Raw genomic sequence first — 57671 nt, 5'->3', positions numbered from 1 at the left:
ATAAAATAGAAGAACAAGATTCTGGAGAAATTACAGAATACCAAGTATTTTCTAACATAAATACCCTATCACCTACTCCAATTCCTAATGCACCGCCAGAAGCGCCTTCACCAATAATAATTGAAATAATAGGTGTTTTTAAACGAGCCATTTCGAAAATATTTCTTGCAATGGCTTCACCTTGTCCGCGCTCTTCTGCTTCTAAACCAGGATAAGCACCTGGAGTATCGATTAAAGTTAAAACTGGAAGATTGAATTTCTCTGCCATTTTCATTAAACGCAAGGCTTTTCGGTAACCTTCTGGATTAGCCATACCAAAATTACGCAATTGACGCATTTTAGTATTAATTCCTTTTTGTTGCCCGATAATCATGTACGACTGGCCGTTGATTCTTCCTAAACCACCCACCATCGCTTTATCATCTTTAAAACTTCTGTCGCCAAATAATTCTAAAAAAGTACCATCAGTTAAATTGGTAATATATTCTAACGTATAAGGTCTGTTAGGATGACGAGACATTTGTACTCTTTGCCAAGCCGTAAGATTTTTATAGATATCTTTTTTGGTTTGTTCTAATTTTTCTTCTAATTGTTTACAAGTTGCAGAAACATCAACATCAGACTCTTGTCCTAAGATAACACATTTTTCTAATTGATCTTCCAGCTCTTTTATTGGCAATTCAAAATCTAAATATTCCATAAAAGTTAGTTTTGTTAAATTTGTTTGTAATTACAAAGATACTATTTAAAAATTATTTGAATACTTTTTGAAACGATATCTAATTATTTTTTTTCTTATTTCTAATTAATCCATTCAAAATCACAGTAATAAGAATTATTGCTGCTCCAATATAAAAAGAGAAACCCATTTGCTCCTTTTTTTCAAAAATTAAAACGGCTAAAGCAATTCCATAAACAGGTTCTAAATTGATGGTAAGCATAACAGTATATGGAGAAATGAACTTCATTACAGACACGGAAGCAATAAAGGCATATGCTGTACAAACAGAAGCCAAAACAAACAACCACATTAAATCTGAAGCTGTTATCATAAAAAATTCTGTTGTAAATTGTCCACTAAAAAGTAAGAAGACACTTAAAAACAATACCCCACCAAATAGTTCGTAAAACGATACAATTGTAGCATCTATTCTTTGGGCAAATTTTCCGTTGATGATAGAAAAACTGGCTGATAAAAAAGCAGATGTTAAGGCTAAAAGCACACCTTGCATCGTACCAGACATATTACTATTTAAACTTGTTTGAATGAAATTAGGTTCTGAAGATTCAATTACAAAATACAAACCTATCAATACAATAAGTCCGAAAAGTATTTCGTACCAAACCATTTTCCTTTTATAAAAAATAGGTTCTAAAATTGATGTAAAAAAGGCTCCAGTAGATAAACAAGCCAACGTAATAGATATGTTTGAAACTTTAATTGCTTTAAAAAAGGTAATCCAATGCAAAGCTATAATTAGTCCCGAAATCAATAATAAACTAATGTCTTTTTTTGTTAATTTAAAACTTGTTTTTTTATATAAAATATAACCAAAAATTAGCAATACTGCTAATGACATACGCCACCAAACTAAAGGCAAAGCATCTAATGAAATTAACTTTCCTAAAACCGCTGTAAATCCCCATATAAATACAATTAAATGAAGATGTAAATTATGTTTAAAATTAACGTCTGGCATTTCGTAACAAATAAAAGGCTAATATTCCAAAAACAATGTTAGGAAACCAAACTGCTAAAAAAGGAGGTATACTAGATTTTTCAGCTAAAGTTCCAAAAATTTTATCAAAAAATACGAAAGAAAATGCCACTAAAATTCCAATGGCAAGATTAACTCCCATTCCGCCTCTTCGTTTCATAGCTGAAACTGCAACAGCAATAATAGTTAATATGAAAGCAGAAGCTGGTAGACTAAATTTCTTATATAAAACTACTAAATAGACATCTAAATTAGAACTTCCTTTGGCTCTTTCTTTATCAATAAACGTTACCAAATCGAAAATATTCATCGTTTCGGCTACATAAATTACCGGAGTTAAATCGTCAGGTTCAAATTCAAACTTTCTTGTTAATTTTTCTTGTTTTTCAATAATATCGCCGTTTTTTCCAACCGATCTTTTCACGTAGTTAAATAAAGTATAATCTTTCGTTTTATCATTATATTTAACTTTGTTGGCGTATAATTTGTATTCTAATTTATTACCGTTAAACTTTTCATAAATGAAATCGAATCCCGTTTTTGATATTACATTATAACTGCTTACATACATGTAATCTGTTGCATTTACTTGACGGAAAATATCTGAAGTTTGACGTTGTTCTACATTTTTTTTAAGATACGTATATCTAAAATCCCAATACTTTTCACTGGCATCTGGCAAAATAAAAAATCCCATCAATAAAGTAACAAAAGAAACTAAAGTAGCACCGATAAGATAAGGTCTTAAAAATCGGGTAAATGAAATTCCGGAACTTAATATAGCAATAATTTCTGTGTTATTGGCCAATTTTGAAGTAAACCAAATGATGGATAAAAACAGAAAAATAGGGAATAATAAATTGGCAAAATAAATGGTAAAACCATAGTAGTAAACCAAAACATCTTTAATAGCCACATTATTTTCAATCATACGATTGATTTTTTCCGACACGTCAATTATAATTCCGATAGGAATAAACATAAACAACATGGCTGTAAATGTGATTAAGTATCTTTTAAATATGTACCAATCTATTTTTTTCATTCTATTTTAGACTTTTTTAGACATTTAAAATTTTAAACATTTAGAATTCTAGAATACATTTAATCTAAAATCTAATATTTCAAAAACTTATAATCTTGTTGTAACTTTTTTAACCATAATTTCTTTCCACGCACGAAAAGTTCCTGCTAAAATTTGTCTTCTAGCTTCACGTACCAACCACATATAAAAACCTAAATTATGTATCGTAGCAATTTGTTTTCCTAAAAGCTCATCAGCAATAAACAAATGTCTTAAATACGCTTTTGAGTAATCTGTATCTACATAGGTGTGCGCCATGCTATCGATAGGAGAAAAATCTTCTTCCCATTTTTTATTTTTGATATTGATAAAACCTTCAGAAGTAAATAACATTCCGTTACGAGCATTTCGAGTTGGCATTACACAATCGAACATATCAATTCCTAAGGCAATATTTTCTAGAATATTAGCTGGAGTTCCTACACCCATTAAATAGCGTGGTTTATCTTTTGGTAAAATGGCTGTAACCACTTCTGTCATGGCATACATTTCTTCTGCTGGTTCACCAACAGAAAGTCCACCAATAGCATTTCCAACTTGATTTCTGCTGGCAATAAATTCTGCAGATTTTGCGCGTAAATCTTTGTACGTACTTCCTTGAACTATTGGAAAAAAAGCTTGAGAATATCCGTATTTAAAAGGTAAAGTTTCTAAATGATTGATACATCTATCTAACCAACGATGCGTCATGTGCATAGAACGTTGAGCATATCTGTAGTCGCAAGGATAAGGTGTACATTCATCGAAAGCCATAATAATATCAGCTCCAATTGTTCGTTGCGTTTCCATTACATTTTCTGGAGAAAAAAAATGATACGAACCATCTAAATGTGACTTAAACTTTACACCTTCTTCTTTAATTTTTCGTCTTCCAGATAAAGAATAAACCTGGTAGCCACCAGAATCGGTTAAAATATTTCGATCCCAATTCATAAATTTATGCAATCCACCTGCTTTTTCTAAAATATCTAATTTTGGTCTTAAATATAAATGATAGGTATTTCCTAAAATAATATCTGGATTTATATCGTTTTTTAATTCACGTTGGTGCACACCTTTCACAGAAGCAACCGTACCAACAGGCATAAAAATAGGTGTTTCAATAACACCGTGATCTGTAGTTATAAGTCCAGCTCTTGCTTGGCTTTGAGCGTCAGTTTTTAATAAATCAAATTTCATTATAGTATTTTAATGGGCAAATATAATTTAAAAGATTAGAAGTTAGAAGTTAGAACTTGGAAGTTTTTATAACTTTACAATAAAATTAACGCTTGAAAGGAATTAATTTAAGATTAATTTTGCAGAAATAAAAAATAATACTAATTTTGCAACCTCTTTAATCAACCTCTGGCGAAAGACGTGTATGTTGCTTAAAATTAATGTTTTATATTGATATTATGTCAAATTTAATGGATTTCGTTCAAAACGAAATGGTAACTAAAAAAGATTTTCCTAATTTTAATGCAGGAGATACAATCACTGTATACTACGAAATTAAAGAAGGTGAAAAAACTAGAACTCAGTTTTTTAAAGGAGTTGTAATTCAGAAAAGAGGTTCTTCTTCTACTGAAACGTTTACGATTCGTAAAATGTCTGGAGCAGTTGGTGTTGAGCGTATCTTCCCAATTAACATGCCAGCTTTACAAAAAATTGAAATGAACCAAAAAGGTAAAGTACGTAGAGCAAGAATTTACTACTTTAGAGAGCTTACTGGTAAAAAAGCAAAAATCAAAGAAAGAAGAGGTTAATCTTTTTATTTGTTCTTATAAAAATCCCGATAATATCGGGATTTTTTTTTATCCTTAATTTAAGAGCTAAAATTTATCAAATATGTATTTTTTTTGACATAAAATATGAATTCATAAAATTCATCAAATTTTACTGCTTACCAATTAATCTAGTCTTTAATTTATTATATTTGCTAACCTATAATTTAAGAAACAAACAAACAATATAAATTATGTCAAAAATTTTTTATACCATTACGGATGAAGCTCCTATGCTTGCCACACATTCGTTATTACCTATCGTAAAAGCGTTTACCAAAAGTGCAAATATAGAAATGGAAACCAGAGACATTTCTTTGGCAGCAAGAATACTATCCAACTTTCCGGAATACTTAAATGACAACCAAAAAGTAGCTGACAATTTAGCCGAACTTGGCTTATTAGCTACAACACCAGAAGCAAATATTATAAAACTTCCTAACATATCTGCATCTGTTTCGCAATTAAAAGAAGCTATTTCAGAATTACAAACTTTAGGATTTAATATCCCAAACTTCCCAGAAGATCCACAAAACGATAGTGAAAAAGAAATCAAATCAAAATACAGTAAAGTACTTGGTTCTGCAGTAAATCCTGTCTTACGAGAAGGAAATTCTGACCGAAGAGCGCCAAAAGCAGTAAAAAATTATGCCAAAGTGAATCCTCATAAAATGGGAATTTGGACAGCAGATAGCCAAACAGAAGTGGCTCACATGAATGAAGGCGATTTTTATGGCACAGAAACATCTACAACAGTAGAAACTGATTCTAAATTCAGAATTGTTTTTGAAAATACAGACGGAACCTCAACGGTTTTAAAAGATTTTGCCAACTTAAAAGCTGGTGAAATAATTGATAGTTCTGTAATGAATTTAAAAGCTTTAAAAGCTTATTCTAAAAAAACTATAGCTTACGCAAAAGAGAAAAACGTAATGCTTTCTGCACATTTGAAAGCAACCATGATGAAAATTTCTGATCCCATTATTTTTGGAGCTATCGTGGAAACGTATTTTGAAGAAGTATACACTAAATATGCTGACTTATTCAAATCATTAGACATCCATCCAAATAATGGTTTACAAGATTTATACAATAAAATTGCTGGAATTTCTGAAGAAAATGCCATTAAAAATGACTTAGCCACAGCTTTAGCAAATGGACCAAAAGTGGCCATGGTAAATTCAGATAAAGGAATTACTAATTTTCACGTTTCTTCTGATGTTATTGTAGATGCTTCAATGGCTGCCTTAGCGAGAAGCGGTGGAAAAATGTGGAACAAGGAAGGAAAAGAAGAAGATACCATTGCCATGATCCCAGATCGTTCATATGCCGGATTTTATAGTGCAGTTATTGACGACATGAAAAAACACGGTGCTTTAGATCCAAAAACAATGGGTTCTGTTCCAAATGTTGGATTAATGGCTCAAAAAGCAGAAGAATATGGCTCTCATGACAAAACGTTTCAATTATTTGCAAACGGAACTGTTAAAGTGGAAAATGAAAACGGAGAAACATTACTTTCTCAAAATGTAGAAACTGGTGATATTTTCAGAATGTGCCAAACCAAAGACGCTCCTATTCAAGATTGGGTAAAATTAGCAGTTAACAGAGCGCGTTTATCAGACACACCTGCCATATTTTGGTTAGACAAAGACAGAGCTCACGATAGAGAAATTATCAAGAAAGTTGAAAAATACTTAAAAAATTTCGACACAACCGGATTAGACATCCGAATTTTAGATGTTAAAGACGCGATGACTGAAACGCTAAAAAGAATTAGAGAAGGAAAAGACACTATTTCTGTTTCTGGAAACGTTTTACGTGATTATTTAACCGATTTATTTCCAATTTTAGAATTAGGAACATCTGCAAAAATGCTTTCAATTGTACCTTTAATGAATGGTGGTGGATTGTTTGAAACCGGTGCTGGTGGATCTGCTCCAAAACACGTAGAACAATTTACTGAAGAAGGCTATTTACGTTGGGACTCGTTAGGAGAATTTTTAGCCTTACAAGCCTCTTTAGAACATTTGGCACAAACTCAAAATAATCCTAAAGCACAAATTTTAGCAGATACATTAGACGAAGCCAATGCTAAATTCCTAGCCAATGATAAATCTCCTGCAAGAAAAGTTGGGGAAATTGATAACAGAGGTTCTCATTTTTATTTAGCCTTATATTGGGCTCAAGCTTTGGCCGCGCAAAATAATAACACAGAATTAAAAGCACACTTCGAACCTATTGCTGCAGCACTAACTGCAAATGAAGCAAAAATTGATGCTGAGTTAATTGCCGCACAAGGCAAAAAACAAGAAATTGCTGGATACTATCATCCAAATGAAAACTTGTTAAATATTGCTATGCGACCAAGTACAACTCTAAATGACATAATAAATAAAATGTAATTTTTGTTAATTATAACTATTTGAAGGCGATGTAAAATTAATTACATCGCCTTTTTATTAACTTCTACTTAACATCTGATTCGTAACAATTGTCCGAAATTTGCGTCAAACTTTGAAACAAATTACAATGAAAAAATACCACTTTCTTATATTCCTATTTTCATTTATAATTACTTCCGCTTTTTCGCAAGAGAAATTCACACTTAGTGGAGTGGTTAAAGATAAAAATTCTAACGAAACATTAATTGGAGTTACTATTTCATTTGAAAATGAAGGAATTACAAGAACCTCTACTACAAATGAATATGGATTTTACTCCATTTCATTACCAAAAGGCGACTACATTATCCAAATTAATTCTTTAAGTTACACCGGACTTACTGAAACTATATCCTTAAATTCTAACCAAAAAAAGGATTTTACTTTGTTAGAGAAAAGTAACGAAATTGAACAAGTTATAGTGAATGGAAATGCTAAAAAACTTAAAATAGACAAACCTGAAATGAGTGTGAATAAATTAAGTATCGCACAAATAAAAGCCATGCCAGCCATTTTAGGAGAGGTAGATGTAATCAAATCCATTTTAACTTTACCGGGTGTAACCAATGCTGGTGAAGGACAATCAGGTTTTAATGTTCGTGGTGGTGCAGCCGATCAAAACTTAATACTTTTAGATGAAGCCACAATTTATAATTCTTCACATTTATTCGGATTTTTCTCTGTTTTCAATGCCGATGCGATAAAAGACTTAAAACTGTATAAAGGTGGAATTCCTGCTCGATTTGGAGGAAGAGTAGCCTCTGTTTTAGACATTTATCAAAAAGAAGGAAATAGTAAAAAATTTGGGATGACCGGTGGAATCGGATTAATTTCGAGTAGAATACTAGCTGAAGGCCCGATAGTTAAAGACAAAGGATCCTTTTTAGTTGCAGGAAGAAGCAGTTATGCCCATTTATTTTTAAAATTAGCTGACAACGAAAACTCAGCTTATTTTTATGATTTAAACACCAAAATTAATTACAAACTTAACGAAAATAACAACTTATTTCTTTCAGGATATTTCGGTAGAGATGTATTTGACATTAACCAACAATTTGTTAATACTTACGGAAATTCTGTTTTAAATGTGCGTTGGAATCACTTGTTCAATGATAAATTATTTTCAAATGCTTCTTTCATTTATAGCGATTACTACTATGGTTTAACTTTAGATTTTATTGGTTTCAATTGGGAAAGTGGCATTAAAAATTATAATTTCAAATACGATTTTAAACACTATTTTTCTGATAACTTCAAACTGTTTTATGGCGCAAATGCCATTTATTACGATTTTAATCCTGGAAAAATTGAACCTATAGATTCGGAATCTGGAATTAACGAAAAACAATTAGCCAAAAAACACGCTTTCGAACCTGCGTTTTATATCGATGCCGAACAAAAACTAACAGATAAGCTTTCTATTAATTATGGTTTAAGATACAGTATGTTTTATAGATTAGGAGCAGAAACTGTAAATATTTATGCCAATAATCAACCGGTAACTTACGATGCCGATTTAGGAATTTACGAAAAAGCAACTCCAATAGACACTAAATACTATGGTAAAAACCAAACAATTGCCAGCTTTGACAATTTAGAACCGAGAATAGCCATTGCTTACACCCTTAACGAAAAGCAATCTGTAAAAGCAAGTTACAACAGAATGAGTCAGTATTTACATTTAATTTCTAACACCCAATCGCCTACTCCATTAGATGTTTGGACGCCAAGTGATGACTTTTTAAAACCTCAGATTTTAGATCAATTTGCAGTTGGATATTTCAAAAATATTAAAGATGGCGATTATACTTTAGAAGTTGAATCTTTTTACAAAACAGTAAAAAATAGATTAGACTATATTGACGGTGCCGATTTAATTGCCAACGAAGCCATTGAACAAGTATTACTTCCAGGAAAAACTCGCGCTTACGGATTAGAAGTTATGGTTAAGAAAAATGTCGGTAACCTTTCGGGTTGGGTTTCTTACACACTTTCTCGCTCTGAACAATTAACAGAAGGAAGAACGCCAATAGAAACAGGAATAAACAATGGAAATTGGTACAAAACAGGTTGGGATAAAACGCACAACATTTACGTAACTGGAATGTATAAATTAAACGAAAAATGGAGTTTTGGAAGTATTTTCACCTATCAAACCGGGCAACCAGTTACTTTTCCAACGGCGCAATATCAATACCAAGGTATAAATGTTCCTGTATATGGAAATAGAAATGAAGATAATTTACCAGCTTATCATCGTATAGACGTTTCTGCTACTTTAAATCCGACCAAAAATAAAGATAGAAAATGGCAAGGTGAATGGGTTTTTTCAATTTATAATCTTTACGGAAGAAGAAATGCCGCATCCATAAATTTCAGACAAAACCAAGATACCGGATCAAACGAAGCCGTTAGACTTTCAATTTTCGGAATTGTACCAAGTGTGACTTATAATTTTAAATTTTAAAATAATGAAAACAAGTATAAAATATATAATTTTTGCCTTTAGCTTTGCTTTTTTTAGTTGCGAAGATGTTGTAAATGTTGATTTAAATAATAGTGAACCCAAACTTGTGATAGATGCATCCATTAAATGGGAAAAAGGTACTTCAGGAAATAATCAAACGATTCGTTTAACAACAACAGGCGATTATTTTAACAATTCTGTTCCTGCAGCTAATGGCGCTATTGTAACCATTACTGATTCTAATGCTGTTGTATACAACTTTATTGAAGATGGCACAACTGGAATCTATAAATGCACCAATTTTAACCCTGTATTAAATGGTATTTACACACTTTCTGTAAGTTATTTGGGGCAAGTTTATACGGCTACCGATCAGTTATATCCTGTACCAACCATCACAACAATTGAACAAGATTTAAACGGAATTACTGGAAATGAAATCGAATTAAAATTCAACTTTCAAGATAATGGAACTCAAGAAAATTTCTATTTAGAAGAATACAAAGTTCCCTTTAGACCTTTTCCTCTTTTAGGTGTTTTTAATGATGAATTTACTAATGGAAATCAAATGTTTTCTTTAATTATTGATGAAGACATAAAAGCTGGGCAAAACATCAATTTTACTTTACACGGTATTTCAGAGCGTTATCATAATTATATGAATATTTTAATTGGAATTTCCGGCGGATTAAGTAATGGTCCATTCAGTACGCCGCCAGCAACGGTAAAAGGAAATATCATCAACCAAACGAATCCTGTTGATTATCCTCTAGGGTATTTCAGATTGTCTGAAGTGGATGTGAGAAATTATGTAGTGCAATAATAAAAATCATTATTAATTTTAAACACAGATTTAGGAAATTATATTAATTTTATAATTCCTTAAATCTGTGTTTCTTTTTTCATCAAATTCCAAAAATCAATAAAAAAGAATATCTTTGAAGTAAGTATAAATTCAAACAAGAAACTTGAAACTTGAAACTAGAAACATAAAAACATGTCATCACATCACATTGTCCGAGACGATCAAGAGCCTGCTTTAATTATTGCGAATGGTTTAGCCTGCAATTCAGAATTATTAGGACAACTTTTAGAATGGTCGCCTTACGTAATTGTGTTAGATTCTGCCATAGAACGTGTAGTGGAATTAGGTATAAAAGTAGATGTTTTATTAGGCGACTTCGATAGAGATTTTGACGCACAATTTTATAAAGAAAACCATTATCCCATAGAAATTGTTCACACGCCAGATCAAAATAAAACCGATTTACAAAAAGCATTTGATTTTCTAATAGCAAAAGGTCATAAAGCCGTAAATGTGGTTTGGGCAACAGGCAAACGTGCCGATCATACATTAAACAATTTTTCTACATTAGTAGCTTACAGAAATCAATTAAAAGTGGTGCTGTTTGATGATCATTCGAAAGTGTTTTTACTTTCTAATTCTTTTAAAAAATGGTATCCAAAAGATGCTATTATTTCTTTAATTCCTTTAGGAAAAGTAGCAGGGATAACTACTGAAAACTTATTTTATCCACTACAAAATGAAAGTTTAGAATTAGGCTACAGAACCGGAAGTAGTAACCACGTGGCAGAAGATGGAATAGTAACTATAACACACGAAAGTGGAAATTTACTATTAATTGAAAGCTTCGAATAAGTAATGTAAATTAAGATTCATTATAAACTATTCAATTTGTAACTCTTGTTACAATATACTTTTAGAAGTTGCGTTAGATTTACTTAAACAAATCTTAAAATATAATGAAAAAAATATTTCTAATAGTATTACTATTTGCCCTTTCCTTTACTTTCGGACAACAAAAATCTTTTACAAGTTCTGTAGAAACTGCTAAAACAGAAAACAAAAAAGTTTTACTTTATTTTTCTGGATCTGATTGGTGTGCACCTTGCGTGAAATTTAAAAAATTCATTGTAAACACTCCTGAATTTCAAACTTTTGCTACTGCTAATTTAGTTATTTATAATGCGGATTTCCCAAGACTTTCAAAAAATAAATTAGCAAAAGAAGTTGAAAAAGAAAACGAAACGTTAGCAGACAAATACAATTCAAAAGGAATATTTCCTTTAATCCTATTATTAGATACAGAAGGAAATGTTTTAAAAAAATGGGAAGAATTTCCAAAAGAAACGGTGGAAGAATTTATTGGAAAACTGAAAGAATAATGCGTTACAAAAAGAATCTAAAATTGATGGGAAATCGGTTTGAGATTTCTATTGTGGCTGATGATGAAAACTTCGCTTATCAAAATATAGATTTAGCTGTTGCTGAAATTAGCAGAATTGAAAAACTACTGACCACATTTTCAACGGAAAGCATTACATATCAAATTAATGAAAATGCAGGAATACAACCGGTTGAAGTTCCAAAAGAAGTGTACGATTTAATTTTTCGATGTCAAATGATATCAAAAATGACTCAAGGCGCTTTTGATATTAGTTACGGAAGCATCGATAAAAAATTCTGGAATTTCGACATAAACATGACGGCTTTACCAGATAAAAATGAAGCAAAAAAAGCAGTAGCTCTAATCAATTACGAAAACATCATTCTGAATGAAAAGGATCAAACTGTTTTTTTAAAAAACAAAGGCATGCGAATTGGTTTTGGAGGAATTGGAAAAGGCTACGCCGCAGAATGTGCCAAAAAAATAGTAAAACTAAATGGAATTGAAAGTGGTATCATAAATGCAGCAGGAGATTTAACCGCTTGGGGATTTCAGGAAAATGGAACACCTTGGACAATCGGAATTGCCGATCCAAATAAAAAAGAAAGTATATTTTCTACTTTTAATATTACCAATACATCTGTAGCGACTTCTGGAAACTATGAAAAATATGTAGTGATAGACGGGAAAAAATATTCTCACACGATTGATCCAAAAACAGGGTATCCTATTTCAGGCATTAAAAGTGTCACCATAATTGCAGAAAACGCAGAAATTGCTGATGCTTTAGCTACTCCAGTTACTGTAATGGGAATTGAAGTGGGCTTAAACTTTATCAACCAAATTCCGAATATAGGATGCATTATTATCGACGATTATGATAAAACCTATTGTTCTAAAAACATAAATATTACTTAAAATAAAATGATATATCGCTTTAAGCGAGTAAATAAACCAAATTCTAAACATAAAAGCTATGAGTAAAAAGATAATATTCGTTTGGGCTTTAGTAACTCTAGCCAGTTGCTCGCAAGTCAAAGAATACCAAAAATCAAAAATAAATGATTCAGATATGGAATTAGCCGCAAAAAAATCTGAGAAATTCGAAAACACATTTATGTTGTATCGCGAAGCAAGTTCTGGTGCCAATGGTGGAAAAACCGGCGGTGGATGTGGTTGTAATTAATAAAATTAACTAATGAAAAAACGTATTATATCAGCCGCCTTCTTGGCATTTTTATTTTCTAATGCCATAAAAGCACAAGACACTAAAACCGATTCAACTGCCTATAAAAAACAAAAACTTAAAATTGAAGAAGTTAATTTTATTTCCAGTTATTATTCGCAAGATGGACAAAACTCTGCTGTAACTGGCGGTGTGGGAACTGAAAAATTAACAGATATTGCTACTACTTTAGACATTAAAGTGTCGCGTTATAACAAAAATCTTAACAAACAAACTTTTGGTTTTGAATTAGGAGTAGATTCCTATACCTCCGCTTCATCAGATAATATAGATCCAAGTACGGTTACTTCCGCTTCTTATCAAGATGTTCGTGTGTATCCATCGTTAAATTATTCGGTAGAAAATGAAGAAAAAGGTAGAATTTACAGCGCTGGAATTTCTACTTCTGCAGAATACGATTATTTTTCAGTTGGAGGAAATATTGGATTCACGCAACTTTCTAAAGACAAAAACAGAGAATTATCTTTAAAAGCAATGGTTTTTTTCGATACTTGGAAAGTAATCTTACCTATTGAATTAAGAGATAATCCAGACAATCCGAATTACAAACAAAACGATTCGAAACCCAGAACTTCCTATAATTTAGGACTAACATTTTCTCAAATTGTAAATAAAAATTTCCAAATGGCACTTTTAGTCGATGCAGGCTATCAGCAAGGATTATTAGCAACAAAATTCAATAGAGTATATTTTAACGATATACTTGCAACAGTTAAATCTGAGAATTTACCCGATACACGTTTTAAATTACCAATCGGATTGCGAACTAGCTACTTTTTAGGAGACCATATCATTTTAAGAGGATTTTACAGATACTATTTTGACAATTGGGATATCAAATCGCATACCTTTAGTTTTGAACCTACTATCAAATTATCTGCGTTTTCATCACTTTCTATTCCGTATAGATATTATGTACAAACCTCTGCAGAATATTTCAAACCGATTTTCCAACATCAGTTAAATCAGGAATTCTTTACAAGTGATTTCGATTTATCAGCCTTTTCAAGTAATATGATAGGTTTAGGATATAAAATCACAGATTCCAATAAAGGATTATTTCTTGCGAAACACTTTAACAGTTTAGAATTACGATACGGCTATTACCACAGAAATAATGGCTTAGCTTCACACATTCTAACTTTAGCCATGAAGTTCAAATAAATAAAAAGGCGATTTCCAAAAGAAATCGCCTTACTTTTAACTTGGCTCTTTTAACTTCACTCTTTTTACTTGGCTCTTTTTACTTGACTCTTTTTACTTGGCTCTTTTAACTTGGCTCTTTTAACTTCACTCTTTTTACTTGACTCTTTTTACTTGACTCTTTTTACTTGACTCTTTTTACTTGACTCTTTTTACTTGACTCTTTTTACTTGACTCTTTTTACTTGACTCTTTTTACTTGGCTCTTTTTACTTGGCTCTTTTTACTTGACTCTTTTTACTTGACTTTTTTTACTTGGCTCTTTTTACTTGACTCTTTTTACTTGACTCTTTTTACTTGACTTTTTTTACTTGGCTCTTTTTACTTGACTCTTTTTACTTGACTCTTTTTACTTGGCTCTTTTTACTTGACTCTTTTTACTTGCCTCTTTTTACTTGGCTCTTTTTACTTGACTCTTTTTACTTGGCTCTTTTTACTTGACTCTTTATACTTGGCTCTTCATTTACGAAGCTGTTCCTTATACATTTCAAAATTCGCTTTATCTTTTTCTGACAAAACCGGTTCGTTTACTGGATATTTTTGCAATTCTTCCCACATAATTTTCGCCACTAAATAACGTGCCATATCTTTATCATCAGCAGGAATAATATACCAAGGTGCTTTTTCATTAGAAGTTTTATTTAAAATTTCTTCGTAATACTTCATATAATCGTCCCAAAATCCTCTTTCTTTCAAATCGCCTGATGAAAATTTCCATTGATGGTTTTCATCTTCCAATCGCTTTAGCAAACGCTTTTTTTGTTCGTTTTTACTCATATAAAAGAAAAACTTCATCACAATCGTTCCATTTTGAGTAATATGCTTTTCGAAATTATTAATTTGTTCGAAACGGTTTTCCCAAAATTCAGGTTGAATATCTGCAACATTTTCGATTCCAGGTAAATTTTCATTCAAAATATATTCTGGATGCACGCGAGTCACCAACAAATTTTCATAATGAGTTCTATTGAAAACCGCAAACTTACCTTTTTCAGGCAAAGCCAAATAATGACGCCATAAATAATCGTGCTCCAATTCGGTACTATTTGGTGTTTTAAAACTGTGCACCACTACTCCACGCGGATTAAATTCCTTAAAAACTTCTCGAATCAAACTGTCTTTTCCGCTCGTATCCATACCTTGTAAACCAATCAAAACGCCATATCTATTGTGTGCATACATGATATCTTGCCATTCACTCAACTTGTTTCGAAGTTGATCTAGTTCTTCCTCTTTCTTATCATCATCCCAAAAACTATCCAATTCTGTTTTATAATCTGATAATTTTATTTGTTTTGTCACTTTATAATCTTCTAAACTGAAATTTTCCATATTTTTACGTTTATTATTTGAAGCTATTTCCTGCTATCCGCTATATTCCCGATGAAAAATCGGGAGATGCCGCTACTATCAGGGCTAGACATTCGTTTTCAAAACATAAATATATGCAAAATTTTCAATTAACCGATTTCTGTCACATCAAAGGAATTGGTTCGGCCTCAGGCTTAATTTATTATCAAGAGGTACTTTTTATCATTTCAGACAATAGTACATTTTTATATCAATATGTCATTGACAAAGAGGTTGTGCTAAAATTTCCTTTAGTTGAAAATCCACAAGAAAATATTGCAAAAAAAGACAAATTGGATTTAGAAGCCATGACAAGTTATGGAAATCAAATTTTTATTTTTGGTTCGGGTTCAACTTCTCAAAGAAATACAATGTTTTCTTTAAATTTAGAAAATGATGCATTAAATAAAAACGACCTATCGTATTTATATCAAATGCTAAGAAATTTAGCATCGTTGGAGGAAGATGAGCTTAACATTGAAGGTGCCATTTGTATCCATAAAACGATGTTGCTTTTTCAAAGAGGTAATGGTGCAAACGGCAAAAACGGAATTTTCATCGTACCAGATAACCCGGAACAACCACAAGGTTTTGTAACAGTAAAACTTCCAAAAATTTCTAACGTTGAATTTACTTTTACTGATGCCATTTTAGTGGATAATTTCATTTATTTTTTGGCTTCAGCAGAAGATACAATTTCAACTTATGAAGACGGCGAAGTTTTAGGTTCTCTAATTGGAAAAATGAATGCTGAAACTTTCGAAATATTGGAAACTCAAATTATTTCTAATTCTCATAAATTTGAAGGAATTACTTTATACAAAAACGATGAAAATGAAATAAATTTCCTACTTTGCGAAGACACTGATACAGACGTATTAGAATCGAAAATTTATAAATTAACTGTAAAAAAATAAAAATGAATCCAATTTTTAAACAAAATGTCTTTCTTGTAAAAGAACAAGTTGGCATGTTCAAAGCCTCAAACAATTTCGATATTTTTAATCCAGAGAACAATGAATTAGTTTTAACGTGTAGAGAACCCAATTTGGGATTTTTCACGAAACTTTTTCGTTTTACAGACTACAAAAGAATGACACCCTTCGATATTGAAATCAGAACTGCGGCTGGCGAGCTGGTTGTTCAAATTAAAAGAGGTGTCACTATTTTCCGTTCAGATATTGATGTTTTTGATGGTGGTGGAAGAAAAATTGGCGTTTTCAAACAGCAATTCTTCTCTTTTGGTGGGCGATTTGAAGTACACGATCAACACGATAAAAACTTATGCACACTTCAAGGAAAATGGACAGGTTGGGATTTCAAATTCAGTAAAGACAATAAAGAATTGGCTTCTGTTTCAAAAAAATGGGCTGGTTTAGGGAAAGAGTTTTTTACTAGTGCTGATAACTATGTTATTAATATTACTGATGTGGCTGAGGAAAATCCACTTCGCCAATTGATTATTGCTGCTGTAATGTGTATAGATATGGTTTTTAAAGAATAATTCTTAAAATTTAAAAAATCGTAGGCTTAAAACTTGCGATTTTTTTTTGTAACAATTCTTAAAAAGAATACACAAATAGAAAAAAACTATACTATATGATTAAACATTTTCTCACACTCGAATGGAAAGCTTTTATCCGTTCGGCCTCTTTTAAAACCAATTTAGTTTTTAAAATTTTTATGGCCTTAGGGTTCTTATATTTTGCGCTAATTTTTGTAGCTGCCGGATTTGGAGCTTTTTACGGTTTAAAAAAAGCTGGTTTAGAACCTTTACAAGCTATCAATAAATTTTTAATTTACTATTTATTCGGCGATTTAATGTTGCGCTATTTTTTTCAAAAAATTCCAACCTTAACCATCCGACCGCTATTGGTTTTACCAATTAAAAAAAATACAATCGTAAATTTTTCATTGGGAAAAACAGTATTAAACTATTTTAACATTACACATGCCTTCTTCTTCATTCCTTTCAGTATTATTTTATTAGTAAATGGATACAATGCTTTAGGAGTTATAACTTGGCATATTGGCATTTTATCCATCATTTTATGTATTAATTTTTTAAATATTTTAATCAATAACAAAGACGTTCTTTTTGGCATTGTTGCCTCCATTGTTGTAGGATTAATTGCCTCTCAATATTACAAACTATTTGACATCACAGTTTATACACAACCTTTCTTTCAAGGTTTATATGAACATATTTGGATGGTTATTCTACCAATTGTAAGTTTACTTCTTATTTATTTTTTCACCTTCAATTTCTTTAAAAAAGATTTAACTTTAGATGAAAGACTTCACATCAAAAAGAATTTAGCTACTTCAGAAGATTTAACTTGGCTAAATCAATTCGGAACTTTAGGCACTTTCCTAAAAAACGATATAAAACTTTTAAGAAGAAACAAACGTGCTAAAACAACACTTTACATGAGTGTGTTTTTCTTATTTTATGGTTTAATATTTTTCACAGTAGATACTTATAAAGGCGGCGTTATGCAGGCTTTTGCTTCTGTATTTGTAACTGGTGGTTTCTTAATTAATTTCGGACAATTTGTTCCAAGTTGGGACAGTTCTTACTACCAATTAATGATGACACAAAGTATTTCATACAAAGAATACTTAAATTCTAAATGGTGGTTAATGGTTATCGGAACAGCAATTAGTATGGTTTTAGCTTCCTTTTATATTTACTTTGGTTGGGAAATTTATCTTACCATTTTAGCGGCTGGAATTTATAACATCGGATTTAATTCATTTTTGGTTTTATTAACAGGTGCTTACACCAGAACGGCAATTGACTTAGAATCGGCAAAAGGTGCCTTTGGAGATAAAAAAGCTTTTAATTTTAAAACCCTATTGTTTTCGCTACCGCAATTATTAATTCCGATTTTATTATTTGGTTTAGGAATGCTTTTAAACAATATCACTATTGGATTATGTTGTATTGCGCTTTTTGGAATTCTAGGTTTACTTTTCAAATCGCAACTTTTTTCTATGATTGAAAAAATTTACAAAAAAGAAAAATATAACGCCATTGCTGCTTACAAACAAAAAAACTAATTTAAATACCATAAATTATCATGATACAAGTCAATAATCTTAGCAAAAAATATAATACAACTACTGTTTTAAATATTAATGAATTAGAAATTCCAAAAGGACAAAGTTTTGGATTAGTAGGAAATAACGGAGCGGGAAAAACTACTTTTTTTAGTTTGTTATTAGATTTAATAGAACCAACAACTGGACAAATTATAAACCATAATGTTCAAGTAAATTTGGGTGAAAACTGGAAAAAGTTTACCGGTGCCTTTTTAGATGAAAGCTTCTTAATTGGGTATTTAACTGCGGAAGAATACTTTTATTTCATTGGCGAATTACGTGGGCAAAACAAAGCAGATGTAGATGCCTTATTAAAAAAACATGAAGAATTTTTTAATAACGAAATTCTAAACACTAAAAAATATTTACGCGATTTATCTAAAGGAAATATGAAAAAAGTGGGAATTATTGCCACTTTAATTGGAAATCCAGAAGTAGTTATTTTAGATGAACCTTTTGCGAATTTAGATCCAACAACGGTAAACCGACTTAAGAAAATCGTTAAAGAATTAGCCGAAAATCCTAACGTTACTGTTTTAATTTCGAGTCACGATTTATTACATACTGTAGAAGTTTGCAACCGAATTGTAGCATTAAACAAAGGCGAAATTGTAAAAGATATTATGACATCAGAAGAAACCCTACAAGAATTAGAAGCCTTTTTCGCAGTCTAAACTTTAAAATTTCATACATTTATAATCGTAAGTTAACCGCTTACGATTTTTTTTTGAAAATATTTTAAAGTTGTCCCAACCTTTTGGTAAAAAATGGCATCTATATAATAAATTAATAAACATTGAACAACGAATTTCGAAATCTAAAACTTGAAACCTTAACAAAATAAATGATAGATATAAAACTCATACAAGCCTGTAAAAAACAGCAACGTGATGCACAACGGCAAGTCTACGAATTGCTAGCACGTAAATTATACTATACGTGTTCTCAGTATTTGAAAAAAGAAGAAGAAATTGAAGAAGCTATGGCGGATGCGTTTTACATGATTTTTACAAAAATTGACCAATTGAAAGAAGAATTAGCTTTTGAAGGTTGGGCCAAAAAAATTGCAGTGAATCAGTGTTTGATGCAATTGAAAAAAAATGTGAATTTTAATTTGTATTTGGAAGATGTAGCGGTTAAAAATCAACCTTTAACAGACGAAATGTGTGATTTAGAGGAAGAAGATTTACTCAACTTGCTCCATCATTTGCCAGATGGTTGCAAAACAGTTTTTAGTTTGTTTGTTATCGAAGGTTTTTCACATAAAGAAATTGCTGAAAAACTTCAAATTTCTGAAGGCACATCAAAATCGCAACTCAATGTGGCCAAAACAAAATTAAAAGATTTGGTAAACCATTTTTTTTATCAAAAAGCGAAATAGACCATTAGTTTTAAGTAAAAAGTGATAAGTAAAAAAAGATAAACTTAAAAGTTTAAACAAATACAAAATGAACTCAGAAGAAAACATATATAACAAAATAAAAAATGCTTCCCAAAAAGGCGAAAAAGACTTTCCAGGAATGGATAAGGTTTGGAATCGTGTGGAAGAAAAATTAGACAACACCATAACGGTACAAAAGAAAAATAATTGGCAAAAACTGGCTATTGCGGCAATAGTTTTATTTAGTTTTTCAATTATCTATCAGTTGGTAACGAATGAGGAAACTTACAAAGGGGAAATCAATAGAAAAGAGGAAAATTCTGTAATTGTTTCAAAAGATTCCATTGAGAAAATTATAGATCAAGCTAATGAAGTTGTTGTTGAAAATGGAAGTTCTAAAAAAACTGATAAAGCGATGCAACCTTTTTATAATTTTAATTTAAAAACTGTAGAAAGTGATACTTATTTAGATGCATCAGAACCATCAAATTTTAAAATAAATGATTCGATAGAAAAATATAGTCTTCAAACTGAAAAATTAGTAGAAGAAAATAGAACTCCAATCGATTTACAAAATAATTTATTTAAAGAAAACGAAATCAGTATGAGAAATAGCACTACAAACTTCGTTTCTTCAAATGCCACCAATGGTTTTTTTGCACCAAATAAAAAATATGATACTACAATAACTACTTCAAAATATAAATCTAAATCTGAAAAAGCTCCAGTTATAGAGAATAAAGATTTAGTTGTAATTGATGGTGTCGCGATGGGCGGTAATTTTGATGCTAAAAGCGAATTGGCAAAACTAAAATCTAATGAAATAGATGATGTTACCTATTTACCAAATCCTTTATACATTATAAACGGAATAGAATATTCTGAAGAATCGTTATTTGGGAAAAATCCAACTAGTCCTTACGCGCCATTATCCAAACAAGAAATAACCTCTTTTAACAGCATAAAACCAATTGATGCGATTAAAATTTATGGCAAAAAAGGCGAAAAAGGTGTAGTTATTATCACTACAAAAAACGGAAAACCAGCCAATAAATAAGATGGAAAATCAACTTTGCCAATCACTTTAAACCAAAAAGTACGAATTATTAGTATTAGTTATACTGAAGAAAATTTTATGCTGCTGAAAAAAATGTAATCTTTTTAAAATACACCTATTGAAATTAACTCAAAAGAAGTTTCAAAAAAAAATATTGAAAATTTTTAAAACCTAATCTGTAAAACATGACAAAACTTAAATTTTTAACCTGTTTGCTATTCGTCAATTATAGTTTTTCTCAAAAAATAGAAAACGAAAACTATGATACTAAAACTGCCTTGTTAGTCATTAATAGTCTTTTTTTAGATACGGCTGCCATGGATAAAATCCCAACAAATGCCATCGAAAGTTTAGAGGTTTTGAAAGAAAATGATGCGATAAAAAGATTTGGCAAACAAGGTAAAAATGGAGCAATTGTTATACGAACAAAAAAAATCTCAAGTAAAGAGTTAAAAAAGTTATATGCACTTTATCCCTCAACCATTGAGTTAAATGTAAAAAGTCAAATCAAAAAAATCACAGGAAAGGTTACAGATTGTGAAAACATTCCCCTACCGAACATTCTGGTTCAAAATATCAATACTAAAAAAAGTGTTTTTACTGATAGTTTAGGAGAATTTTCACTTGAAATGAGTAAAAACGATATACTTTCTTTTTCTAATGAAAGATATCAACCATTACGCCTTCAATATACCAATCAGAAAAAAATAGTTACAGCATTAAAAATAAAAGATACCTACGGAAATATTATGGTTGAAAAACCCGTTATTTATTTGTATCCGAAAGAAAAAACGGATGTGGAATTAAGCCTTAAATTTGATGGGAAAATACTAACTACTTTTCCAAAATTAGAAAAATCTTGGAACGTAACAGCGTATGAAAATGGACAAATATTCGATAAAAAAACAAATCGTTTTTATACTTCTTTATTTTGGGATGGTGAAATTTCATTTCCACCTTCGCATTATCAGTACAAAACTGGATTTATCGTTGAAAAAGAAAAACTGGCTTCTTTTTTAATTGAAAAATTAGAATTTATGGGTTTAAATACGGTTGAAACTAACGAATTTATTCAATACTGGTTGCCTATTTTAGAGAGAAATAAAACTACTTTCATACATTTTTTAGTCAATGAAAATTACGATGTTTTTTCTACAAACTATGTTACGCCAAAACCAGACACTTCAATTAGAATTTTAATGGAATTTTTTGGTGTGGATGCGCCAATTTCAATTCCTCCGCAAGAATTACCAAAAACTATACGAAAAGGTTTTACACTCGTGGAATGGGGCGGTTCAGATGTAAGTAACCAATTACCCTTGAATTATTTGAAATTAAATTAATATTTTTCAAAATATTTAGTTCAAAAAAAATCCCGATTTACATCGGGATTTTTTTTATTTAATCATGGCTGCTTTATCTTTCATTTTTAATTCTTGATAACAAAGACGCAATGCATTTTTAATGTCAACATTGTTTATATCTAATTGATAAGCTCTTTCAAAATAAGGTAAGGCTTTCATAAACATCTCTTTTCTTTTATTATTAAGCTCATCATATTTTTTTAAATTTTTAAGATTAGCATTGATTTCTTCAACAATTTTTTCATCATCTTTTAATAATAAAAAACCTGCATTATATTGCAATTGAGCATTATTTGGATCTTTTTGTAATATACCTTCAATCAATTTCTGATAAGTAACTACATCATTATTTCTGTAATATAATGCAGCATTATCCATTTGTAGTTGTATATCATCTGGATTTAATTTTATTGCCTCTACAAAGTCTTTTTTAGCTTGTTCGTCATTTTTGTTAAAAAAAGCTAAAGCTGCAATATTTTTTGCTACTTCTGATTCTTTACTACCAAACTTTCCAACGCCAGTTCCATTAAAACCAACAGCTTTTATTTCTCTGTAATATTTTTCAGCAGCAATATAATCTGCACCTTGCATTGCAGTTATAGCTGCATTTTCTAAGTTAGAGACATCGTTTGGTTCTATTTTGTAAATATTGTAAAATACATCAGACGCTTCCTTGTATTTTTTTTCATTGTTAAACGCAAATGCCTTTTGTTTTATAAAAGGTTTCATGGTAGCGATTTTGTCATTTATTTCATTTGTAAAAACTATTTTTCCAGTTTTTGCTTCAAAATCTAAAGTAGTTTTCAGACCATCTACAAGTTCAGAAAAACTTTGTGGTGTTAAAAATTTTTCCAACATTAAGATATTTGGTTTGTCTACTGAAGCTGCCATTTTAGCAAAAGGAGCTAAACTTTTATAATAACCTGCAGCAATTTTATCTTCATCAGACGCTGCTATAGCTTCTAATTTCTGAATAGTTTCGTTAATTTTTGCAAATTCTTCTTGCGTTAATTTCTCTTTGCTATATAACTTTTTTAAAGTTTTTAATTCTTCTTTTTGGGCAAATGCGGTTGTTGCTACTAAAAGTGAAATTCCAAATACAATTTTTCTCATCTGTTATATGATTTAGTTTAACAAAAGCCCAACGAATTGGGCTTGTAAAATTTATTTAATCCTCGGTTTGATCTGTTTCACTATCCGTGCCATCATTTTCGGCAGTATCGTCAAACTCTGTTACAATCGGATTTCCATCTTCATCTAATTCCACTATTTCTTCGTCTTCACGTAATACTTTAGTTACAGCCGCTATGGAGTCATTACCTTTAATATTAATTAATCGAACACCTTGAGTTGCTCGTCCCATAACTCTTAGATCAGAAACCATCATACGAATCGTTAAACCAGATTTATTGATAATCATTAAATCATCATCATCGGTAACATTATTAATAGCAATTAAAGAACCTGTTTTTTCTGTAATATTTAATGTTTTTACACCTTTTCCTCCACGATTAGTGATTCTGTAAACATCCTCGCCATCATCTTCTACTAATTTAGTTCGTTTACCATAACCGTTTTCAGTCACTACTAAAATTTGTGTATCATTAACATCTTCTTTGTTAACTGTAACAATTCCAATAACTTCATCGGTTTCATCTTTTAAAGTAATTCCTCTAACTCCAGAGGCCGTACGACCCATCGGACGTGTTTTTTCTTCTTCAAAACGAACGATTTTACCTGATTTCCCAGCAATTAAAACTTGACTAGAACCATTTGTTAATTTAGCGCCTAATAATTCATCACCCTCTTTAATTGTAATTGCTGCTACACCATTTACACGTGGTTTAGAATATTTCTCTAAAGAGGTTTTCTTAACCTGGCCTTGTTTCGTAACCATAATTAAATTATGACTTTGAATATATTCTTGGTCTTTTAAATCTTGTGTACAGATGTAAGCTTTAACTTTATCATCTGGTTCTATATTTATGATGTTCTGAATCGCTCTTCCTTTACTAGCTTTCGTACCTTCTGGAATTTCATAAACACGCATCCAGAAGCATTTCCCTTTTTGAGTAAAGAATAATAAATATTGGTGATTGGTAGCCACAAATAAATGTTCTAAGAAATCTTGATCTCTAGTTCCAGCTGATTTCTGTCCAACTCCACCTCTATTTTGAGTTTTGTATTCCGATAATGAAGTACGTTTGATGTAACCGGCATGAGAAATAGTAACCACAACACTTTCATCTGCAATTAAATCTTCAATACTAACGTCTCCGCCAGAATATTCAATTTGAGAACGACGGGCATCACCATATTTTTCCTTAATTTCAGTTAATTCATCTTTAATGACTTGCATTCTTAAGTCTTTGCTAGCTAATAATTCTTTTAAACTTGCAATTAACTTCATAATTTCATCGTACTCAGCTCTTAACTTGTCTTGTTCTAAACCAGTTAATTGACGCAAACGCATTTCAACGATAGCACGAGCTTGAATTTCCGATAACTTAAATCTTTCAATTAATTTATTTCTGGCTTCTTCTCCATCTTTAGAACCTCTAATAATTTTAATTACTTCATCAATATTGTCTGAAGCAATAATTAAACCTTCTAAAATATGAGCTCTCTCTTCAGCTTTTCTTAAATCGTATTGTGCTCTTCTAACTACAACTTCATGACGATGTTCTACAAAATAATGAATTAAATCTTTAAGATTTAACATTTGTGGTCTTCCATTAACTAGTGCAATATTATTAACACTAAAAGAAGATTGTAGTTGAGTAAATTTGTATAGTGTATTTAATACAACATTTGGAACGGCATCTCTTTTTAATTCGTAAACGATTCGCATTCCATTTCGGTCAGATTCATCACGAATCGTAGAAATACCCTCAATTTTTTTCTCGTTAACTAAATCTGCTGTTTTTTTAATCATCTCAGCTTTGTTAACTTGATAAGGAATTTCAGAAACAATTATAGATTCTTTACCATTAACTTCCTCAAAGTTTGTTTTAGCACGCATTACAATACGTCCACGACCTGTTTTAAAAGCTTCTTTTACCCCTTCATAGCCGTAAATTGTTCCACCTGTTGGGAAATCTGGAGCTTTAATATGTTTAATTAATTCATCAACTTCAATATCTGTATTATCTATGTAAGCTAATGTTCCGTCTATAACTTCTGATAAATTGTGTGGAGCCATATTGGTAGCCATACCAACCGCAATTCCTGAAGCACCATTAATCAATAAGGTTGGTACTTTTGTAGGTAGAACTTTAGGCTCTTCTAAGGTGTCGTCGAAATTTAATTGAAAATCAACTGTTTCTTTGTCAATATCTGCTAACATTTCTTCAGATATTTTTTTCATTCTGGCTTCTGTATAACGCATTGCTGCTGGGCTATCGCCATCTACAGAACCAAAGTTACCTTGACCATCAACCATTAAATAACGTAAACTCCATTCTTGCGCCATACGTACCATCGCATCGTACACAGAAGTATCTCCATGCGGGTGATATTTACCCAAAACCTCTCCAACAATTCTGGCAGATTTCTTGTGGGCTCTATTAGAAAAAACTCCTAATTCATACATTCCAAATAAAACTCTTCTGTGAACTGGTTTTAAACCATCTCGCACATCAGGTAATGCTCTAGATACAATAACCGACATCGAATAATCGATGTAGGCTGACTTCATTTCATCTTCAATATTAATAGGAATTAACTTTTCTCCGTCAGACATAGGTATTTATTTAATTTTTACTCTTTTTTTTGAACGTGCCAATATACGATTTTTTGTGTTTTTTAAAAGGAATTTTTCAAACAAAATCTAAATACTTATCAACAATAACTGAAGAAATTTTTAACAAATTATAACACTTTTCGCTTTTATTTCTCATTTTTTTTTTGTCAATTAGCAATATTATAATGTGCCTTTTATTTGTACATTAGAATTTTGTATTTTTACAGTAGATATAAAAATTTATGGAAGATAATTTTTCGCCTAGAGTTAAAGATGTAATTCAGTATAGTAAAGAAGAAGCCTTACGTTTAGGTCATGATTTTATTGGTACTGAGCATTTACTTTTAGGTATTTTAAGAGATGGAAATGGAAGCGCAATTGATATCTTAAACTTTTTAAATATTAATTTTGAATTACTAAGAAAAAAAGTAGAAATATTAAGTCCAGCCAATCCAAATGGAAATGTAAATAACGACAAGAAAAACTTACATTTAACCAGACAAGCAGAGAGAGCTTTAAAATATACTTTTTTAGAAGCTAAAGTTTTTAATACAACCTCTATCAGCACCGCTTTACTAATGCTGTGTGTATTAAAAAACGACAACGATCCTACAACAAAGTTATTAAATAAGTTAAAAATTAATTATGAAAACGTAAAAGATATATATATGAGCCTAAACAACAGTGAAGATGACAATATTTTAAAAAACGCACCAAGAGCAGAAAATTTTGATGAATCAAATGATGATGCTTTCAAAGATAGCGGTTCAACTCCATCAAGTAATAGCGGAAATAAAACTACTAAAAAATCTAAAACTCCTGTACTAGATAATTTTGGTAGAGATTTAACCGAAATGGCTGAAGAAGGAAAATTAGATCCTGTAGTGGGTCGTGAAAAAGAAATCGAACGTGTTTCGCAAATTTTAAGTCGAAGAAAAAAGAACAACCCACTCTTAATTGGTGAACCAGGTGTGGGTAAATCGGCTATAGCAGAAGGTTTAGCTTTAATGATTGTGAAGAAAAAAGTGTCTCGAATTCTATTTAATAAACGAGTTGTAACACTAGATTTAGCATCATTAGTTGCAGGAACAAAATACCGTGGTCAGTTCGAAGAACGAATGAAAGCGGTTATGAATGAACTAGAAAAAAACGACGACATCATTTTATTCATTGATGAAATTCATACCATAGTAGGCGCTGGTGGAGCTACAGGCTCTCTAGATGCAAGCAATATGTTTAAACCTGCATTAGCAAGAGGAGAAATCCAATGTGTTGGAGCTACAACTTTAGACGAGTATCGACAATATATTGAAAAAGATGGTGCTTTAGAACGTCGTTTTCAGAAAGTAATTGTGGAACCAACTACTATCGATGAAACAGTTACCATCTTAAATAATATCAAAGGAAAATACGAAGACCATCATAATGTTACTTACACACATGAAGCTATTGAGGCTTGTGTTAAACTAACAAGTCGTTACATGACCGATCGTTTTTTACCAGACAAAGCTATTGATGCTTTAGATGAAGCCGGTTCGCGTGTACATATTACTAACATCGAAGTGCCTCAACAAATTTTAGAACTAGAAAAACAATTGGAAGAAGTTCGTGAATTGAAAAACTCTGTTGTTAAAAAACAAAAATTTGAAGAAGCAGCAAAATTACGTGACGACGAAAAGAAAATCGAAAAAGACTTAGCCATTGCTCAAGAAAAGTGGGAAGAAGATTCTAAGTCAAACCGTGTTGTGGTTACTGAAGACAATGTTGCCGATGTAGTTTCTATGATGACAGGAATTCCTGTAAATAGAATTGCACAAACGGAAAGCAATAAATTAGCCAAATTACCTGAACTTATCAAAGGAAAAGTAATTGGTCAAGATGATGCAGTTCAAAAAATTGCTAAATCGATTCAGAGAAATAGAGCTGGACTTAAAGATCCGAACAAACCGATTGGTTCATTTATATTTTTAGGTTCAACCGGTGTTGGAAAAACACAATTAGCCAAAGTATTAGCCAAAGAATTATTTGACTCAGAAGATGCCTTAGTTCGTATCGACATGAGTGAATACATGGAAAAATTCGCGATATCTCGATTAGTTGGAGCACCTCCGGGTTATGTAGGTTATGAAGAAGGTGGACAATTAACTGAAAAAATCAGAAGAAAGCCTTATGCTGTGGTGTTATTAGATGAAATTGAAAAGGCACATCCTGATGTTTTTAACATGATGTTACAAGTTTTAGATGATGGATTTTTAACTGACAGTTTAGGAAGAAAAATTGATTTTAGAAACACCATTATTATCATGACGTCAAATATTGGTGCGCGCCAATTGAAAGATTTTGGTCAAGGCGTAGGTTTCGGAACAGCTGCAAAAGTTGCCTCAGCAGACGAACATAATAAATCTGTTATTGAAAACGCATTGAAAAAAGCATTTGCACCAGAATTTTTAAACAGAATTGATGATGTAATTGTATTTAACAGTTTAGAAAAACACGATATTGATCAGATTATCGATATCGAAATGGCAAAATTAATTGTTAGAATTAAAGATTTAGGATACACCCTAAACATTTCTGAAAAAGCAAAAGACTTTATTGCGGAAAAAGGATTCGACAAACAATTTGGAGCACGTCCTTTAAAAAGAGCCATTCAAAAATATGTAGAAGATGCTTTAGCAGAAGAAATCATAACTTCTAAAATTCATGAAGGCGACATAATCTTTATGGATTTAGACGATAACAATTCGGAACTCACCGTAGTCATTCAAAAAACTGAAAAACCTGCTAATTAGCAGGTTTTTTTTATACCACTATGAGTTATATAAATAAACAATTTCTACAGAAACAAAAAAAACCTGCTAAGTAAATAGCAGGTTTTAATATTCTTTAGAAAAGATACTTATGAATCTTTTCTATATGTTAAATCACCAATTTTACCTGGCATTCTTTTTCCTTGTATGTCATATATAGCTCTTACCCATAAAACACCAAGCATTGGTACTACAATAAAGGTTAACTTATTAAACTCCCAAGCTTTAGAAAAATCCAAATGTATAAAGTGCATTACACCTCTTGTTAATCCACAAGCATAACATTCAATACCTGCCAATTGGACAGACAAACATATACTTTCACCTTTATCAAAAGTATCAGCAGGAAAAAACAAAAGAACAATTGGAGCTAAAATGGTTACTATATTTGAAATATAGAAAAAGATTTTTTTAATCATTTTAATTAGAATGTTTTAGCGTAACTACCGTTTTTAGGTTGTAAATCACCAGTACAAATTCTGATTAAATCGATTAAAGACCAAATTCCACAACCACCTAAAGTAAGTAATTGAACAATTCCTTGCCATGTGTAACCTAAATAAAATCTGTGAATTCCTAATCCACCAATTGCAAATGCTAAGATAGCAGCAATAATTTGACTTTTACCTTCTGCGGCAGCAGCAGGTGAAGACAGTTCATCTTCTTGATTTTCAACAACAATTGTCGAGTTTGTGTTGTTTGTAGTAGTTCTTTGAACTGGGAACGATGCATAAGTTGCAGTTAAAGTTCCAACCATCAACATTAATGCTGATAAAAATAATTTGATTTTCATAAAAAAAAAGTTTTAGATTTACACAAAAATAACAATTATACTTAAATATCAATGAAAAAAATTAAATCTTTTTTAACATTATTTGTCTTACTATCATTAACTAGTTATTCCCAAGTCAATTATGAATTTTATGGCGCTTTAAAATTGAATGGAAACGACAAAACGATAATCACTTATCGTTTAGTTTTTACAGAACAAAATGGAAAAATTAGCGGATATTCTGTTACTGACTTAGACGGAGTGCATGAAACGAAGAATAGTATTAGTGGTACATATGACAAATCTAAAAAGCTATTTTCTTTTCAAGAAAAAGAAATCTTATATACCAAGTCGAAATTTGATGAAAATTCTTTTTGCTTTGTTAACTTTTCTGGAAAAGTAAAACTTGTTGAAAACACAAGTAAATTAGAAGGTGCTTTTAAAGGTTTATTTAACAACAAAACGAAATGTATAGACGGTACAATGACGTTAATCGGTAGTAATAAAATATATAATTTAGTAAATAAAGTAAATAAGAAAATTCAGAAATCTAAGAAAATTGATGCTAAAACTAAAAAAGAGTCTAATCCAATAAAACTAATTGATAGTTTAAAAATAAATAAACTAAGTAAAAACCAAAATTTAAATGTGTTTTGGGAATCCAATGCTGTACGATTAGATATTTGGGATAATGGACAAGAAGATGGCGATATCATTCACGTATATCAAAACAATAAATTATTACTTTCTGAATATACTGTTACAAATAAGAAAAAAACTATCACCATACAACTTCAAGGGAAAAATGATGTTTTCAAAATTGTAGCTCTTAACGAAGGAAAAATTAAACCCAATACGGCAAAATTAGAACTTCATGATAAAAGTAGAAGTTTTGAACTTCTTGCCACATTAAATAAAGACGAAGAAGCTTCAATTACCATTATAAAAAAACCTGCTAATTAGCAGGTTTTTTATTATATCATTTTAAAAGGCATACCCTATTGAAATATTAAATCTTAGAAATTTTGGCAATAAAAACAAGCCATCAATTTGATCATCTGTGTTAAAATATTGATCTATATTTTCTACTTCATAAGGAATTTGATAGGTACCACCTGCATTAATATCTAATGTAAGATTAGAAGAGGAAGTATTTAGTAGGAAAAACTGATAGCCTAGCGCACTTCCAATTCCAACCGACTTTATATTTTCAGTATAATTATTATACGTTCTTTCAAATGCAATATAATTAGCGATGGGTGCAGCTACATAAAAGCCGTTTAATGCTCTTTTGTTGAATAGAAAATTTTTCAATTTATATTCAAAACCAGTTTGATTGTACTTCCCATTACCATCAAATGAGGGTGCTTTTGCTGTAATAAAAGTAAATTCGTGACTTGTTCTTCCTTTTTTATTTGAAAATTCAAAACCAATTTCTGCACCATTAATTACATAAGTAGGTAAATTAACTTTTATATTTTTGGTTTGAGAAAACCCAAAATTTACACCACAAACAATCAAAAGAAACAAAGTATTTTTTACACTTTGGAAGGAGTATTTCATACACTTATTCATTAGGCACATGTTTAGATACAAATTGAGTGGCAGTACTATTCCAAGAATTTGTTAATTGATTTTTTTCCTGATCAAACTTCGAATTGATGTTATTGAAATTATTAATTTTCACATTAACATCTTTAACCATTGCGTTAAAATTATCAACTTCTTCTTTGGTTCTATCGGCTGGCTTTTTCTTTTCAATATTCAATTTAGCGGCTTCAAACTTTGTATTGAACATAAAAAAATCAATAATCACAGGAATCTGTTCCACAGTTGTTTTTTTGTATAACTCTAAACTTTTTTTTGTACTATTAATTAAAGATGCATCATTTTTAAAAGGCTTGATCGCTTTTATTTTTTCCAAACCTTCCTCTACATAAGAAGCTAAAGAACTTGAATTTTGTTGAATTGCTGATAAATCCTTAGCTAAAATAGCTTTTGATAGATTAGAATCTGTAACATTACATTTAAAAAATATCAAATATAAAACACTTCTGTACTCAAAAACCTCATTAGATAATTTCATTTTTTTTCCTAATTCTGATTGTGCTTCAGAAATTGTAATGTTATATTTTAATGCAAAACTCTTTTGTCCTAAATTAAGTTTTTCATGTTCGTCATCCATACGTTGGTTCACTAAATCTTGCATTTTAACATACGCTTCCATAAAATCATACGATTGATCTGAAACTTCTTGTAAATCGATAATTTTACTATAATCTTCAGTAATTATAATTTCAGAAACTCGCAAATATTCTAAAATAATATCTCTAAATTCAACATCGCCTTTGTATCCGTCTTTCAACTTTAAAATATTAAGCTTAGCATTCTGAATACTTTTAATTAAATTTTTTCGAGTATTTTCAATTTTTCTCCCACTTGTAGAATGTGCAATAGTTTTGGTATATTTCCAAGTTTCTTTTGTAATATTTTCTTCTTGTTTTCCAATATATTGCAAATATTCAACAGGTGTTTTAAATTCTTGACTGAAAAGAGAAGTCGTAATAAAAAAAAGAGTAAAAAAAGTAAGTTGTTTCATTAAAATTTATTTTTTGTTAATTAATTCGTAAAGTATGTTTGTAGCTTCAAATAAATGACCATTATTTTTAGCTGCTTTCATTTTATCATTAAAATCGATTTTTAAATCCTCGTCAAAATTGATCGTATCCAAATCGTAGGTTGTAAATAAAACATTCAAATTAAAATCGGTTGTATTTAATTTTTCAGTTTGCTCATAAATAGCATCTAGAGAATGTACATCGTCAAAAACGTTTTTAAATTTCAACAATACTTTTCTTTCATTCTGATTTACGTATTGATAAACCTTCTCATTAATTTCCTCAATTTCTTTAAAATAAGGATGCACTTTTATTCTTTCTAAACTATTTTTGATGGCTGAAGAAAAATCATTTTGCACTATTTTAAAAGTAGTAGCTACATTCAAAGTATCGTTTTGAAGTGCGTATTTTTCATCTTTTTCCTTTGGCATTAAATCATTAAACAGCGATGGAATTTCAATATGTGGTTGGACGCCTACACGCTGATTGCTTAACCCATTAATTTGATAAAACTTCTCAATAGTAATTTTAGCAAACTCGGTACTATTTATGTTTTGCTGAAGTGGCATAATAGTTTGCATAGTACCTTTTCCGTATGTTGCATTCCCCAAAATAATGGCCCTGTTATAATCTTTTAATGTATTGGCAAAAATTTCACTTGCAGAAGCTGAAAGTCCGTTAACTAAGACAACAATTGGATCTGAATACACAACTCCTCTATTGAAATCTTTTAAAATTGTAGGTTTATCCGATTTACTAGAAACAACAGTAACTGGTCCGAAATCGATAAACATGCCTACTAATTTGACACATTCTTCAATACTTCCACCGCCATTAAACTCTAAATCTATAACTAAACCTTTTATGTTATTTTCTTTCAGTTTAAAAATTTCTTTAAAAACATCGTTACTTACAGGATTATTTCCAAACTCATCATAGTAAAAACTTGGAATTTTAAGGTAACCCAATTTAAAATCATTCCCTTTGTCGATGACTAAACTATAAGCAGTATTGTTATAATTTTTAATTTTACTTTTAAGCAAGTTAGACGTATAAATCGTCCCATTTTTTTTTCTAAAAGTTACTTTTACTGTAGTAATTTTTGCATCATTTAAGAGCTTGTTAATTTTTTCAAAAGTGCTGCAATTGATTCCAATTTCTTCATTTTTGGTATTGAATTTTAATATTTGATCACCAACACTAATATTTTCATCTGCATAAGATGAGGAACCTGCAATAATTTTACCTACAAAAAGTTCTTGTTTTTCATTCACTTCAATAAGGATTCCAAGTGAAGTATCGCTAGAATTTAAAGCTGTAGTAAATTCATTTTTTTCTTCAATTGATAAATAAGTAGAATGCGGATCGAAATATGCACAAAATGACTTGTAAAAATCTGCGAAAAAAATATCTTTTAACTTAGGATTATTTATTAGATTTTCGACTTTACAAATTTCATTGGAAAATATTTTCTCTATCGTGCTCAATTTTAAAGACGGCATTACATTTAATAACGAATCTTTATTTTTACTTTGCTTCGCAATTTCTTCATACACATCAAAAACGATTCTTTTTTTGATGATTTTCTTTAAAATCGCTTCGTTCTCAAAAAAAGATCTGGCTTCTTTGGTAAAAGTAAGAGTGTCTTTAGTTTCTAATCCAATTTCTTCTTTTTTAATTTGATTTAATACTGTTAAATTTCTTTGTAAACCTTGCTTATAAGCCAAGAAAATTTCTTCTAAAAAATCGCATTTAGAGGAAAGTATATAATCATCAATATGGTTTTTGTGTCGATTTAAAACTTGTATTTCCGGCTGAATGAAATACATGTTTTTAGGATCGATGTTTTGTAAAAAATCTGTGAAAACAGCTTCAGAAAAAGCATCATTTAAAACTTTTGGTTGGAAATGATGTGTTTGTAATAAGGAAGAAATCGACTGAACGGTTTTACAGGCATTCTCTGAATTTTGTGATAATCCAGAGAATGTTGTAAAAAAAAATAAAAAAAGTAATTTATACATATTATTTCTTCAAAAATGGCATTTTAACCACTTTTGCTTTGATATCTTTATTTCTAATTCTGATATAAATTTCAGAATCTGGAGTAGAAAATTCTGTTGGAACATAGCCCATACCAATTGCAATTCCTAAAGAAGGTGATTGTGTTCCTGAAGTTACAATTCCAATTACATTTCCATTAGCATCTGCAATTTCATAATCGTGACGAGGAATGCCTCTATCTACCATTTCAAAACCAACTAATTTCTTAGAAACACCTGCTTCTTTTTGTTTCTTTAAATTTTCAGAATTCGTAAATTCTTTATCAAATTTTGTAATCCAACCTAAGCCAGCTTCTAAAGGTGATGTAGTATCATTAATATCATTTCCGTATAAACAGAATCCCATTTCTAATCGTAATGTATCGCGTGCCGCTAAACCAATTGGTTTAATTCCGAAAGCTGCACCTGCTTCAAAAACTTTTGCCCAAATTGTTACGGCATCTTCGTTTTTAAAATAAATCTCAAATCCGCCAGAACCTGTATAACCTGTTGCTGAAACAATCACATCTTGTTTTCCAGCAAATTCACCAATTTGAAACGTATAATATCCCATATTTACTAAATCAATTGAGGTCAAACTCTGCATCGCTTCTGCAGCTTTTGGACCTTGAATCGCTAATAAAGAATAGGCATCAGAAAGATTTTGCATTTCCACGCCTAAATCGTTGTGAGAGGAAATCCAATTCCAATCTTTTTCAATATTAGAAGCATTAACTACTAACATATAATGATTGTCTGCAATTTTGTAAACAATTAAATCATCCACTATTCCACCCTCATTGTTTGGTAAACACGAGTATTGCGCTTTGCCATCAACTAATTTGGAAGCGTCATTTGAAGTCACTTTCTGAATTAACGCTAAAGCATTTTCACCTTTCAAGAAGAATTCGCCCATATGAGACACATCAAAAACACCAACTCCGGTTCTTACGGTTTCGTGTTCTATGTTTACTCCTTCATATTGCACAGGCATGTTGTAACCTGCAAATGGAACCATTTTTGCTCCTAAACTTTCGTGAATAGCTGTTAATGCTGTATTTTTCATTGTGTTTTTATGTAAATTTATAAGTTGCTAATGTATTGAAAATTCCTAAAAAAAGAAATGAAAAAGACGATTATATTATCAATTTAAGAAAAATCAGTAATTATTTTTAATAATTGTTGGATTTATAGATTTCTTTATGGAATTTTGGCATCTAAAACTATACAAATGCATTTCATAGATTCGTCATTACTTACAATAGATAAGGTAAAAGAAATTATTTTAGAAGAAAAAAAACTGGCACTTTCAGAAGAAGCTACTTCAAAAATTGAAAGATGTCGTGTTTATTTAGATGAAAAAATGGCTTCAAATTCTGATGCGATTTACGGAATTAACACCGGATTTGGTTCTTTATACAATATCAAAATATCGACAGAAAACCTTACTAAACTTCAAGAAAACTTGATGAAGTCTCATGCTTGTGGTACAGGTGAAGAAGTACCGCACGAGATTGTAAAAATCATGTTATTATTAAAAATTCAATCGTTAAGTTACGGTCATTCTGGTGTGCAATTGGCAACCGTTAATCGTTTGATTGATTTTTACAATAACGATATTTTACCTGTAGTTTATACGCAAGGTTCGTTGGGAGCAAGTGGCGATTTATCTCCATTAGCTCATTTGTGTTTGCCTTTAATTAATGAAGGAGAAGTGTATTATGATGGATTTCGTCAGCCCGCACATAAAGTCTTAGAAAAGTTAAACCTATCGCCTATTACTTTGAAATCGAAAGAAGGCTTAGCGTTATTAAATGGTACTCAGTTCATGAGTGCTTATGGTGTTTATAATTTAATTCAAGCAGATAAATTATCACAATTAGCCAATATTGTCGCAGCGGTTTCATTAGAAGGTTTTGATGGAAGAAAAGAACCTTTTAACGAATTAATTCATTTAGTTCGACCACATAAAGGACAATTAGCAACTGCTACACACATGTTAGAATTATTGGAGGATAGCGAAATTATCGCTCAACCCAAAAAACACGTACAAGATCCATATTCGTTTAGATGTATTCCACAAGTTCACGGAGCTTCTAAAGATGTAATTGATCACGTAAAAAAAGTATTCACAACAGAAATTAATTCGGTAACAGATAATCCGAATATTTTTGTTGGAGAAGATGAAATCATTTCTGGAGGAAATTTTCATGGTCAACCTTTAGCGATGTCGTTAGATTATTTAGGAATAGCATTAGCCGAATTAGGAAGTATTTCGGAAAGAAGAACCTATCAATTGATATCTGGTTTAAGAGAATTGCCTGCGTTTTTGGTTAGCAATCCGGGATTGAATTCAGGATTTATGATTCCTCAATACACAGCTGCTAGTATTGTTAGTCAGAATAAACAATTGGCAACACCAGCAAGTATTGACAGTATTGTTAGTAGTAACGGACAAGAAGACCATGTGAGTATGGGAGCAAATGCAGCAACAAAAACCTTAAAAATTGTAGAAAATTTAGAGCGTATTTTAGCAATTGAATTATTCAACGCTTCTCAAGCTATTGAGTTTAGAAGACCTTTAAAATCTAGTGATTTCATTGAATCATTTATCAAAACGTACAGAGAAGAAGTGCCTTTAGTTACAGAAGATCGAATTTTACATTACGATATTGAAAAATCGATTCACTTTTTGAAAAGCTTTCAAGTAGAAGCGTAAAAAAGAGCCAAGTAAAAAGTAAAAAGAACAATGTCAAGTAGTTTGAGTTGACTAAAATAAATTGAAAAAGGCAAAAGTTGAATTATTCGAAACTTTTGCCTTTTTTGTTTTTTACTTGATTCCTTTTACTTGGCTCTTTTTACCTGGCTCTTTTTACTTGGCTCTTTTTACTTGGCTCTTTTTACCTGGCTCTTTTTACTTGGCTCTTTTTACTTGGCTCTTTTTACTTGGTTTTTCTAAACTATCTCAAAAACACCAACACAATCCCAATTATTGCTGGAACGCCTTGCATAAAAAATATTTTTTTCGAAACTGAATACCAACCATACAAAGCGGCAACTAAAACACATCCTAAAAAGAAGAAAGCAATATTTTTACTCCAAATGACATCGGAAATAAACAAAGACCAAAGCAATCCTGCAGCTAAAAATCCGTTATACAAACCTTGATTGGCTGCTAAAGTTTTCGTAGGTTCAAACAAATGTTCGGGTAAAGTTTTAAATACTTTTTTTCCAGTTGTAGTCCAAACAAACATTTCTAACCATAAAAAATAGATATGAAGTAAAGCTACAATTACAATGCTAATCTTAGATACAATTTCCATAGTTACTTGTTTCTATTTTTTAGTAAATAAACCATAATTGTGGCGCCAAAAATGATTTCTAAAACCACACCGATATTGAATATCAATGTAGCACCAGGCCAATGCATAATTTTAAATAATGCGCCGACAGCTACAATAAAACTGCAAGCAATAATGACAAGCAGCAGTTTTCTAAACTTATTATCCATTACCTTATTTTTTGTGATTTCTTTTGTGTTTCGTTTGTATTAGACTTTCATCGCCAGAAATAACGCTAATACTTCCATTAATTTCAAGCATCGCTAATTTTACATGTTTGTAATTTTCTACGCCGTGTTCTCTAATAACCTCATCTAGTTCCTCAGACGTAATGTCTAATTTTGAAAGAATTTTAAAATCAATGATGCCATCATGAATTAAAATTTCAGGTTTTTCTTGAATTAAATTTTTAACAAATTCTGATTTCAGCATTACTTTCTTAAAAACATAATTGATTAAAAACAAAGAAAACGCGGCTATAATTCCACCTTCAAGCGATACATCACTTCCAACCATGGCGTTTTGAACCGCATTACTAATCAATAATATTAAAACAATGTCAGAAGCATTTAGTTGAGATAACTCTTTTTTACCGAAAATGCGCAAGGCAATTACCATAAAAAAATAGACACAAATACATCTTATAACAATGTCTATGTAAGGGTTCATTTAGATTTTTTTAAAATAATTCTGATCAAAGTAATAATGGCAACTGCTTCACAAAGAGTTCCAACAATTAAAAGTACATTACTATTAGGCCAATGCATGATTTTAAAAAGCGCACCAACAATTGTAATAAGCATTCCTAAAAGGAATAAAACCAAAGGGATTTTATATTTAGTTGCCATGAATCAATTATTTAAAATTTTTCTCAATAGCTTTAATCATTTCGCCAGCAATATCCTTTTGAGTAGCGCCTTCAATTCCTTCTAAACCTGGAGAAGAATTCACCTCTAACAATAATGGTCCTTTAGTAGAACGAATGATATCCACACCAGCAACTTTTAAATTCATCGCTTTGGCAGCTTTTATGGCAATTTTTTTCTCGTCTGATGTCACTTTTACTACGGAAGCCGTTCCTCCTAAATGAATATTGGCACGAAATTCTCCTGGTGCAGCTTCACGTTGCATGGCTGCTACTACTTTACCATCTACAACAAACAAACGCAAATCTTTTCCATTCGCTTCTTTGATGAATTCTTGCACTAAGATATTGGCATTTAAACTTTTAAAAGCGTTAATTACAGATTCAGCAGCTTTTTTAGTTTCCGCTAAAACTACACCTTTACCTTGTGTTCCTTCTAATAATTTTACGATTAAAGGCGAACCACCAACCATTTTTATTAAATCATCTGTATCTAAGGGCGAATTGGCAAAACCAGTAGTTGGAATATCCACACCATTATTTAATAACAATTGTAAAGAAAATAATTTATCTCTAGATTGAGTAATCGCAGCTGCATTGTTTAAAGCAAATACTTTCAAAGCTTCAAATTGGCGGGTTAAAGCACAACCATAATACGTCATACTTGGACGAATACGTGGAATTATCGCATCGAAATCACTCAAAACTAATCCACCTCGATAATGGATTTCTGGATTAGAAGCGCTTAATTTCATGTAACAATATTTGATATTCAAGAAATGCATTTCATGTCCGCGCATTTCACCAGCTTCTATAATTCTTCTGTTGCTATATAATTCTGGATTACTGGCTAAAAGTCCAATTTTTAATCCTTTTTTACTTGGTTCGCTGTAATAATATTCTTTTAAACTTTCTGTTGAAGGTTGACCTAATTCAAATTTCTTTTCCGGATCGACAATTAATCTTCCGACCATTGCCTCTCTACCCAACAACATTCTGAAACCCATAGAATCTCTGTTAGTTAGGGTAACTTCAACTTGCCAATTATGATTTCCTAATTCAACATCTGTTCGAATAACGTATCTTTTTTCTCTTGTTCCGTTAGAACTTTTTACAATTCTCTGATCGACTAATTGCGCTTCACAATGAATAATGGATTTCGAGTTATTTTGAATCGGATTGATATCAAATTTTAACCATTCGTTACCATTCTTTTCAAAAGTTTTGATATTGATAGCGTGTAATGCTGAAGTTTTTGCTCCAGAATCGACACGTGCTTTTATCGCTGGAATTCCTAATTGTGGAAACGAGCACCATTCTTCACTACCAATTAACGTTTTATCTTGCATTTGAATTTATTTTGAAATCTAAATTACTATTATTTTTTAGAATATGATTGCGATTCTATTATTTTTTTGGAAACACATTATCTTCTTTTTTCACATCTGCCATCAAATCACTTGGATCAATGATTACAGATTTAACAGCTCCTTTTTCCATAGCAATTTCAATTGAATAAGTAGGAATTGCCCAATCCCAACCTCCTAAAATAGTTCTTGTTAAAGTTGGAAATGGATTTACTTTTTCCCAACGCATTAAGGTATTTGGAATGTAAAAATATTCCTTCGTGCCATTTTCAAATTCAACAATTAAATCGATTGGCATTGGCATTCTACCTTTTCTTTCTAATACAATTTTATTATTTTCTACCGATTTAATAGCGTAATCAATTGTGTTTGTGGTTTGTGTCCACTCATTTAAATACCAATCTAAATTCGCACCAGAAACTTTTTCAGCGGTTCTTTTAATATCATTTGGAGTGGGATGAGTAAACTTAAAATCCGTATAATATTTCTTAATTGTTTTTTGAAGATTTTCTATACCAATCACATATCCCAATTGTGCCAAGAAAACTTCACCTTTACTGTAAGCACCAATTCCGTAAGATTGATTTAAATCGTACCTGTCTGCATGAGTTGTTAATGGTTGTTCTTTTCCAGAATTGGCTAAAAAAGTATAACTTTTATAGGAATCAGCAAATGGATTTTCAGGCTCTTTTGGTGGTAAAATTTCGTTCATTGCTAAATTTGAAATAAAAGAAGTAAAACCTTCATCCATCCAACAATGTTTTAATTCGTTAGTAGCCAAAATATGTTGAAACCAAGTATGCGCTAATTCATGAGCGGTAACTCCAACCAAACTTCCAAAACTTCTATTTCCGGTAATTAAAGTACACATCGCATATTCCATTCCACCATCTCCACCTTGAATAACGGAATATTGTTTATATGGATATTGTCCGATATTTTTATTGAAATACGCTAATAATTCAGCGGTTTTAGGTTGCAATTTTTTCCAATTTTCTAAATTCTCTTTTTTGTTTTTATAGAAAAAATGCAATTCTGTTTCGTTTTCACCCATAATTTTATCGTGAATGTATTCGGCATCAGCACCCCAAGCAAAATCATGCACATTTGGAGCTATGAAATGCCAAGTTAGTGTTTTAGTTCGTTTTGGATATTTAACAACGATACCAGCATCTTCATATCCTTTTCCTATTTCATTTTTATTTTGAAGATAACCCGTAGAACCAATGGTATAGTCTTTATCAATTGTAATTTTTACATCGAAATTTCCCCAAACTCCGTGAAACTCTCTCGCAATATAAGTATCAGCATGCCAGCCTTCAAAATCATATTCAGCCATTTTCGGATACCATTGTGTCATAGACAACGCTACATTCTCTTCTGAATTTCTTCCAGAACGACGAATTTGAAGAGGAACTTGCCCATCAAAATCTAAGGTAAACTTAGAAGACGATTTCGGTAAAATAGCTTGAGGCAAAGTAACTTCTAAAACCGTTCCTACGACTCTAGTTTGCGCAGAAACTCCGTTTTGTTTAAAGTTAGTAACGTTTAAAAACCCAATTTCGTCAGGTTTTAAAGTGCTAATTCTACTTTCTTTAACCTCTTTATTTTCTTTCATAAATTTACGAACCATACGTTTGTCTGGATCCGAAATCGCTTGTAAACGCATGTCCATGGCACTTCCTGGTTGAAATGCATTGGGATATAAGTGATAAAATACTTTCTTTAAAGTATCAGGAGAATTATTGGTATAAACCAATTCTTGACTTCCTTTATATTGGTATTTTTTGACATCCATATTTACGTTCATTTTATAATCAACGTGTTGTTGCCAATAACCTGAATTGGGATTGTTTTGAGCAAATGAAAATCCTGCAACAAGAACAAACATTGTGGTAATTAATTTCTTCATAAGAGATAATTTGGTATAAATAAGAAAACCACAAAGATAAACGTGAAGTTTAAACTTTGTGGTTTTTTAACTAATAAATAAGATTATTTTTTAGATTTTTTCTCAGCCAATAGTAAAGCATTAAATGCGTTTACAATTTTACCTGTTTTAGAAATATCTGAAAACTTTGCTTTATGCTTATCCTCACCAACTGTAATCGTATTGCTAAGCGAAGTTCCACTTTCTAAAATAATTTGTTTTACTTCACTAGCTGTTAAATTTGGATAATAAGAACGAATTAAAGCCGCAACACCGGCAACATTTGGAGAAGCCATTGAAGTTCCTTCTAAATATTCGTAGGTATTTAAAGGCGTGGTAGCATAAATTTTTACACCTGGCGCAAATATATCTACATTATTTTTCCCATAATTTGAAAAACTCGCTACTAACTTACTTCCATAGTCAACATTTAAAGCACCAATAATTAAAACATTATTAGCAAATTCGGGAGCATTATCATAAGTATCATTCGGATATTTATTTGTAACATCTAAATCGTAACTCTCATTTCCTGCTGCGATTACAACTAATACATCTTTTGACTCTGCATATTTTATCGCATCAATAACCCATTCTTTATTTTGAGAAAAATATTTACCAAAAGAACCATTAATTACTTTTGCACCATTATCTACTGCATATCGAATACCTAAAGCAATATCTTTATCGTATTCATCGCCATTCGGAACTGCACGAATCGCCATAATTGAAACTGTACTTGCTACACCGTCTCCTCCTTTTTTATTACCTCTAACTTGTGCAACTACACCAGCCACGTGAGTACCATGTTTAGCTTCCTTTGGATCTGGTCCTACCACATTATTATTACCATATTTTTTATCGGTAATATCATTTGGATTGTCACCAACTACTTTTCTACCCTCAAAATTAACATTCAAATTATAGTTTAATTGTCCGTAAACATAGTCATTATATTCTACCATTTGTTTGTCGAATTCTGCTTTAGGAGTACCTGTTAAAATTTGAGAAAACATAGCTTTTGCTTGTAACAAACTTTGATCAGTAGTTTGAATTTTCTTAACTTCTTCAAGAGTAAAATTGTCTTTTTTCAAATGCGCTTTAATTGCTTTTTCTGCATTTAAAATCATGTCTAAATACTGCTTATCATCTTGTAAGCCTTTAATCTTGTTTTCTAATTCTGCTTTTGCTTTATCATAATCAGGCGTGTTTGGCCCTTTTTTTACAATTCGAGTCAATTCTAATTGTTCATGAACAGCATCACCCAAAAAATTCCAGCCATTGATATCATCAACATATCCGTTTTTATCATCGTCGATTTTATTACCAGGAATTTCTTTCGGATTGGTCCAAATTACAGCTTTCAAATCTTCGTGATTGATATCAATTCCGGAATCTACAATTCCAACAATAACTTTTGTAGGTTTTTTGCCTTTTAACAATTCTGCATAGGCTTTGTCTACACTCATTCCTGGTATTGTATCTTTAACTAAATCTAAATGGCTCCAACGTTTTAAATCTTTTTCAGATAAAGGTGTTGTTTTTAAGGGCATTCTATCGATATTTTCAACAGGAACCGATACCATTTTTGAAGCGGAACCACATCCTACTAATGTGATAGATAAAGCATAAACTAAATGTAAAGGTCTATAAATCAATTTCATATTATTATTTTATTTGGGTTTTTATAAGTATTTTAATTACCAATCATTTAAAAAATCTCTTCACAAGTAAAGACTTCTTTCAATCGAACACCTTTTTCAGTTCGTTCCACTGTAATGATTTGATTGTGGGCGTCATGCTCTAAAAATAAATAATAGTTGTTATCTGCAGCAGCATTCAAGAACTTTGCTTTTTCATCTAAAGTTAAGAGCGGACGCGTATCATACCCCATTACATATGGAATTGGAATATGACCGGCAGTAGCTAATAAATCTGCACAAAAAACAATTGTTTTTCCTTTGTAATTGATATGAGGTAACATTTGTTTTTCGGTATGACCATCAGCAAAAAATATACCAAAACCCAATTCGGAAGTTGTTAAAAAATCTGAATTGGGTCGGTTAATGAACTTTAATTGTCCACTTTCCTGCATAGGTAGTATGTTTTCCACTAAAAAAGAAGCTTTTTCACGAGCATTAGGTTTTGTAGCCCAATCCCAGTGGTTTTCATTTGTCCAAAAATTAGCGTTTTTAAACGCAACTTCATACCCAGTTTTATCTTTATTCCAAACTACAGAACCACCACAATGGTCAAAATGTAAATGCGTCATAAATACATCTGTGATATCGTCTTTATGAAATCCGTATTTTGCTAATGATTTATCTAAACTTGCATCGCCCCAAAGTGAATAATATCCAAAAAATTTATCAGATTGTTTGTCCCCCATTCCATTATCAATAAGAATAAGTTTATTTCCTTCTTCAATTAACAAACATCTTGCAGCAATATCGATAAGATTATTTTCATCTGCAGGATTGGTTTTATTCCAAATTGTTTTGGGCACAACGCCGAACATAGCGCCTCCGTCTAATTTAAAATTTCCAGCTTCTAAAGCATATAATTTCATGGCATTAAATTTTTAGCCAAATTACAAAAAAATCAATAAACGAAAACTATAAACATATAAGTTATAAAAATGTTATCAAACCTTGTAAAAAGGATTTTATGGTTTATCTTTGCAGATAATTTAGACAGATTTAAAATAAAAATAATCAAGTTATGATAAAAGTATCAGAATCAGCAAGTAAAAAAATTGTAACGATGATGACTGAAGACGGCTTTGATGCTGTAAACGATTTCGTTCGTGTAGGTGTGAAAAGCGGCGGTTGTTCTGGTTTATCTTATGAATTGAAGTTTGATAAAGAAATTGGGGAAAACGATAAAGTTTTTGAAGATAATAATGTAAAAATTGCCGTTGAAAAAAAATCATTTTTGTATTTAGCAGGAACTATTTTAGAATATTCTGGTGGTTTAAACGGAAAAGGATTTGTATTTAATAATCCAAATGCACAAAGAACTTGTGGATGTGGGGAAAGTTTTTCGTTATAAAGAATCGAAAAAAGCAAAAAATAAAAATAATCTAAAATATGGCAAAATATAATTCATTTGTGGAAATGGAAGTTTATCAAAAAGCTTTACAATTTGGAGTAAAAGTTTATAAATTGACCTTATCAAATGAAAAAATTGCTAAAGATTATGGTTTGAAAGACCAGTTGCAAAGAGCGGCTTTATCAATCTCTAACAATATAGCTGAAGATTTGAACGTGAAACAAAAAAGGAATTAATAAGATTCTTATATATTTCAAAAGGTTCTGCTGGAGAATGTAGAAACATGTTTAACTTTTTACAGCTATTAGAATATACTAATAACGATAATTTTTATGACTATAGAAATAATGTTTTAGAAATTTCTAAGCAACTTGGAAACTATATTAAGTATTTAAAAAATTTAGAAAAACAAGATAATCAAAATCAAAAAAGTCAAAAAGATAAAAAATAAATTAACTTGATAAAATAGCTTAATAAATTTTTTAGATTTTTAGATCTTTTAGATCTTTTAGATAAAACAATGAGTAAATACACAGAAGACGACTTAAAAGTCGAGTTAGAAAATAAAGAATACGAATACGGATTTTACACCGAATTAGAATCGGAAACGTTTCCTGTTGGTTTAAATGAAGACATAGTACGTGCGATTTCTAAAAAGAAAAACGAGCCAGAATGGATGACCGAATGGCGTTTACAAGCTTTTGCAGCATGGAAAGAAATGGAAGAACCGGAATGGGCAAATGTAAATTATACCAAACCTGATTTTCAAGCTATTGCTTATTATTCGGCGCCAAAAAAATCGGATCCAAACAAAACCTTAGATGATGTAGATGCGGAATTATTAGAAATGTACAAGAAATTGGGTATTTCTCTTGATGAACAGAAAAAAATGAACAATATCGCCATGGATATTGTGGTAGATTCTGTTTCTGTAGCTACAACATTCCAAAAAACTTTAGGAGAAAAAGGCATTATTTTTTGTCCGATTTCTGAAGCCATTCAAGAACATCCAGAATTAGTTAAAAAATACTTAGGTTCAATTGTGCCTCAAAAAGATAATTTTTATGCCGCTTTAAATTCTGCTGTTTTTTCTGATGGAAGTTTTTGTTACATTCCGAAAGGAGTAAAATGTCCGATGGAATTATCCACGTATTTCCGAATCAATCAAGGTGGAACGGGACAATTTGAAAGAACGTTAGTTATTGCAGACGAAGGAAGTTATGTATCGTACCTTGAAGGTTGTACAGCTCCAAGTCGTGATGAAAATCAATTACATGCTGCCGTTGTAGAGTTAATAGCATTGGATGATGCTGAAATCAAATATTCAACGGTACAAAACTGGTATCCTGGAAATAAAGAAGGAAAAGGTGGCGTTTTCAACTTCGTAACTAAAAGAGGTTTGTGTGAGAAAAATGCAAAAATATCTTGGACACAAGTAGAAACTGGTTCAGCAGTAACTTGGAAATATCCATCTTGCGTATTAAAAGGAGATAATTCTATTGGTGAGTTCTACTCTATCGCAGTAACGAATAATTTCCAACAAGCGGATACTGGAACCAAAATGATTCACTTAGGAAAAAATACGAAATCGACTATTATTTCTAAAGGTATTTCAGCAGGTAAATCGCAAAACAGTTACCGTGGATTGGTTCAAATTAGTAAAAACGCAGACAACGCTCGTAACTTTTCGCAATGCGATAGCTTATTAATGGGTAATAATTGTGGTGCACATACTTTTCCGTACATAGAAAGTAAAAATACTACTGCAAAAATTGAACACGAAGCTACCACTTCAAAAATTGGAGAAGACCAAGTGTTTTATTGTAACCAACGTGGAATTCCTACAGAAAAAGCAATTGCTCTGATTGTAAACGGTTTCAGTAAAGAAGTATTAAACAAATTACCAATGGAATTTGCAGTGGAAGCTCAGAAATTATTGGAAATAAGTTTAGAAGGTTCAGTAGGATAAATTTGTTTCAAGTTTCAGGTTTCAAATTTAACCTGAACAAACAAAAATTATGAATTAAAAATTAAAATTAGCGTTTAAAGAATTGAGAGCAGAAACAACTTGAAACTTTAATCCTGAAACAAAAATAAATATGTTACAAATAAAAAATTTACACGCTTCAGTTGAAGACAAAGACATCTTAAAAGGAATTAATTTAGAAATTAAAGCCGGAGAAGTTCATGCGATTATGGGACCAAATGGTGCTGGAAAAAGTACGCTTTCTTCTATCATCGCTGGAAATGAAAATTATGAAGTTTCTGAAGGTGAAATCCTTTTAGAAGGTGAAGACATATCTGAATTAGCGCCAGAAGAAAGAGCGCACAAAGGCGTGTTCTTATCTTTCCAATATCCTGTTGAAATCCCTGGAGTTTCTGTAACCAACTTTATAAAAACAGCCATCAACGAATCTCGTAAAGCTCGTGGTGAAGAAGACATGCCTGCTAATGAAATGTTAAAAATGATTCGTGAAAAATCAGAATTATTAGAAATGGATAGAAAATTCTTATCGCGTTCTTTAAATGAAGGTTTTTCAGGTGGTGAGAAAAAACGTAACGAAATTTTTCAAATGGCGATGTTAGAACCAAAATTAGCCATTTTAGATGAAACCGATTCTGGATTAGATATCGATGCGTTGCGTATTGTAGCCAATGGTGTGAATAAATTGAAAAACGAAAACAACGCAGTTTTAGTTATTACACACTACCAACGTTTGTTAGATTATATTATTCCTGATTTCGTACACGTTTTAATGGACGGAAAAATTGTAAAATCTGGTGATGCTTCTTTAGCATTAGAATTAGAGGAAAAAGGGTACGATTGGATAAAAGCAGAAATTCAGTAAAAAGTAATCAGTCACGGTAATCAGTCTCAGTATCAGTGAGTAAACTGCAAACTGCCACTGTCAACTGTAAACTAAAAAATATGGAATTAAAAGAAAAAATACTATCGTCTTTTATGGCGTTCGAAGAAAAAATAGCGGATGTAAATAGTGATTTGCATGATCTAAGAATTTCGGCTATAAAAAACTTTGAAAATAAAGGTTTCCCAACAAAAAAAGAAGAAGCTTGGAAATATACTTCACTAAATGCCATTTTAAAAAATGATTTTAGTGTGTTCCCAAAAAAAGAAAATACTATTGATTTTGCAGATGTTAAAAAATACTTTTTAAACGATGTAGATACCTACAAAGTAGTATTTGTAGATGGAAAATTTAGCTCGTATTTGTCTTCTACCACTCACGATGGTTTGGACGTTTGTTTGATGTCTTCTGCATTAGACAAGCCTAAATACAAAACGTACATCGACGAATATTTCAATAAAATTGCCAATACAGAAGACAGTTTAACTTCTTTAAATACCGCTTTTTCTCAAGAAGGCGCTTATGTAAATATTCCAAAAAACAAAATTGTAGATAAACCTATTGAGATTTTATATTTTTCAACAGGTTCGGAAGTGGCTTTAATGACGCAACCCCGAAACCTTGTGATTGTTGGTGAAAACGCTCAAGTGCAAATTGTTGAACGTCACCAAAGTTTGAATGAAAATCCAGTTTTAACCAATTCAGTAACTGAAATTTTTGCTCAAAAACGTGCTATGGTAGATTATTACAAAATTCAAAACGATTTACAAACAGCGAATTTAATTGATAATACTTACATTGCTCAAAAACAAGATAGTTATGTTTCTGTTCATACGTTTTCATTTGGAGGAAATATCACTAGAAATAATTTGAATTTTTATCACCAAGGAGAACATATCAATTCTACTTTAAAAGGAATTACTATCATTGGCGATAAACAACATGTTGATCATTACACTTTAGTACAACACGCTACACCAAATTGTGAAAGTCACCAAAATTATAAAACAATTTTAGATGGAAGTGCAACGGGTGTTTTCAATGGTAAGATTTTCGTAGAAAAAGAAGCGCAAAAAACAGATGCTTTTCAACAAAATAACAACATTTTATTAAGCGATAAAGCGACTATAAATGCCAAACCACAATTAGAAATTTTTGCAGATGATGTAAAGTGTTCACATGGTTGTACGATTGGACAATTAGACGAAACTGCTATGTTTTACATGCAACAACGTGGAATTGGAAAAAAAGAAGCTAAAGCTTTATTAATGTACGCTTTTACAAGTGAAGTTACCAATAGTGTGAAAATTCCAGAATTAAGAGCTAAAATTGCTCGTATTATCGCTGATAAATTAGGCGTAAATATGGGATTTGATATTTAAAAAACTATTTTTTAATGACTTTACTTTGAAGTTTTTTGGCTAAATACTTACCAATTACTTCATGAGTTGTAGCATAAAAATGACCAAATGTTTTAGATTCCGGCCAGTAATATGGATCTTTTTCTATATTTCGGAGCGAATCTAAAACATTTTTTGTTTCTATATAATTTATTTTGTTTTTATTTAAATACGATTTCAATTTTAAATTGATTGAATCTCTAAAAACGAAAATAGACTTAGAACCAGATAGTTCCTGTAATAACAGTTTACTTTTTAAAGATAAATTACTAAAATAATTTTGATCATAATAGGCTTCAACGTACTTCGCATCCATTTTTGGGGCAACATAAAATTTATCTAGAAAAATTTCTTTTGATTTGCCTTTAGCATGTAATGTTTTACATTCAGACAACAAACTAAATAAATTAGAATGATCAATAACCGGTTGGAAATAGTTATACAATTTATAATTATTAGAACGAGAATTTATAATTTCAAGCTTTCTATTTTTCACCACTGTTTGAATCGGTTGTATTGGAGTTTGAGAATTTAAAACTACATCAAAATCATCTATAAAATAGATAAAATAATCACATTTGTATTTAGAAGCTAAGCGTTTGTTTCTAACATACATATCTTCCAAAACCGCATTACTAACAGCAAAATTGATCACTTCTATAGTTGCAGAACTTACACTTTGAAGTTGTTGTTGAAAAACAGAAGTGAAATTTTTAGCTGTCTGAATTTGTAAGGCTTCCGTGAAAGAATCTCCAAAAAAAGCAATTCTAATTGTGTTGGATTTTTTTTCTAAACTAACATTTGAAATTAAACCGTCAGCATTCGTTTTCCCCATAAAATGTCCTTCATTGAACGCTAAAATTGGCTTGTTTTTTTGATAGGTTTTTCCTAAATGCGTATCAATAGTAAAAAAAGGTGATTTGATTTCAGCCAAATGCATAAAGATTTCTAAGAACAAAACTGCAGCAATTGTTCCTAAAATAAAATAACTTATGGATCGCAACTTTTTCAAAATTGAAAATAAATAAAGGGATACGTTTTATTTGAAAAAAGATAAGCAAAAATAAAGAACACAAGCGTTAATGCAGTTCCGAAAGCAAAATACTGATTGGGTATTAATTGAAATATTGTGTTTTCCTTTTTATTTTTCAGCAAATAATCTAATCCAAAACTCACCATTAAAAAAGCAAATGTGATTTTAAAATAGCGAAATGAATTTTCTGAATACCAGGAATTCTCAGTTAAAGCTTGTACTAACGAATTAAAATCTTCTATTGCATGTAATCTAAAAAACAACCATCCAATCGTAACAAATACAAAAGTAAAGCTAACATTAAAAACATCACTTTTAAAGGAGAAAGGATATTTTTTAAAAATAATTAAAAGCAAACCATGATACAAACCCCAAAGTAAAAAATTCATAGTATTCCCGTGCCAAATTCCGCCTAACAACATCACAACAAGCAAATTAAAATAAGTGCTGTTCTTTCCAAACCTATTGCCACCTAATGGAATGTATAAATAATCTCTTAACCATTGTGATAATGAAATATGCCATGATTGCCAAAACTCTTTAATATTTTTAGACCAATAAGGCTGCGAAAAATTCAGCATTAAATCTATTCCAAAACACTTCGCCAAACCTCTTGCTATGTTAGAATAACCTGCAAAATCCGCATAAATTTGAATGGAAAATAAAAACACACATAAAATGATATCAGTTATAGCATTTTCATTTAAATTAGAAAAAATAACATCAACTATTTTACCACTGGTGTCGCCTAAAAAAACTTTTTGGAATAAGCCAAAACAGATAAAATAAAAACCATCGATATAATGCTTTTTAGATACACTAAGAGGCGTTTGAAATTGTGGCAATATATTTTTAATACGTTCAATTGGTCCGGCAATTAATTGAGGAAAAAAGCTAATAAATAAAGCATAATTTAAGAAAGAAATTTCAGTAGTCGTATTGCTTTTTTTATCGCGATACGCATCAATAATCGAACCTAAATTTTGAAAAGTATAAAAGGAAATTCCGATGGGTAAAATAAAATTCTCGTACTGAAATATTATCAGATATTTAATAATAAACAGGTAACTTACATTAAGAAATATCCCTAAAATCAACCATTTTTGACTATTATTTTCACTATCCTTAATTTTTAATAGTAGTAAATAATTAATACAAATTGACAGGAAAAAAGCTATTCCCCAATAAAAATCCCAATAAAAAAGAAAAAATAAACTTCCTGCTAATAGTATTATTTTTTTATAGAAAATTGGTTTAACAACAGTAAAAATTGTTAAAATAATAAAGAAGAAAATCCAAAAAATGAAGCTTGTAAAAAGCATAAAATTATTTTACCTGAAAGTACTAGGCTAAAATAGTAAAATAACGTGTATAAAATAAATTGAAAGTAAAATAAAAAAGTGAATATCGTTGAAAAATATTCACTTTTAATAAATCTAAAGTATGAGATATTATAAAATCTGACTGGCGTGAACTTTCGTTTTTACGTCGGAAATTATATTCTCTATAGAACCATTTTCATCAATTACGAAAGTAGTTCTGTGGATGCCATCATATTCTTTTCCCATGAATTTTTTTGGTCCCCAAACGCCAAATGCTTCAATAACAGATTTGTCTTCATCGGCTAATAAAGCAAAAGGAAAACTGTATTTTTCTTCGAATTTTTTTTGTGCTTTGGCACTGTCTGCACTAACACCTAATAATTCATAGTTATTGGCTTGAAAACGTTCGTAATTGTCTCGTAAATCGCAAGCTTCAGCAGTACAACCTGGCGTATTTGCTTTTGGATAAAAGAAAACCACTAACTTTTTCCCTTTATAATCTGCTAAAGAATGTGTTTTCCCATTTTGATCTGTTCCTGAAAAGTTTGGAGCTTTGTCGCCTATTTTTAAATGTGTCATATTATATTTTTGGTTTAAAGTTTTTTTTGTTTCAAGTTTCAAGTTATTTTTGAAGTGAAATTATATTCAAATATACTAAAATGACTAAAAAAGAACGTGCAACATTTGTTATAAATACGTTAAACGAAATGTATCCTGAAATTCCCATTCCGTTAGATCATAAAGACCCGTATACGTTATTGATAGCGGTTTTGTTATCAGCACAATGCACAGACGTTCGTGTGAATCAAATTACGCCTCTTTTATTTGCTAAAGCAGATAATCCGTATGATATGATTAAAATGAGTGTTGAAGAAATTAAGGAAATTATTCGTCCTTGTGGTTTATCGCCGATGAAATCGAAAGGAATTCATGGTTTATCTCACATTTTAATTGATAAATATAATGGTGAAGTCCCACAAGATTTTGAAGCCTTAGAAAGTTTACCTGCAGTTGGGCATAAAACGGCAAGTGTAGTGATGAGTCAGGCTTTTGGAGTGCCTGCTTTTCCTGTTGATACACATATTCACCGATTAATGTACCGATGGAATTTAACATCCGGAAAAAATGTAGTGGAAACCGAAAGAGATGCCAAAAAAATATTTCCTAAAGAAACATGGAACGATTTACATTTACAAATTATTTGGTACGGAAGAGAATATTCGCCAGCGAGAGGTTGGGATTTAGAGAAGGACATTATTACCAAAACAATTGGAAGAAAATCGGTTTTGAAAGAATTTGAGAAAAAAAATGTTCCGAAATAACTTTTATTTTTGCCACGTTTTCTTGAACTAAAAATATCTAATTCTTGAATTGGTGGTAACTGTAATAAAAAAATGCTCCGATATTATTTCGAAGCATTTGTATCAATTTGAAAGAGTATCAAAAGTTAGCTTTCCAACTTTTACGATTTTCAGTGCTTGGGAATAACTCAAAATAAAACTAATTGTTGCTGCACTAGGTTTCATTTCTTTAATTGAATTTCTTTTTTTAGAGTAAAGTTTTGCCATATAAAACAATAATTTTTAATTATAGTATTAACGTAAAAACTTTTATATTATTGTGTTAGCCATTAATTGGTTAAAATAATATTATTTTTTTCAATAATTTTTCTCAAATTAATAACAGCATATCGCATTCTTCCCAAAGCAGTATTGATACTAACACCAGTAATTTCAGAAATTTCTTTGAAACTTAAATCTTCATAAAAACGCATTTTAATTACTTCTTTTTGATCATCTGGTAATTGTTCAACAATTTTTCGAACATCTAATTCCACCTGATTTTCAATTAATTGATTTTCTATAGATAATGAAGAATCGGTCATGAAATTAAAAATACTATATTCATCTGTTTCTCTTTGAAAAGGCATTTTTTTGTTGTGACGAAAATAATCTATCACTAAATTAGAAGCAATTCGCATTACCCAAGGTAAAAACTTACCTTCTTCACTATATCCTTTTGTCTTTAAAGTTTTAATGACTTTAATAAAAGTATCTTGAAAGATATCATCACAAACCGTTCGATCTTGGATTTTGGAATAGATAAATCCATAAATTTTAGATTGATGTCTTTCAATTAAAATTTGAAGCGCAGATTCATTCCCACTAATGTAGTCATGTAATAAAATTGCATCGGGTGTTTGTACCTTATTTGCCATAGCTATACCTTTTAGAATATGATTCGGACTGTCTAAAAAAAGTATTTTTATGTTATACGCAAATAAATTTAAGGGATTAGCAGGAACAAATATAATGTTAAATATTTCACAAAAGCAAATATCTGTTGAAACTTTAACACTTTTTACACAATAACAGCAATATAATTAAAATAAAAACTACTGATTTGTTACATTAAACGCAAATATTTTTGTTTACCATTTAATGAAAGAAATCAGCAGTTTTAAAACTAACTATAAGTGAGACTTATTGATATACTTTTATGTAATCAATTTTAAATTCTTGGGGTAAAATGGAATCATCAATGGTTGGTCCACCAAAATTTCCACCAATTGCAACGTTAATAATAAAATAAAAAGGCTGGTTATAAGGCCAAGTGTTTTCGTTTTTAACTTCTGGTTGAAAAGTATATACTAAAGCATCGTCTACAAAAAAGGCTATTTTATCTTTATCCCAATCAATCGCATAAGTATGAAAACCTTCTTCAATTGTAGGAATAGTTGTTTTTTTTGTATTTATAGTATTACCATGGCTGTCTTGAGTGTGAAGTGAAGTAAAAACAATATCGGGTTGTTTTCCGACATATTCTAAAATATCAATTTCACCACATTTGGGCCAACCCACTTCTGAAATATTGGCGCCTAACATCCAAAACGCTGGCCATAAGCCTGTTCCAACAGGAAGCTTTGCTCTGGTTTCGATTCGTCCGTATTGGAATTCTTTTTTATCTTTTGTAGTAATTCTGGTTGAAGTATAAGAATTTCCTTCTTTCTTAGCTCTAATAACCAAACAACCTTCTGTTAAATGATGATTTGTATTGGTATAAACTTGAGCTTCATTATTACCCCAACCACATAAATTCGGGCAACCGTTACCTAATTCGAAATTCCAAACTGTAGAATCTAAAACTTTAGAAGTAAAATTTTCTTCCCAAACTAAAGTTCTTTTTGTTTTTTGAGCAAAAGAAACAGTTGCAATAAGTAAAATAAAAAGTGATTTTTTCATTTAATTTGTTTTAAAATATTGGAAATTAGCCTCTAAATTTTTGTCGGAACTTCCACCAACAAATACTTTAAAATCACCTGGTTCTGCTTCCCATTTTTGATTTGCGGTATAATAAGAAATTGTTTCTGTAGAAATGGTAAAGGTTATAGTTTTAGTTTCAAAAGGATTTAAAGCTACTAACTCGAAACCTTTTAATTCTTTTACTGGTCGAGTAAAACTACCAATTAAATCTCTTATATATAGTTGTACGACTTCTTTACCAGCAACAGCACTATTGTTTTTTAAAGTAACTGAAACAGTTAGTTTACCATTATCTGAAAAGGAACTTTGACTTAATTTTAAATCTGAATATTCAAATTTAGAATAACTTAAACCATGACCAAAGGCAAACTGAGGGGAATTTTTTTCATCGGAATAATGCGACCAAAAGACACTTTCCGGTTCGTTCATTGTTGGCCTTCCTGTATTCTTGTAATTGTAATATATTGGCAATTGTGCAACATTTCTAGGAAACGTCATGGGTAATTTCCCACTAGGGTTATAATCGCCATAAAGCACTTGAGCAATAGCATGTCCACTTTGTGTACCTAAATGCCAAGTTTCTAAAATGGCAGGAATATTTTCGGCAGCCCAAGGAATAGCTAAAGGTCTACCATTAGTTAATACTAGTACAATATTTTTGTTGACTTTATAAATTTCCTCTAATAATTCTTGTTGCACACCAGGTAAACCGATATCTGTTCTACTTCTTCCTTCTCCAGTTTGTAGTCCGTGTTCGCCTAAAACCATTATCACAACATCATTTTTTTTAGCTACTTCAATAGCTGCGTTAAAACCTGATTTATCGGTTGTATTGATATGAGTTTCCCAAACAAATTGAGTTCTACCGTGAGTTACATCGGCACCTTTTTCGTAAGTAATAGTATTATTCGGATAATTTTGTAAACCTTCTAAAACAGAAATAGCGGATTGGTCTTCTGCGGCAATTCTCCAACTTCCTAATGGACTAGTTTTATCATTTGCTAAAGCTCCGATAACAGCTATTTTTTTGCCTGATTTTTGCAAAGGCAATAAATTATTTTCATTTTTAAGAAGAACGATCGACTTTTTAGCCATATCTAAAACTGCGTCGTGAATATCTTTTTTTCCAACAGTCGCTTTTTCATGAGCTTCATTGCAATATTTGTAAGGATTGTCAAATAAACCTAATTCGAATTTAACTTTTAAAATTCTTTTTGCAGCATCATTAATTGTAGCTTCTTTTACTTTACCTTCTTTAACTAAAGTCGTTAAATTATCTAAATATGAGTACGATTCCATATCCATATCAGAACCAGCATTAATAGCAATTTCTGCAGCATGCTTACTATCTTTGGCATAACCGTGAGCTATCATTTCGTTAATAGAGCCCCAATCTGATACTACAAAACCCTCAAAATTCCATTTATCTTTTAGTAAAGTCCTTTGTAAATAAGCATTACCTGTGGCAGGAATACCGTTTAACTCGTTAAAAGAATTCATAAACGTTTTCACACCCGCATCAATAGTAGCTTGAAATGGAGGAAGAATTACGTTATGCAACACCTCATCACTTACAGTAACCGTATTGTAATCTCTTCCAGCTTCAGCGAAAGCGTAACCTGCAAAATGTTTAGCACATGCTAAAATGTTTTTATTACTGGATAAATCGCCCTGAAAACCTTTCACTCTAGCCTCAGCAATTTTGCTACCCAAATACGTATCTTCACCAGCGCCTTCCATTACTCTACCCCATCTGGCATCTCTTGAAATATCAACCATCGGAGCAAAAGTCCAATTAATTCCTTCAGCTGCTGCCTCTTCTGCTGCAACTTCAGCTGATTTTTTAATTGCTTCTAAATCCCAACTAGCTGCTTCTCCTAGTGGAATTGGACTGATTGTTTTATGACCGTGAATCACATCAAACCCAAAAAGCAAGGGAATACCTAAACGGGTTTGTTCTACAGCAATTTTTTGAATAGCGTACACATCTTTAACACCTTTAACATTTAGCATTGAGCCTACTAAACCTTTTTTTAAATCGTTATATTTTTTTGCAGCTTGACCCTCTTTTGGAGCTGGACCTGTAATTTCCCAAAAACCATTATATTGATTTAATTGTCCGATTTTTTCTTCTAATGTCATGATAGACAATAGTGAATCGACTTTTGCATCAATAGTTTTTTTATTAGAAGAGACCAATCCTTTTTTTGGAGTACTACAACTTAAAACGAAAGCACAGAGTATGAAGTAAGACTTTAATGATTTTAAATCCATTTTTGAAATGTAATTGTAAATAATAAAGAAATATCAAGAAAAATAATCTTGATATTTCTTTTTTTAATTTGTTCTATTGGTATACTCTAACGTAATCTATTTCCATTGAAGATTGAACAAATGATGGGCTAATAGCGCCTCCAAAAGTTCCACCCATTGCCACATTAAGAATTAGGAAGAAATCTGCATTAAAAGGTAAAGTACCATTATTAGCTACTGTATGAAAAAGCACGTCATCTACATATAATTTTACTGAAGTAGGAGACCAAATAGCTTTGTATACATGAAATTGTGTAGAAGCTCCAGTTATTGTAGTAGAATTACTATTTCCGTTACCACCAGAATTACCTGGATAATGTAGCGTTCCATAAATTTTATTTTGTTCGTTACCTTTGTGTTCCATGATATCAATTTCTCCACAAGCTGGCCAAGTGTTAGTGGCATAATTTTGTCCTAACATCCAAATAGCTGGCCAAGTTCCACCACCTTCAGGCAATTTAGCTCTAACTTCAACTTTTCCGTAGGTAAATTCGAATTTATTTTCCGATTTTAAACGAGCAGAAGTATAATTTGATCCACTGAAATTTTCGGCTTTAGCTGTAAT

General features: G+C 31.0%; 52 protein-coding genes and 1 pseudogene (2 of these 53 running past the window's edge). 25 read left to right on the top strand and 28 right to left on the bottom strand.

Annotation, left to right across the window (positions count from 1 at the left end; translation table 11 throughout):
- From G4D72_RS03950 to tgt, 4 genes are all read right to left on the bottom strand, one after another.
- Positions 1 to 700 carry the 5' portion of an acetyl-CoA carboxylase carboxyltransferase subunit alpha gene (locus G4D72_RS03950; protein ID WP_166076318.1) on the bottom strand. The gene continues 254 nt to the left of window position 1, outside the view, so 700 of the gene's 954 nt are visible here — the first part of the coding sequence; its start codon is at positions 698 to 700; the stop codon falls past the left edge of the window.
- Positions 701 to 779: 79 nt separating this feature from the next.
- Positions 780 to 1700, bottom strand: coding sequence for a DMT family transporter (locus tag G4D72_RS03945; protein WP_166076317.1), 921 nt, complete (start codon positions 1698 to 1700; stop codon positions 780 to 782).
- Positions 1687 to 2763, bottom strand: coding sequence for an LptF/LptG family permease (locus tag G4D72_RS03940; protein ID WP_166076316.1), 1077 nt, complete (start codon positions 2761 to 2763; stop codon positions 1687 to 1689). Before G4D72_RS03940 ends, G4D72_RS03945 begins: the two co-directional genes overlap by 14 nt.
- Before the next feature lie 87 nt (positions 2764 to 2850).
- Positions 2851 to 3981, bottom strand: a complete 1131-nt coding sequence (tgt, locus tag G4D72_RS03935; RefSeq protein WP_166076315.1) for a tRNA guanosine(34) transglycosylase Tgt — start codon at positions 3979 to 3981, stop codon at positions 2851 to 2853.
- 218 nt (positions 3982 to 4199) lie between these two features.
- Between tgt and rplS the strand changes: the two genes are divergently transcribed.
- The 9 genes from rplS to G4D72_RS03890 all read left to right on the top strand — a co-directional run bounded on the left by rplS (position 4200) and on the right by G4D72_RS03890 (position 14078).
- The gene (gene rplS / locus G4D72_RS03930) at positions 4200 to 4550 is read left to right on the top strand and encodes a 50S ribosomal protein L19 (RefSeq protein WP_166076314.1); all 351 of its coding nucleotides are present in this window, start codon (positions 4200 to 4202) and stop codon (positions 4548 to 4550) included.
- A gap of 212 nt (positions 4551 to 4762) precedes the next feature.
- Positions 4763 to 6973, top strand: a complete 2211-nt coding sequence (locus G4D72_RS03925; protein WP_166076313.1) for an NADP-dependent isocitrate dehydrogenase — start codon at positions 4763 to 4765, stop codon at positions 6971 to 6973.
- Positions 6974 to 7100: 127 nt separating this feature from the next.
- Positions 7101 to 9479 carry a TonB-dependent receptor gene (locus G4D72_RS03920; RefSeq protein WP_166076312.1) on the top strand — a complete coding sequence of 793 codons (2379 nt, stop codon included), beginning with the start codon at positions 7101 to 7103 and terminating at the stop codon, positions 9477 to 9479.
- 4 nt (positions 9480 to 9483) lie between these two features.
- A complete protein-coding gene (locus G4D72_RS03915) occupies positions 9484 to 10302 on the top strand; it encodes a DUF4249 domain-containing protein (protein WP_166076311.1) in 819 nt (272 codons plus the stop codon).
- A gap of 174 nt (positions 10303 to 10476) precedes the next feature.
- Positions 10477 to 11139 (top strand): thiamine diphosphokinase, encoded by a 663-nt coding sequence (locus G4D72_RS03910; protein WP_166076310.1) that lies wholly within the window; start codon positions 10477 to 10479, stop codon positions 11137 to 11139.
- Positions 11140 to 11243: 104 nt separating this feature from the next.
- Complete coding sequence (locus G4D72_RS03905; RefSeq protein ID WP_166076309.1) at positions 11244 to 11666, top strand: thioredoxin family protein; 423 nt, start codon at positions 11244 to 11246, stop codon at positions 11664 to 11666.
- Positions 11609 to 12586, top strand: a complete 978-nt coding sequence (locus tag G4D72_RS03900) for an FAD:protein FMN transferase (protein ID WP_317165224.1) — start codon at positions 11609 to 11611, stop codon at positions 12584 to 12586. The genes G4D72_RS03905 and G4D72_RS03900 overlap by 58 nt, the downstream gene beginning before the upstream one ends.
- A 58-nt stretch (positions 12587 to 12644) precedes the next feature.
- Positions 12645 to 12854 (top strand): DUF4266 domain-containing protein, encoded by a 210-nt coding sequence (locus G4D72_RS03895; protein WP_166076308.1) that lies wholly within the window; start codon positions 12645 to 12647, stop codon positions 12852 to 12854.
- A gap of 12 nt (positions 12855 to 12866) precedes the next feature.
- Positions 12867 to 14078, top strand: a complete 1212-nt coding sequence (locus G4D72_RS03890; RefSeq protein ID WP_166076307.1) for a DUF3570 domain-containing protein — start codon at positions 12867 to 12869, stop codon at positions 14076 to 14078.
- 497 nt (positions 14079 to 14575) lie between these two features.
- On the opposite strand, the gene G4D72_RS03885 is transcribed toward G4D72_RS03890, so the two are convergent.
- On the bottom strand, positions 14576 to 15448 hold the full coding sequence (locus G4D72_RS03885; RefSeq protein ID WP_166076306.1) for a PPK2 family polyphosphate kinase: 873 nt from the start codon (positions 15446 to 15448) through the stop codon (positions 14576 to 14578).
- Between the two features lie 113 nt (positions 15449 to 15561).
- On the opposite strand from G4D72_RS03885, the gene G4D72_RS03880 reads away from it, so the two are divergent.
- The 7 genes from G4D72_RS03880 (at position 15562) to G4D72_RS03850 (ending at position 22352) form a co-directional block, all read left to right on the top strand.
- The gene (locus G4D72_RS03880) at positions 15562 to 16383 is read left to right on the top strand and encodes a DUF6929 family protein (protein WP_166076305.1); all 822 of its coding nucleotides are present in this window, start codon (positions 15562 to 15564) and stop codon (positions 16381 to 16383) included.
- A 2-nt stretch (positions 16384 to 16385) separates the two neighbouring features.
- Entirely contained in the window at positions 16386 to 16970 is a 585-nt protein-coding gene (locus tag G4D72_RS03875; RefSeq protein ID WP_166076304.1) for an LURP-one-related/scramblase family protein, read from the top strand.
- Between the two features lie 95 nt (positions 16971 to 17065).
- A complete protein-coding gene (locus G4D72_RS03870; RefSeq protein WP_166076303.1) occupies positions 17066 to 18529 on the top strand; it encodes a DUF5687 family protein in 1464 nt (487 codons plus the stop codon).
- A gap of 20 nt (positions 18530 to 18549) precedes the next feature.
- Positions 18550 to 19245, top strand: a complete 696-nt coding sequence (locus G4D72_RS03865) for an ABC transporter ATP-binding protein (RefSeq protein WP_166076301.1) — start codon at positions 18550 to 18552, stop codon at positions 19243 to 19245.
- Positions 19246 to 19415: 170 nt separating this feature from the next.
- Positions 19416 to 19952 (top strand): RNA polymerase sigma factor, encoded by a 537-nt coding sequence (locus G4D72_RS03860; protein WP_166076300.1) that lies wholly within the window; start codon positions 19416 to 19418, stop codon positions 19950 to 19952.
- Positions 19953 to 20019: 67 nt separating this feature from the next.
- Positions 20020 to 21009 (top strand): hypothetical protein, encoded by a 990-nt coding sequence (locus tag G4D72_RS03855; RefSeq protein WP_166076299.1) that lies wholly within the window; start codon positions 20020 to 20022, stop codon positions 21007 to 21009.
- Between the two features lie 185 nt (positions 21010 to 21194).
- Complete coding sequence (locus tag G4D72_RS03850; RefSeq protein WP_166076298.1) at positions 21195 to 22352, top strand: carboxypeptidase-like regulatory domain-containing protein; 1158 nt, start codon at positions 21195 to 21197, stop codon at positions 22350 to 22352.
- Between the two features lie 54 nt (positions 22353 to 22406).
- Here G4D72_RS03850 and G4D72_RS03845 read toward each other — a convergent pair whose 3' ends face one another.
- Positions 22407 to 23486, bottom strand: a complete 1080-nt coding sequence (locus G4D72_RS03845; RefSeq protein ID WP_166076297.1) for a tetratricopeptide repeat protein — start codon at positions 23484 to 23486, stop codon at positions 22407 to 22409.
- A 55-nt stretch (positions 23487 to 23541) separates the two neighbouring features.
- Complete coding sequence (gyrA, locus tag G4D72_RS03840; protein ID WP_166076296.1) at positions 23542 to 26115, bottom strand: DNA gyrase subunit A; 2574 nt, start codon at positions 26113 to 26115, stop codon at positions 23542 to 23544.
- Between the two features lie 242 nt (positions 26116 to 26357).
- On the opposite strand from gyrA, the gene G4D72_RS03835 reads away from it, so the two are divergent.
- Positions 26358 to 28907 (top strand): ATP-dependent Clp protease ATP-binding subunit, encoded by a 2550-nt coding sequence (locus G4D72_RS03835; RefSeq protein ID WP_166076295.1) that lies wholly within the window; start codon positions 26358 to 26360, stop codon positions 28905 to 28907.
- Positions 28908 to 29014: 107 nt separating this feature from the next.
- On the opposite strand, the gene G4D72_RS03830 is transcribed toward G4D72_RS03835, so the two are convergent.
- Positions 29015 to 29344 (bottom strand): DUF2752 domain-containing protein, encoded by a 330-nt coding sequence (locus G4D72_RS03830; protein ID WP_166076294.1) that lies wholly within the window; start codon positions 29342 to 29344, stop codon positions 29015 to 29017.
- 5 nt (positions 29345 to 29349) lie between these two features.
- Entirely contained in the window at positions 29350 to 29718 is a 369-nt protein-coding gene (locus tag G4D72_RS03825; protein ID WP_166076293.1) for a TM2 domain-containing protein, read from the bottom strand.
- Between the two features lie 51 nt (positions 29719 to 29769).
- Between G4D72_RS03825 and G4D72_RS03820 the strand changes: the two genes are divergently transcribed.
- Positions 29770 to 30660: a hypothetical protein gene (locus G4D72_RS03820; protein ID WP_166076292.1), complete on the top strand. Its 891-nt coding sequence runs from the start codon at positions 29770 to 29772 to the stop codon at positions 30658 to 30660.
- Positions 30661 to 30681: 21 nt separating this feature from the next.
- Here G4D72_RS03820 and G4D72_RS03815 read toward each other — a convergent pair whose 3' ends face one another.
- Genes G4D72_RS03815 through gcvT form a run of 4 tightly spaced genes read right to left on the bottom strand, consistent with a single transcriptional unit; the run spans position 30682 to position 35420 of the window.
- Positions 30682 to 31260, bottom strand: a complete 579-nt coding sequence (locus G4D72_RS03815) for a DUF3575 domain-containing protein (protein WP_166076291.1) — start codon at positions 31258 to 31260, stop codon at positions 30682 to 30684.
- Positions 31261 to 31264: 4 nt separating this feature from the next.
- Positions 31265 to 32296 carry an LIC11966 family surface protein gene (locus G4D72_RS03810; RefSeq protein ID WP_166076290.1) on the bottom strand — a complete coding sequence of 344 codons (1032 nt, stop codon included), beginning with the start codon at positions 32294 to 32296 and terminating at the stop codon, positions 31265 to 31267.
- Between the two features lie 6 nt (positions 32297 to 32302).
- A complete protein-coding gene (locus G4D72_RS03805) occupies positions 32303 to 34336 on the bottom strand; it encodes a S41 family peptidase (RefSeq protein ID WP_166076289.1) in 2034 nt (677 codons plus the stop codon).
- A 1-nt stretch (position 34337) separates the two neighbouring features.
- The gene (gene gcvT / locus G4D72_RS03800; RefSeq protein WP_166076288.1) at positions 34338 to 35420 is read right to left on the bottom strand and encodes a glycine cleavage system aminomethyltransferase GcvT; all 1083 of its coding nucleotides are present in this window, start codon (positions 35418 to 35420) and stop codon (positions 34338 to 34340) included.
- Positions 35421 to 35585: 165 nt separating this feature from the next.
- Here gcvT and hutH point away from each other — a divergent pair, with 165 nt between their 5' ends.
- Positions 35586 to 37073 carry a histidine ammonia-lyase gene (hutH, locus tag G4D72_RS03795; protein ID WP_166076287.1) on the top strand — a complete coding sequence of 496 codons (1488 nt, stop codon included), beginning with the start codon at positions 35586 to 35588 and terminating at the stop codon, positions 37071 to 37073.
- A 241-nt stretch (positions 37074 to 37314) separates the two neighbouring features.
- On the opposite strand, the gene G4D72_RS03790 is transcribed toward hutH, so the two are convergent.
- The 8 genes from G4D72_RS03790 to G4D72_RS03755 form a co-directional block, all read right to left on the bottom strand.
- The gene (locus G4D72_RS03790) at positions 37315 to 37677 is read right to left on the bottom strand and encodes a DUF1304 domain-containing protein (protein ID WP_166076286.1); all 363 of its coding nucleotides are present in this window, start codon (positions 37675 to 37677) and stop codon (positions 37315 to 37317) included.
- Between the two features lie 2 nt (positions 37678 to 37679).
- On the bottom strand, positions 37680 to 37865 hold the full coding sequence (locus tag G4D72_RS03785) for a GldL-related protein (RefSeq protein ID WP_166076285.1): 186 nt from the start codon (positions 37863 to 37865) through the stop codon (positions 37680 to 37682).
- Between the two features lie 4 nt (positions 37866 to 37869).
- Positions 37870 to 38364, bottom strand: a complete 495-nt coding sequence (locus tag G4D72_RS03780) for a DUF421 domain-containing protein (protein WP_166076284.1) — start codon at positions 38362 to 38364, stop codon at positions 37870 to 37872.
- The gene (locus tag G4D72_RS03775; protein ID WP_166076283.1) at positions 38361 to 38543 is read right to left on the bottom strand and encodes a GldL-related protein; all 183 of its coding nucleotides are present in this window, start codon (positions 38541 to 38543) and stop codon (positions 38361 to 38363) included. Before G4D72_RS03775 ends, G4D72_RS03780 begins: the two co-directional genes overlap by 4 nt.
- A 7-nt stretch (positions 38544 to 38550) precedes the next feature.
- A complete protein-coding gene (gene rimK, locus G4D72_RS03770; RefSeq protein WP_166076282.1) occupies positions 38551 to 39909 on the bottom strand; it encodes a 30S ribosomal protein S6--L-glutamate ligase in 1359 nt (452 codons plus the stop codon).
- A gap of 58 nt (positions 39910 to 39967) precedes the next feature.
- Positions 39968 to 41839, bottom strand: coding sequence for a M1 family metallopeptidase (locus G4D72_RS03765; RefSeq protein WP_166076281.1), 1872 nt, complete (start codon positions 41837 to 41839; stop codon positions 39968 to 39970).
- A gap of 83 nt (positions 41840 to 41922) precedes the next feature.
- Positions 41923 to 43521 (bottom strand): S8 family peptidase, encoded by a 1599-nt coding sequence (locus G4D72_RS03760; protein WP_166076280.1) that lies wholly within the window; start codon positions 43519 to 43521, stop codon positions 41923 to 41925.
- Positions 43522 to 43568: 47 nt separating this feature from the next.
- Positions 43569 to 44426: an MBL fold metallo-hydrolase gene (locus G4D72_RS03755; RefSeq protein WP_166076279.1), complete on the bottom strand. Its 858-nt coding sequence runs from the start codon at positions 44424 to 44426 to the stop codon at positions 43569 to 43571.
- 152 nt (positions 44427 to 44578) lie between these two features.
- On the opposite strand from G4D72_RS03755, the gene G4D72_RS03750 reads away from it, so the two are divergent.
- From G4D72_RS03750 to sufD, 5 genes and pseudogenes are all read left to right on the top strand, one after another.
- Positions 44579 to 44908 (top strand): HesB/IscA family protein, encoded by a 330-nt coding sequence (locus G4D72_RS03750; RefSeq protein ID WP_166076278.1) that lies wholly within the window; start codon positions 44579 to 44581, stop codon positions 44906 to 44908.
- A gap of 38 nt (positions 44909 to 44946) precedes the next feature.
- Positions 44947 to 45359: pseudogene (locus tag G4D72_RS13385) on the top strand (four helix bundle protein).
- Between the two features lie 69 nt (positions 45360 to 45428).
- Entirely contained in the window at positions 45429 to 46877 is a 1449-nt protein-coding gene (gene sufB, locus G4D72_RS03735) for a Fe-S cluster assembly protein SufB (protein WP_166076276.1), read from the top strand.
- Positions 46878 to 47007: 130 nt separating this feature from the next.
- Entirely contained in the window at positions 47008 to 47757 is a 750-nt protein-coding gene (sufC, locus tag G4D72_RS03730) for a Fe-S cluster assembly ATPase SufC (protein WP_166076275.1), read from the top strand.
- An 80-nt stretch (positions 47758 to 47837) separates the two neighbouring features.
- On the top strand, positions 47838 to 49157 hold the full coding sequence (gene sufD / locus G4D72_RS03725) for a Fe-S cluster assembly protein SufD (RefSeq protein WP_166076274.1): 1320 nt from the start codon (positions 47838 to 47840) through the stop codon (positions 49155 to 49157).
- Positions 49158 to 49161: 4 nt separating this feature from the next.
- Here the strand turns inward: sufD and G4D72_RS03720 are convergent, their stop codons facing one another.
- From G4D72_RS03720 to bcp, 3 genes are all read right to left on the bottom strand, one after another.
- Entirely contained in the window at positions 49162 to 50187 is a 1026-nt protein-coding gene (locus G4D72_RS03720; RefSeq protein ID WP_166076272.1) for an SGNH/GDSL hydrolase family protein, read from the bottom strand.
- Positions 50184 to 51530: an MBOAT family O-acyltransferase gene (locus G4D72_RS03715; protein ID WP_166076271.1), complete on the bottom strand. Its 1347-nt coding sequence runs from the start codon at positions 51528 to 51530 to the stop codon at positions 50184 to 50186. The genes G4D72_RS03720 and G4D72_RS03715 overlap by 4 nt, the downstream gene beginning before the upstream one ends.
- 129 nt (positions 51531 to 51659) lie before the next feature.
- The gene (gene bcp, locus G4D72_RS03710) at positions 51660 to 52109 is read right to left on the bottom strand and encodes a thioredoxin-dependent thiol peroxidase (protein ID WP_166076270.1); all 450 of its coding nucleotides are present in this window, start codon (positions 52107 to 52109) and stop codon (positions 51660 to 51662) included.
- 80 nt (positions 52110 to 52189) lie between these two features.
- On the opposite strand from bcp, the gene G4D72_RS03705 reads away from it, so the two are divergent.
- Positions 52190 to 52852 carry an endonuclease III domain-containing protein gene (locus G4D72_RS03705; RefSeq protein WP_166076269.1) on the top strand — a complete coding sequence of 221 codons (663 nt, stop codon included), beginning with the start codon at positions 52190 to 52192 and terminating at the stop codon, positions 52850 to 52852.
- 308 nt (positions 52853 to 53160) lie between these two features.
- On the opposite strand, the gene G4D72_RS03700 is transcribed toward G4D72_RS03705, so the two are convergent.
- The 4 genes from G4D72_RS03700 to G4D72_RS03685 all read right to left on the bottom strand — a co-directional run.
- Positions 53161 to 53748, bottom strand: coding sequence for an RNA polymerase sigma factor (locus G4D72_RS03700; RefSeq protein ID WP_166076268.1), 588 nt, complete (start codon positions 53746 to 53748; stop codon positions 53161 to 53163).
- Positions 53749 to 54013: 265 nt separating this feature from the next.
- Positions 54014 to 54772, bottom strand: a complete 759-nt coding sequence (locus G4D72_RS03695; RefSeq protein ID WP_166076267.1) for a glycoside hydrolase family 16 protein — start codon at positions 54770 to 54772, stop codon at positions 54014 to 54016.
- Positions 54773 to 57067 carry a beta-glucosidase BglX gene (bglX, locus tag G4D72_RS03690; protein ID WP_166076266.1) on the bottom strand — a complete coding sequence of 765 codons (2295 nt, stop codon included), beginning with the start codon at positions 57065 to 57067 and terminating at the stop codon, positions 54773 to 54775. It abuts the gene before it with no gap.
- A 73-nt stretch (positions 57068 to 57140) separates the two neighbouring features.
- Positions 57141 to 57671, bottom strand: partial view of a family 16 glycosylhydrolase gene (locus G4D72_RS03685; RefSeq protein ID WP_166076265.1) — the end only. 1119 nt of this gene lie beyond the right edge of the window; the window shows 531 of its 1650 coding nt (coding positions 1120-1650); its start codon lies off the right edge, out of view — the gene reads right to left on this strand; the stop codon is at positions 57141 to 57143.

Origin of the sequence: Flavobacterium difficile (assembly GCF_011392115.1) — a bacterium.
Lineage (GTDB): Bacteria > Bacteroidota > Bacteroidia > Flavobacteriales > Flavobacteriaceae > Flavobacterium > Flavobacterium difficile.
This window is presented reverse-complemented; position numbering and strand designations above follow the sequence as displayed.

Coding starts and splice junctions, on each gene's coding strand:
- G4D72_RS03945 (WP_166076317.1), bottom strand. CDS start 1,700: ATGCCAGACGTTAATTTTAAACATAATTTACATCTTCATTTAATTGTA.
- G4D72_RS03940 (WP_166076316.1), bottom strand. CDS start 2,763: ATGAAAAAAATAGATTGGTACATATTTAAAAGATACTTAATCACATTT.
- tgt (WP_166076315.1), bottom strand. CDS start 3,981: ATGAAATTTGATTTATTAAAAACTGACGCTCAAAGCCAAGCAAGAGCT.
- rplS (WP_166076314.1), top strand. CDS start 4,200: ATGTCAAATTTAATGGATTTCGTTCAAAACGAAATGGTAACTAAAAAA.
- G4D72_RS03925 (WP_166076313.1), top strand. CDS start 4,763: ATGTCAAAAATTTTTTATACCATTACGGATGAAGCTCCTATGCTTGCC.
- G4D72_RS03920 (WP_166076312.1), top strand. CDS start 7,101: ATGAAAAAATACCACTTTCTTATATTCCTATTTTCATTTATAATTACT.
- G4D72_RS03915 (WP_166076311.1), top strand. CDS start 9,484: ATGAAAACAAGTATAAAATATATAATTTTTGCCTTTAGCTTTGCTTTT.
- G4D72_RS03910 (WP_166076310.1), top strand. CDS start 10,477: ATGTCATCACATCACATTGTCCGAGACGATCAAGAGCCTGCTTTAATT.
- G4D72_RS03905 (WP_166076309.1), top strand. CDS start 11,244: ATGAAAAAAATATTTCTAATAGTATTACTATTTGCCCTTTCCTTTACT.
- G4D72_RS03900 (WP_317165224.1), top strand. CDS start 11,609: ATGGGAAGAATTTCCAAAAGAAACGGTGGAAGAATTTATTGGAAAACT.
- G4D72_RS03895 (WP_166076308.1), top strand. CDS start 12,645: ATGAGTAAAAAGATAATATTCGTTTGGGCTTTAGTAACTCTAGCCAGT.
- G4D72_RS03890 (WP_166076307.1), top strand. CDS start 12,867: ATGAAAAAACGTATTATATCAGCCGCCTTCTTGGCATTTTTATTTTCT.
- G4D72_RS03885 (WP_166076306.1), bottom strand. CDS start 15,448: ATGGAAAATTTCAGTTTAGAAGATTATAAAGTGACAAAACAAATAAAA.
- G4D72_RS03880 (WP_166076305.1), top strand. CDS start 15,562: ATGCAAAATTTTCAATTAACCGATTTCTGTCACATCAAAGGAATTGGT.
- G4D72_RS03875 (WP_166076304.1), top strand. CDS start 16,386: ATGAATCCAATTTTTAAACAAAATGTCTTTCTTGTAAAAGAACAAGTT.
- G4D72_RS03870 (WP_166076303.1), top strand. CDS start 17,066: ATGATTAAACATTTTCTCACACTCGAATGGAAAGCTTTTATCCGTTCG.
- G4D72_RS03865 (WP_166076301.1), top strand. CDS start 18,550: ATGATACAAGTCAATAATCTTAGCAAAAAATATAATACAACTACTGTT.
- G4D72_RS03860 (WP_166076300.1), top strand. CDS start 19,416: ATGATAGATATAAAACTCATACAAGCCTGTAAAAAACAGCAACGTGAT.
- G4D72_RS03855 (WP_166076299.1), top strand. CDS start 20,020: ATGAACTCAGAAGAAAACATATATAACAAAATAAAAAATGCTTCCCAA.
- G4D72_RS03850 (WP_166076298.1), top strand. CDS start 21,195: ATGACAAAACTTAAATTTTTAACCTGTTTGCTATTCGTCAATTATAGT.
- G4D72_RS03845 (WP_166076297.1), bottom strand. CDS start 23,486: ATGAGAAAAATTGTATTTGGAATTTCACTTTTAGTAGCAACAACCGCA.
- gyrA (WP_166076296.1), bottom strand. CDS start 26,115: ATGTCTGACGGAGAAAAGTTAATTCCTATTAATATTGAAGATGAAATG.
- G4D72_RS03835 (WP_166076295.1), top strand. CDS start 26,358: ATGGAAGATAATTTTTCGCCTAGAGTTAAAGATGTAATTCAGTATAGT.
- G4D72_RS03830 (WP_166076294.1), bottom strand. CDS start 29,344: ATGATTAAAAAAATCTTTTTCTATATTTCAAATATAGTAACCATTTTA.
- G4D72_RS03825 (WP_166076293.1), bottom strand. CDS start 29,718: ATGAAAATCAAATTATTTTTATCAGCATTAATGTTGATGGTTGGAACT.
- G4D72_RS03820 (WP_166076292.1), top strand. CDS start 29,770: ATGAAAAAAATTAAATCTTTTTTAACATTATTTGTCTTACTATCATTA.
- G4D72_RS03815 (WP_166076291.1), bottom strand. CDS start 31,260: ATGAAATACTCCTTCCAAAGTGTAAAAAATACTTTGTTTCTTTTGATT.
- G4D72_RS03810 (WP_166076290.1), bottom strand. CDS start 32,296: ATGAAACAACTTACTTTTTTTACTCTTTTTTTTATTACGACTTCTCTT.
- G4D72_RS03805 (WP_166076289.1), bottom strand. CDS start 34,336: ATGTATAAATTACTTTTTTTATTTTTTTTTACAACATTCTCTGGATTA.
- gcvT (WP_166076288.1), bottom strand. CDS start 35,420: ATGAAAAATACAGCATTAACAGCTATTCACGAAAGTTTAGGAGCAAAA.
- hutH (WP_166076287.1), top strand. CDS start 35,586: ATGCATTTCATAGATTCGTCATTACTTACAATAGATAAGGTAAAAGAA.
- G4D72_RS03790 (WP_166076286.1), bottom strand. CDS start 37,677: ATGGAAATTGTATCTAAGATTAGCATTGTAATTGTAGCTTTACTTCAT.
- G4D72_RS03785 (WP_166076285.1), bottom strand. CDS start 37,865: ATGGATAATAAGTTTAGAAAACTGCTGCTTGTCATTATTGCTTGCAGT.
- G4D72_RS03780 (WP_166076284.1), bottom strand. CDS start 38,364: ATGAACCCTTACATAGACATTGTTATAAGATGTATTTGTGTCTATTTT.
- G4D72_RS03775 (WP_166076283.1), bottom strand. CDS start 38,543: ATGGCAACTAAATATAAAATCCCTTTGGTTTTATTCCTTTTAGGAATG.
- rimK (WP_166076282.1), bottom strand. CDS start 39,909: ATGCAAGATAAAACGTTAATTGGTAGTGAAGAATGGTGCTCGTTTCCA.
- G4D72_RS03765 (WP_166076281.1), bottom strand. CDS start 41,839: ATGAAGAAATTAATTACCACAATGTTTGTTCTTGTTGCAGGATTTTCA.
- G4D72_RS03760 (WP_166076280.1), bottom strand. CDS start 43,521: ATGAAATTGATTTATAGACCTTTACATTTAGTTTATGCTTTATCTATC.
- G4D72_RS03755 (WP_166076279.1), bottom strand. CDS start 44,426: ATGAAATTATATGCTTTAGAAGCTGGAAATTTTAAATTAGACGGAGGC.
- G4D72_RS03750 (WP_166076278.1), top strand. CDS start 44,579: ATGATAAAAGTATCAGAATCAGCAAGTAAAAAAATTGTAACGATGATG.
- sufB (WP_166076276.1), top strand. CDS start 45,429: ATGAGTAAATACACAGAAGACGACTTAAAAGTCGAGTTAGAAAATAAA.
- sufC (WP_166076275.1), top strand. CDS start 47,008: ATGTTACAAATAAAAAATTTACACGCTTCAGTTGAAGACAAAGACATC.
- sufD (WP_166076274.1), top strand. CDS start 47,838: ATGGAATTAAAAGAAAAAATACTATCGTCTTTTATGGCGTTCGAAGAA.
- G4D72_RS03715 (WP_166076271.1), bottom strand. CDS start 51,530: ATGCTTTTTACAAGCTTCATTTTTTGGATTTTCTTCTTTATTATTTTA.
- bcp (WP_166076270.1), bottom strand. CDS start 52,109: ATGACACATTTAAAAATAGGCGACAAAGCTCCAAACTTTTCAGGAACA.
- G4D72_RS03705 (WP_166076269.1), top strand. CDS start 52,190: ATGACTAAAAAAGAACGTGCAACATTTGTTATAAATACGTTAAACGAA.
- G4D72_RS03700 (WP_166076268.1), bottom strand. CDS start 53,748: ATGGCAAATAAGGTACAAACACCCGATGCAATTTTATTACATGACTAC.
- G4D72_RS03695 (WP_166076267.1), bottom strand. CDS start 54,772: ATGAAAAAATCACTTTTTATTTTACTTATTGCAACTGTTTCTTTTGCT.
- bglX (WP_166076266.1), bottom strand. CDS start 57,067: ATGGATTTAAAATCATTAAAGTCTTACTTCATACTCTGTGCTTTCGTT.